At 43.1% G+C, this 57671-nt stretch carries 60 protein-coding genes and 1 riboswitch (1 of these 61 running past the window's edge); of the genes, 13 read left to right on the top strand and 47 right to left on the bottom strand.

All coding sequences use genetic code 11. The annotated features are described in order from the left end of the window. The 4 genes from J7E37_RS18720 to J7E37_RS18705 form a co-directional block, all read left to right on the top strand. Window positions 1-743, top strand: the 3' portion of a protein-coding gene (locus J7E37_RS18720) for a methionine ABC transporter ATP-binding protein (protein WP_215026252.1). 289 nt of this gene lie to the left of the window's left edge; the window shows 743 of its 1032 coding nt (coding positions 290-1032); the start codon falls outside the window, past its left edge; its stop codon occupies window positions 741-743. After that, window positions 733-1383, top strand: coding sequence for a methionine ABC transporter permease (locus J7E37_RS18715; RefSeq protein WP_144478840.1), 651 nt, complete (start codon window positions 733-735; stop codon window positions 1381-1383). The genes J7E37_RS18720 and J7E37_RS18715 overlap by 11 nt, the downstream gene beginning before the upstream one ends. Window positions 1384-1399: 16 nt before the next feature. After that, entirely contained in the window at window positions 1400-2236 is an 837-nt protein-coding gene (locus J7E37_RS18710; protein ID WP_215026249.1) for a MetQ/NlpA family ABC transporter substrate-binding protein, read from the top strand. A 214-nt stretch (window positions 2237-2450) separates the two neighbouring features. Next, window positions 2451-3665 (top strand): M20 family metallopeptidase, encoded by a 1215-nt coding sequence (locus tag J7E37_RS18705; RefSeq protein WP_215026246.1) that lies wholly within the window; start codon window positions 2451-2453, stop codon window positions 3663-3665. 123 nt (window positions 3666-3788) lie between these two features. Here J7E37_RS18705 and J7E37_RS22350 read toward each other — a convergent pair whose 3' ends face one another. Beyond that, on the bottom strand, window positions 3789-3911 hold the full coding sequence (locus J7E37_RS22350; protein ID WP_285290376.1) for a hypothetical protein: 123 nt from the start codon (window positions 3909-3911) through the stop codon (window positions 3789-3791). A 392-nt stretch (window positions 3912-4303) separates the two neighbouring features. Between J7E37_RS22350 and brnQ the strand changes: the two genes are divergently transcribed. After that, complete coding sequence (brnQ, locus tag J7E37_RS18700) at window positions 4304-5668, top strand: branched-chain amino acid transport system II carrier protein (protein ID WP_215026243.1); 1365 nt, start codon at window positions 4304-4306, stop codon at window positions 5666-5668. Between the two features lie 84 nt (window positions 5669-5752). Here brnQ and J7E37_RS22345 read toward each other — a convergent pair whose 3' ends face one another. Next, window positions 5753-5875 (bottom strand): hypothetical protein, encoded by a 123-nt coding sequence (locus J7E37_RS22345; RefSeq protein ID WP_285290375.1) that lies wholly within the window; start codon window positions 5873-5875, stop codon window positions 5753-5755. A gap of 585 nt (window positions 5876-6460) precedes the next feature. Here J7E37_RS22345 and J7E37_RS18695 point away from each other — a divergent pair. Then, window positions 6461-7024 carry a DUF1259 domain-containing protein gene (locus J7E37_RS18695; protein ID WP_483297225.1) on the top strand — a complete coding sequence of 188 codons (564 nt, stop codon included), beginning with the start codon at window positions 6461-6463 and terminating at the stop codon, window positions 7022-7024. 258 nt (window positions 7025-7282) lie between these two features. On the opposite strand, the gene J7E37_RS18690 is transcribed toward J7E37_RS18695, so the two are convergent. Genes J7E37_RS18690 through J7E37_RS18680 form a run of 3 tightly spaced genes read right to left on the bottom strand, consistent with a single transcriptional unit; the run spans window position 7283 to window position 9554 of the window. Then, the gene (locus J7E37_RS18690) at window positions 7283-8017 is read right to left on the bottom strand and encodes an amino acid ABC transporter ATP-binding protein (protein ID WP_215026240.1); all 735 of its coding nucleotides are present in this window, start codon (window positions 8015-8017) and stop codon (window positions 7283-7285) included. A gap of 24 nt (window positions 8018-8041) precedes the next feature. Continuing rightward, window positions 8042-8743, bottom strand: a complete 702-nt coding sequence (locus tag J7E37_RS18685; RefSeq protein WP_215026237.1) for an amino acid ABC transporter permease — start codon at window positions 8741-8743, stop codon at window positions 8042-8044. Beyond that, complete coding sequence (locus J7E37_RS18680) at window positions 8730-9554, bottom strand: amino acid ABC transporter substrate-binding protein (protein WP_214781963.1); 825 nt, start codon at window positions 9552-9554, stop codon at window positions 8730-8732. Before J7E37_RS18680 ends, J7E37_RS18685 begins: the two co-directional genes overlap by 14 nt. A gap of 423 nt (window positions 9555-9977) precedes the next feature. On the opposite strand from J7E37_RS18680, the gene J7E37_RS18675 reads away from it, so the two are divergent. Next, the gene (locus tag J7E37_RS18675; RefSeq protein WP_215026234.1) at window positions 9978-10613 is read left to right on the top strand and encodes a spore coat protein; all 636 of its coding nucleotides are present in this window, start codon (window positions 9978-9980) and stop codon (window positions 10611-10613) included. Window positions 10614-11121: 508 nt separating this feature from the next. Further along, window positions 11122-11292: a hypothetical protein gene (locus tag J7E37_RS18670; protein WP_214781966.1), complete on the top strand. Its 171-nt coding sequence runs from the start codon at window positions 11122-11124 to the stop codon at window positions 11290-11292. Between the two features lie 66 nt (window positions 11293-11358). Here the strand turns inward: J7E37_RS18670 and J7E37_RS22340 are convergent, their stop codons facing one another. From J7E37_RS22340 to J7E37_RS18640, 7 genes are all read right to left on the bottom strand, one after another. Continuing rightward, window positions 11359-11493 carry a hypothetical protein gene (locus J7E37_RS22340; RefSeq protein WP_285290373.1) on the bottom strand — a complete coding sequence of 45 codons (135 nt, stop codon included), beginning with the start codon at window positions 11491-11493 and terminating at the stop codon, window positions 11359-11361. A gap of 145 nt (window positions 11494-11638) precedes the next feature. Next, window positions 11639-11881: a hypothetical protein gene (locus J7E37_RS18665; RefSeq protein WP_215026231.1), complete on the bottom strand. Its 243-nt coding sequence runs from the start codon at window positions 11879-11881 to the stop codon at window positions 11639-11641. A 129-nt stretch (window positions 11882-12010) separates the two neighbouring features. Further along, window positions 12011-13522 carry a tripartite tricarboxylate transporter permease gene (locus tag J7E37_RS18660; RefSeq protein ID WP_215026228.1) on the bottom strand — a complete coding sequence of 504 codons (1512 nt, stop codon included), beginning with the start codon at window positions 13520-13522 and terminating at the stop codon, window positions 12011-12013. Between the two features lie 14 nt (window positions 13523-13536). Beyond that, on the bottom strand, window positions 13537-13995 hold the full coding sequence (locus tag J7E37_RS18655; protein ID WP_215026225.1) for a tripartite tricarboxylate transporter TctB family protein: 459 nt from the start codon (window positions 13993-13995) through the stop codon (window positions 13537-13539). A gap of 164 nt (window positions 13996-14159) precedes the next feature. Next, entirely contained in the window at window positions 14160-15170 is a 1011-nt protein-coding gene (locus J7E37_RS18650) for a tripartite tricarboxylate transporter substrate binding protein (protein ID WP_215026224.1), read from the bottom strand. Window positions 15171-15360: 190 nt separating this feature from the next. Then, the gene (locus tag J7E37_RS18645; protein ID WP_215026222.1) at window positions 15361-16032 is read right to left on the bottom strand and encodes a response regulator; all 672 of its coding nucleotides are present in this window, start codon (window positions 16030-16032) and stop codon (window positions 15361-15363) included. A 44-nt stretch (window positions 16033-16076) separates the two neighbouring features. Further along, entirely contained in the window at window positions 16077-17678 is a 1602-nt protein-coding gene (locus J7E37_RS18640) for an ATP-binding protein (RefSeq protein WP_215026219.1), read from the bottom strand. A 556-nt stretch (window positions 17679-18234) separates the two neighbouring features. On the opposite strand from J7E37_RS18640, the gene J7E37_RS18635 reads away from it, so the two are divergent. Beyond that, complete coding sequence (locus J7E37_RS18635) at window positions 18235-19227, top strand: LLM class flavin-dependent oxidoreductase (protein ID WP_215026217.1); 993 nt, start codon at window positions 18235-18237, stop codon at window positions 19225-19227. A gap of 170 nt (window positions 19228-19397) precedes the next feature. On the opposite strand, the gene J7E37_RS22335 is transcribed toward J7E37_RS18635, so the two are convergent. Beyond that, window positions 19398-19526 carry a hypothetical protein gene (locus J7E37_RS22335; protein WP_285290371.1) on the bottom strand — a complete coding sequence of 43 codons (129 nt, stop codon included), beginning with the start codon at window positions 19524-19526 and terminating at the stop codon, window positions 19398-19400. A gap of 161 nt (window positions 19527-19687) precedes the next feature. Here J7E37_RS22335 and J7E37_RS18630 point away from each other — a divergent pair, with 161 nt between their 5' ends. Further along, on the top strand, window positions 19688-20011 hold the full coding sequence (locus J7E37_RS18630; RefSeq protein WP_215026215.1) for a BC1872 family protein: 324 nt from the start codon (window positions 19688-19690) through the stop codon (window positions 20009-20011). A gap of 55 nt (window positions 20012-20066) precedes the next feature. On the opposite strand, the gene cydS is transcribed toward J7E37_RS18630, so the two are convergent. From cydS to J7E37_RS18590, 9 genes are all read right to left on the bottom strand, one after another. Further along, window positions 20067-20165: a cytochrome bd oxidase small subunit CydS family protein gene (cydS, locus tag J7E37_RS22660; RefSeq protein ID WP_413632775.1), complete on the bottom strand. Its 99-nt coding sequence runs from the start codon at window positions 20163-20165 to the stop codon at window positions 20067-20069. Window positions 20166-20176: 11 nt separating this feature from the next. Beyond that, complete coding sequence (locus tag J7E37_RS18625) at window positions 20177-21202, bottom strand: cytochrome d ubiquinol oxidase subunit II (RefSeq protein WP_215026211.1); 1026 nt, start codon at window positions 21200-21202, stop codon at window positions 20177-20179. After that, window positions 21199-22545: a cytochrome ubiquinol oxidase subunit I gene (locus J7E37_RS18620; RefSeq protein ID WP_215026208.1), complete on the bottom strand. Its 1347-nt coding sequence runs from the start codon at window positions 22543-22545 to the stop codon at window positions 21199-21201. The genes J7E37_RS18625 and J7E37_RS18620 overlap by 4 nt, the downstream gene beginning before the upstream one ends. A gap of 276 nt (window positions 22546-22821) precedes the next feature. Beyond that, on the bottom strand, window positions 22822-23469 hold the full coding sequence (locus J7E37_RS18615; RefSeq protein WP_215026204.1) for a phosphatase PAP2 family protein: 648 nt from the start codon (window positions 23467-23469) through the stop codon (window positions 22822-22824). Between the two features lie 131 nt (window positions 23470-23600). Further along, the gene (locus J7E37_RS18610; protein WP_215026366.1) at window positions 23601-24923 is read right to left on the bottom strand and encodes a UDP-glucose dehydrogenase family protein; all 1323 of its coding nucleotides are present in this window, start codon (window positions 24921-24923) and stop codon (window positions 23601-23603) included. A 1-nt stretch (window position 24924) separates the two neighbouring features. After that, complete coding sequence (galU, locus tag J7E37_RS18605) at window positions 24925-25821, bottom strand: UTP--glucose-1-phosphate uridylyltransferase GalU (protein ID WP_215026201.1); 897 nt, start codon at window positions 25819-25821, stop codon at window positions 24925-24927. Window positions 25822-25969: 148 nt separating this feature from the next. Next, window positions 25970-26746 carry a HipA domain-containing protein gene (locus J7E37_RS18600; RefSeq protein ID WP_215026198.1) on the bottom strand — a complete coding sequence of 259 codons (777 nt, stop codon included), beginning with the start codon at window positions 26744-26746 and terminating at the stop codon, window positions 25970-25972. Next, window positions 26743-27849 carry a glycosyltransferase family 4 protein gene (locus tag J7E37_RS18595; protein WP_215026195.1) on the bottom strand — a complete coding sequence of 369 codons (1107 nt, stop codon included), beginning with the start codon at window positions 27847-27849 and terminating at the stop codon, window positions 26743-26745. Before J7E37_RS18595 ends, J7E37_RS18600 begins: the two co-directional genes overlap by 4 nt. Window positions 27850-27925: 76 nt before the next feature. After that, the gene (locus tag J7E37_RS18590; RefSeq protein WP_215026192.1) at window positions 27926-28813 is read right to left on the bottom strand and encodes a hypothetical protein; all 888 of its coding nucleotides are present in this window, start codon (window positions 28811-28813) and stop codon (window positions 27926-27928) included. Between the two features lie 194 nt (window positions 28814-29007). Between J7E37_RS18590 and J7E37_RS18585 the strand changes: the two genes are divergently transcribed. Further along, a complete protein-coding gene (locus tag J7E37_RS18585) occupies window positions 29008-29793 on the top strand; it encodes a hypothetical protein (protein ID WP_215026189.1) in 786 nt (261 codons plus the stop codon). A gap of 294 nt (window positions 29794-30087) precedes the next feature. On the opposite strand, the gene J7E37_RS18580 is transcribed toward J7E37_RS18585, so the two are convergent. The 10 genes from J7E37_RS18580 to J7E37_RS18535 all read right to left on the bottom strand — a co-directional run bounded on the left by J7E37_RS18580 (window position 30088) and on the right by J7E37_RS18535 (window position 37495). Continuing rightward, window positions 30088-30927 (bottom strand): type II secretion system F family protein, encoded by an 840-nt coding sequence (locus tag J7E37_RS18580; protein WP_353050042.1) that lies wholly within the window; start codon window positions 30925-30927, stop codon window positions 30088-30090. Window positions 30928-31010: 83 nt separating this feature from the next. Continuing rightward, a complete protein-coding gene (locus J7E37_RS18575) occupies window positions 31011-31970 on the bottom strand; it encodes a type II secretion system F family protein (protein ID WP_214782001.1) in 960 nt (319 codons plus the stop codon). Beyond that, the gene (locus J7E37_RS18570) at window positions 31967-33397 is read right to left on the bottom strand and encodes a TadA family conjugal transfer-associated ATPase (protein ID WP_214782003.1); all 1431 of its coding nucleotides are present in this window, start codon (window positions 33395-33397) and stop codon (window positions 31967-31969) included. The genes J7E37_RS18575 and J7E37_RS18570 overlap by 4 nt, the downstream gene beginning before the upstream one ends. Next, window positions 33397-34260, bottom strand: coding sequence for a CpaE/TadZ family protein (locus tag J7E37_RS18565; protein WP_215026183.1), 864 nt, complete (start codon window positions 34258-34260; stop codon window positions 33397-33399). The genes J7E37_RS18570 and J7E37_RS18565 overlap by 1 nt, the downstream gene beginning before the upstream one ends. Before the next feature lie 28 nt (window positions 34261-34288). Next, the gene (cpaB, locus tag J7E37_RS18560) at window positions 34289-34984 is read right to left on the bottom strand and encodes a Flp pilus assembly protein CpaB (protein ID WP_214782008.1); all 696 of its coding nucleotides are present in this window, start codon (window positions 34982-34984) and stop codon (window positions 34289-34291) included. A 10-nt stretch (window positions 34985-34994) separates the two neighbouring features. After that, a complete protein-coding gene (locus J7E37_RS18555) occupies window positions 34995-35903 on the bottom strand; it encodes a pilus assembly protein TadG-related protein (RefSeq protein ID WP_215026180.1) in 909 nt (302 codons plus the stop codon). 10 nt (window positions 35904-35913) lie between these two features. Beyond that, window positions 35914-36297: a TadE/TadG family type IV pilus assembly protein gene (locus tag J7E37_RS18550; protein WP_214782012.1), complete on the bottom strand. Its 384-nt coding sequence runs from the start codon at window positions 36295-36297 to the stop codon at window positions 35914-35916. Further along, window positions 36294-36815: an A24 family peptidase gene (locus J7E37_RS18545; RefSeq protein ID WP_215026177.1), complete on the bottom strand. Its 522-nt coding sequence runs from the start codon at window positions 36813-36815 to the stop codon at window positions 36294-36296. The genes J7E37_RS18550 and J7E37_RS18545 overlap by 4 nt, the downstream gene beginning before the upstream one ends. A gap of 127 nt (window positions 36816-36942) precedes the next feature. Further along, entirely contained in the window at window positions 36943-37134 is a 192-nt protein-coding gene (locus J7E37_RS18540) for a Flp family type IVb pilin (RefSeq protein ID WP_215026161.1), read from the bottom strand. Window positions 37135-37150: 16 nt separating this feature from the next. Further along, the gene (locus J7E37_RS18535; RefSeq protein WP_215026158.1) at window positions 37151-37495 is read right to left on the bottom strand and encodes a DUF192 domain-containing protein; all 345 of its coding nucleotides are present in this window, start codon (window positions 37493-37495) and stop codon (window positions 37151-37153) included. Window positions 37496-37588: 93 nt separating this feature from the next. Beyond that, window positions 37589-37675, bottom strand: a riboswitch (cyclic di-GMP riboswitch). Window positions 37676-38090: 415 nt separating this feature from the next. On the opposite strand from J7E37_RS18535, the gene J7E37_RS18530 reads away from it, so the two are divergent. After that, window positions 38091-38474 (top strand): SET domain-containing protein, encoded by a 384-nt coding sequence (locus tag J7E37_RS18530; RefSeq protein WP_214782019.1) that lies wholly within the window; start codon window positions 38091-38093, stop codon window positions 38472-38474. Between the two features lie 50 nt (window positions 38475-38524). Here the strand turns inward: J7E37_RS18530 and J7E37_RS18525 are convergent, their stop codons facing one another. From J7E37_RS18525 to J7E37_RS18480, 10 genes are all read right to left on the bottom strand, one after another. After that, window positions 38525-39988, bottom strand: a complete 1464-nt coding sequence (locus tag J7E37_RS18525; protein ID WP_215026155.1) for a PAS domain-containing sensor histidine kinase — start codon at window positions 39986-39988, stop codon at window positions 38525-38527. A gap of 130 nt (window positions 39989-40118) precedes the next feature. Continuing rightward, a complete protein-coding gene (hemY, locus tag J7E37_RS18520) occupies window positions 40119-41531 on the bottom strand; it encodes a protoporphyrinogen oxidase (protein ID WP_215026152.1) in 1413 nt (470 codons plus the stop codon). An 844-nt stretch (window positions 41532-42375) separates the two neighbouring features. Continuing rightward, window positions 42376-43173 (bottom strand): ABC transporter permease subunit, encoded by a 798-nt coding sequence (locus tag J7E37_RS18515; RefSeq protein ID WP_215026149.1) that lies wholly within the window; start codon window positions 43171-43173, stop codon window positions 42376-42378. Window positions 43174-43188: 15 nt separating this feature from the next. After that, the gene (locus J7E37_RS18510; RefSeq protein ID WP_215026146.1) at window positions 43189-43986 is read right to left on the bottom strand and encodes an ABC transporter permease subunit; all 798 of its coding nucleotides are present in this window, start codon (window positions 43984-43986) and stop codon (window positions 43189-43191) included. 3 nt (window positions 43987-43989) lie between these two features. Further along, on the bottom strand, window positions 43990-44874 hold the full coding sequence (locus J7E37_RS18505) for an ABC transporter ATP-binding protein (protein ID WP_215026143.1): 885 nt from the start codon (window positions 44872-44874) through the stop codon (window positions 43990-43992). A 286-nt stretch (window positions 44875-45160) separates the two neighbouring features. Then, window positions 45161-45793, bottom strand: a complete 633-nt coding sequence (locus tag J7E37_RS18500) for a TetR/AcrR family transcriptional regulator (protein WP_215026140.1) — start codon at window positions 45791-45793, stop codon at window positions 45161-45163. Window positions 45794-45942: 149 nt separating this feature from the next. After that, on the bottom strand, window positions 45943-46569 hold the full coding sequence (gene kynB / locus J7E37_RS18495; RefSeq protein ID WP_215026137.1) for an arylformamidase: 627 nt from the start codon (window positions 46567-46569) through the stop codon (window positions 45943-45945). Window positions 46570-46773: 204 nt separating this feature from the next. Further along, window positions 46774-47604 carry a tryptophan 2,3-dioxygenase gene (gene kynA / locus J7E37_RS18490; RefSeq protein WP_215026135.1) on the bottom strand — a complete coding sequence of 277 codons (831 nt, stop codon included), beginning with the start codon at window positions 47602-47604 and terminating at the stop codon, window positions 46774-46776. A 15-nt stretch (window positions 47605-47619) separates the two neighbouring features. Beyond that, window positions 47620-48906 (bottom strand): kynureninase, encoded by a 1287-nt coding sequence (kynU, locus tag J7E37_RS18485; protein ID WP_215026131.1) that lies wholly within the window; start codon window positions 48904-48906, stop codon window positions 47620-47622. 329 nt (window positions 48907-49235) lie between these two features. Beyond that, the gene (locus J7E37_RS18480) at window positions 49236-50231 is read right to left on the bottom strand and encodes a hypothetical protein (RefSeq protein WP_214782042.1); all 996 of its coding nucleotides are present in this window, start codon (window positions 50229-50231) and stop codon (window positions 49236-49238) included. Window positions 50232-50453: 222 nt separating this feature from the next. On the opposite strand from J7E37_RS18480, the gene J7E37_RS18475 reads away from it, so the two are divergent. Beyond that, window positions 50454-51581: a CAP domain-containing protein gene (locus tag J7E37_RS18475; RefSeq protein WP_215026129.1), complete on the top strand. Its 1128-nt coding sequence runs from the start codon at window positions 50454-50456 to the stop codon at window positions 51579-51581. A 632-nt stretch (window positions 51582-52213) separates the two neighbouring features. Here J7E37_RS18475 and J7E37_RS18470 read toward each other — a convergent pair. The 5 genes from J7E37_RS18470 to J7E37_RS18455 all read right to left on the bottom strand — a co-directional run bounded on the left by J7E37_RS18470 (window position 52214) and on the right by J7E37_RS18455 (window position 57041). Next, on the bottom strand, window positions 52214-53455 hold the full coding sequence (locus J7E37_RS18470; RefSeq protein WP_215026126.1) for a S8 family peptidase: 1242 nt from the start codon (window positions 53453-53455) through the stop codon (window positions 52214-52216). A gap of 260 nt (window positions 53456-53715) precedes the next feature. Then, a complete protein-coding gene (zupT, locus tag J7E37_RS18465) occupies window positions 53716-54525 on the bottom strand; it encodes a zinc transporter ZupT (RefSeq protein ID WP_214782051.1) in 810 nt (269 codons plus the stop codon). 423 nt (window positions 54526-54948) lie between these two features. Further along, the gene (locus J7E37_RS22160; RefSeq protein WP_353050041.1) at window positions 54949-55332 is read right to left on the bottom strand and encodes a peptidylprolyl isomerase; all 384 of its coding nucleotides are present in this window, start codon (window positions 55330-55332) and stop codon (window positions 54949-54951) included. Continuing rightward, complete coding sequence (locus J7E37_RS22155) at window positions 55332-55826, bottom strand: SurA N-terminal domain-containing protein (protein ID WP_251009757.1); 495 nt, start codon at window positions 55824-55826, stop codon at window positions 55332-55334. Before J7E37_RS22155 ends, J7E37_RS22160 begins: the two co-directional genes overlap by 1 nt. A 12-nt stretch (window positions 55827-55838) precedes the next feature. Continuing rightward, window positions 55839-57041, bottom strand: coding sequence for a S1C family serine protease (locus J7E37_RS18455; protein ID WP_215026123.1), 1203 nt, complete (start codon window positions 57039-57041; stop codon window positions 55839-55841). Window positions 57042-57671 lie beyond the last annotated feature (630 nt).

The raw sequence follows: 57671 nt of genomic DNA, 5'->3' as shown, positions 1-57671 counted from the left end.
AAACTGTTTTTGATAATGTCGCGATGCCGCTCATTCTCGCAAAACTTCCAAAAGCCAAAATTAAAGAGCGGGTCTATCAGCTCCTCGACTTTGTCGGCCTGGCTGATAAAGCTGACAATTATCCAGACCAGCTATCGGGAGGCCAGAAGCAGCGAATCGGAATTGCCCGGGCTCTGGCAACTCAGCCGAAAATCCTGCTTTGCGATGAAGCGACATCTGCGCTTGACCCGCAGACAACCAGTTCGATCCTGCAGCTTTTGAAAAAAATCAACAAGGAGTACAACATAACGATTTTAATCATTACCCATGAAATGTCCGTCATCCGTGAAATTTGTGACAGAGTTGCTGTCATCGAGGATGGAAGAATCATCGAAGAAGACACTGTCTTCAGTGTTTTTTCATCACCTAAAACAGAAACTGCAAGAAATTTCGTCAGCACCATCATGAATGACAGTATTCCTGATTCCGTGCACAGGATTATTGAAGGACACTCAGGACTGAATAAGGTATTCCGAATCAATTTTGTCGGAGATTCAGCCGGTCAGCCGCTTCTTTCCCAGCTATCAAAGAAATTCGATATCAATGTCAATGTTCTTTTCGGCAATATCACAGAGCTTCAAGGTATACCTTTCGGAAACCTGATTGTCGAGTTCCAGGGCAGTGATAAAGAAATTTTGAGAGCTCTTAATTTTATCGATCAACAAAAAGTAAGCATAAAGGAAGTGACAGCACATGCTAGTTAACTCAGAGCAAATTATTCAGGCTTTAATTGAAACACTGCAAATGGTGGCGTTCTCGCTTCTGTTTTCGGCAGTCCTCGGAGTGCCGCTGGGAATCGCGCTTGTGGTCACCAGGAAAGGCCATTTGCTTGAAAACGCACCTGTCTTCAATGTACTCAACAGCGTTATCAACGTCTTCCGCTCTGTGCCATTCATCATCCTGCTGGTCGCAATCATACCGCTGACCCGGCTGATTGTTGGCACGTCAATTGGTACAGCCGCGGCTGTCGTGCCGCTCGTCTTCTATGCAGGTCCGTATATTGCCAGATTGGTAGAGAATTCCCTGCTGGAAGTGGATCCGGGCGTGATTGAGGCAGCCGAATCAATGGGAGCCACTCCCTGGCAGATTGTCTTCAAATTCATTCTACCCGAAGCGATGAGCTCGCTGATCCTCGCTTTTACGATTGCGACTGTTGGATTGATCGGTGCATCAGCAATGGCAGGGGCAATCGGCGGCGGCGGACTGGGCGACCTGGCGATTACATATGGCTACCAGCGTTTTGATACCCAGACGATGTTCATCACCGTTGGCATCTTGATTGTAATGGTTCAGGGACTTCAATCCCTTGGAAATATATCAGCTAAAAAAATCAGAAGAAGATAACCAGGAGGAAATCAAAATGAAAAAACTTTTATTAGCATTGATTGTACTTAGTCTCGCAGTATTCGGCACGGCATGCTCCAGTTCTTCATCATCCGCGAAAAGCGAAGAAACCGTCAAAGTGAAACTTGGCGTCAGCGGCACGGATCACAGGGTCTGGGATTTTGTCGCTAAAAAAGCGGAAAAAGAAGGAATTGATGTCGAAATCGTCACTTTCTCAGACTATGTCCAGCCAAACCTTGCCCTAGCCGAAGGTGAATTGGATGCCAACTCATTCCAGACTGTTTCCTATTTTGATGCGTTTATCAAGGAACATAATTTAAATCTTGTACCAATCGCTACTACTGTGATCGCACCAATGGGTATTTACTCAGATAAATACAAAGACGTGAAAGATATTCCGGAAGGCGGAAAGATTGCCCTTGCAAATGAAGCTACGAATATGGGAAGAGGACTTCTGTTACTCCAGGAAGCTGGTTTGATCAAGCTTGAGGACGGCTTTGATGGTATTGGCTCCCTTGATAAAATTGTGGAAAATCCCAAGAACCTTGAATTTGTGACGCTTGTCGCCGGCCAGACTCCGAGGGTATTGCCTGATGTGGCAGCATCCATAGTCAATAATGGAATCGCAGTCGACGCAGGACTTACACCGAAGAAGGATGCGATCTTCCTTGAGAGTGCAACTGCCACTCCATATATCAACATCATCGCAGTCCGTGAAGAAGACAAAGACAATAAAAGTTTGAAAAGATTAGCTGAACTTTACCAGGAGGATGACACAAAGGAGTTTATCGAGAAAGAGTACAAAGGAAATACAATTCCTACCTTTGTGCCGCTTAGCAATATTGGCTGGTAAAAAGACATCGGCCATTCTGTGACCGTAATTTTGGAAACTTCCCTTTTACGGTCATAATCCCAATCTTTCTGCGACCATATGGTGAATATCACCTTTATTGGGACACATCATCGAGCGTGCTGCGAGAACAATGTGATTTTTTCAGTCCAAAGAGATTGCACAAGTTGGATCAATATCATCCATTTTTCAAAATACAACTCAAGGAGGATTCAGGATGACAACACCAGTTAAAGTACTTAAGGAGTTAAAGGAAATCATTACAGGTAACGTTGAGCTTAATAAGGAACTTTACTTATCGACCAGCCATGATATCCATGAAAGACCGGAAATCGGCAATGAAGAATTTTTCGCCTCTGCCCGGCTTATCAAGATTTTAGAGGATGAAGGTTTTGAAGTAGAAAAAGCTGTGGCGGGACACCAAACCTCCTTTGTTGCACGGAAAAAGGCTGAAAAAGGTGGACCATCAATCGCCTTTCTGGCAGAATATGATGCCCTTCCGGGGTTAGGCCATGCTTGCGGTCATAACATCATTGGCACGACAAGTGTTGCCGCTGCGATCGCGCTAAGCAAAGTGCTGGATGAAACTGGCGGTGAAGCGGTCGTATTTGGAACGCCTGCCGAGGAGGGCGGCCCTAACGGAAGCGCTAAAGGAAGCTTTGTAAAGCATGGCCTTGTTGAGGGAATCGATGCGGCATTGATGCTGCACCCTTCCGGACAAACAAGGTTGACAACGTCTTCCCTTGCTGTTGATCCACTCGACTTTGAATTCATCGGCAAGCCAGCCCATGCAGCCGCATCGCCTCATGAAGGTATCAATGCACTGGATGCGGTGATCCAGCTTTTCAACGGTAGTAATGCATTGAGACAGCAGTTGACTGATGACGTACGAATCCACGGAATCATCACCCATGGAGGTGATGCACCGAACATCATTCCTGAATATGCAAAAGCAAGGTTCTTTATCCGGGCTGCAACACGGAGCGGTTTAAATGAAGTAACCAGCCGCGTCAAAGCAGTCGCTGAAGGGGCAGCCCTGGCAACAGGAGCAAAGCTGAATATTATCGCTTTCCAAAATGAGGTTGATAATCTTCTGTTGAATGATCGATATAATGAAGTTTTTAAAAATGTCATCGAAGACCTTGGGGAGACAGTAGCAACTGATGAAAGGGACGGAATTGGCTCAACCGATGCAGGCAATATCAGCCAGGTCGTGCCAACCATCCATCCTTATATCAAAATTGGACCGGACAATCTTGTTGCCCATACTGTTCCATTCCGGGAAGCAGCCGCTTCTCATCAGGGGGATGAAGCCTTGCTTAAAGGGGCAAAAGCATTAGCTTTGACAGCTTTTCAATTAATCACAGACCAGGATTTATTAAAAGATATAAAGGCTGAATTCGAGAAAAGAAAAGCTGCGGAAAATAATTAATTCCCATTTACTTCATAATGAGAACCCTTGTACAATCGCAAGGGTTCTTTATAATGTTCGAAGTCAGCTATCCTTGACTGGCCCATTAATATAACTAGCTCAAACAAATGAACAGAAGCAAGACTACTTCTGTTCTTTTGTTCCTGCCACACTGATTAAGAAATCAATTGCTTCCATTTCTTCACGGGTCAAATACTGTCCTATATCTAGATTCTTCAAAATGGCTTCTGCTTGTTCGATCGTCATTAGATTCTCTCCTGTACTAAAATTATTCCTTCTATACTATCGGATGAGAATGGGTGTTTTTTAATACCCACTAAACTAATCCAGATTACGCCCCTGAAAGCAGCATTCGATTGAATTAAACCGCGAACTGCTTTCCTTCTATTCAAAAAATACTAAAAACTTAATTGACTTGTGAAGAGTTAGTAGATATAGTAGTGTGTATTATTCTTCTTTTGGGTTGCATGAGAAGAAAGACTACATTTCCTTGTGATTCATTGAACAAGTATTAACTGCCTTTCCAGCGATTGGAATGTTCTTTCCTGTTTATGAGGATTTATAGAAATTTCTCCTGATCCACCTAAAGAAGTGCTTGAACCAGAATTCACAACATCAAGAAGAGGAGACAAGTGTATATGCAGCAAAAAATTTCGTTTTCAACCTATGCCCTGATTGGGACCATGCTATTTGGAATGTACTTTGGAGCGGGGAATTTGATATTTCCTATTCAACTAGGGCAGCTGGCAGGCACAAACTTCTGGCCAGCATTAATTGGATTCCTTGTAACAGCCATCGGCCTTCCTTTTTTAGGCATATTGGCGATTGGCCTTTCGGGAAGCACTGGTCTGCGTAATCTAGCCAGCAGAGTGCACCCTATTTTTGGTATCGGCTTTGCGACAGTTCTTTACTTGACGATTGGGCCCTTTTTCGCGATTCCACGAACCGCCACTGTTCCATTCGTTGTTGGCTTTGAACCCTATATTGCTCCAGGACAAGCTGGTTTGTGGCTGGGGATTTTCAGTTTCGTTTTCTTTGCCATCGTTTACTTCTTCTCACTGCATCCTGCGAAGGTGATGGACTACATTGGGAAATACCTAACACCCGCTTTTCTTGTATTTTTATTTTTATTAATTGGCATCTCCATCATGAAGCCTATGGGCAGCTTCGGGGAACCGAGCGGTGCTTATGCAGATTTAGCTTTTATGACAGGATTCAAAGAGGGATATAATACAATGGATGCCCTTGCCTCCCTGGCATTTGGAATTGTTGTCATCAATGCCATTAAAGGCCAAGGAATAACCAGAACAAAGGATATTGCCAGGGCTACATTGAAATCAGGTATCTTCGCAATGACATTGATGATGCTGATATACGGACTTATAACATATATGGGCGCTTCCAGCGTATTGGCTATTGGAACATTCGAGAATGGCGGACAGATTTTTTCTGCAGTCGCCAAACACTATTTTGGGCCCTACGGTGCAATCCTGCTGGCTATCATTATTGTTCTTGCATGTTTAAAAACAAGCATTGGGTTAATCACGGCATGCAGCGAGTTTTTTCATGATTTATTGCCAAAGGTTTCTTATCAAAGGTTTGTGCTTCTTCTTTGCATCGTTTCTTTCACAATCGCAAACTTTGGTTTGAACAATATCATCCAATTTGCTGTACCTGTTTTAATGTTCCTGTACCCATTAGCAATCATCCTCATCTTATTAACTCTGATATCACCGCTTTTCGGAAATAAGCAAAGCGTATATGCGGCTTCAATAGCGATGACATTCTTTGTGAGTATTTTTGATGGCTATAGCGCTTTGGTCGTTAATCTGCCGAATATAGATATTTCTTTATTCAACTCCATAACGTCTATATACAAGGATTATCTACCTCTATACGCTATTGGTCTTGGCTGGATTATTCCAGCGTTCCTAGGTGCAGTCATCGGTTATATTTTGCCTAAAGCTCAATTACCGGTGAAAAAATACCAAAAAGAACTGTAGATTTTTTCTGCAGTTCTTTTCTTTTCCTACTTTAAATATTCAAAAATTTCAAAAGGAATCTACAAGCGGCTGCCCGGAAGCAAATTATTTATTTTGTTTCCTTTGAGCTTTTAATGCTACCTTTTCAAAACCATTTCCTCTTTCCTCCGCAAATTCAATATCTGCTTTTGGCATAGCTTTATTGTGCTTTGGCTTATTTTTAGCCATTTTCTTCACCACCCATCATCCTTAATGTCATGTTTTTACCAAGTGCCAGTTACTCTATATTGGTGTCATCCGCCATTCTCTAGTTTGTGTTTCTTTTCTAAGGTTATGCTTTCCGTTCCAGGCAACGCGGATTACTTCTTATCATTTCTTATGCATTGAAAATTTGCAGGATGACGGAAATATTAGATGATGACTTTAGGGATTAGTATTTTTTCTATTCTCTCTTTGGTGAGGATTGAATATCCATTGAGTTAAAGATAAAAGAGGTTCCTAGCTTAATGAAGACGAACAATAACTCCCCTTCAATTTAAAAGGCTAAAGATTGTTGTTAAAATCCTAAAGCCGATTTTAACGTATATAAAGTCATTTTGCTGGTCGGTATTAAGTTTGCAGGCTCTTTTCTCATTATAAAGAATCAAGTTTGCAAAGAAAAAATGTCATTCAATCCTATTTTTTAGTCAATAGCAGCAAAGTTTGAGAAAAGAGCCTTTTTAAAAAAGGTATTTATCCCAAGATACATATCCAGACATGTCCTTCTTACATGAATAAACTGATTATTAATAGGTATGAAAGGAGGTGATTTGGATGGAAAGAAGAGAATTTGATGACTTTGGCAACCAGATGTCATTCCGATTTTCAAAACGCCGTCATGGACATGATAATCATAACCGGTTTGAAAGGGAATTTGAATCGAGTGACAATCATCATGGTGCAAGGAGAGAAGACCAACACTCTCGCCGAAGAGAGGTCGGAGGAATAAGCACTTCGATGTGCGAGAAGCTTGCCGACATTATCGGAGGAGATGTATTGACCGATACTCCAGTCTGTGTTGTTTCTCGTCTCAGAAATATAAAAGCCACTATTTTAGGACGCCGTACACGTTCCCCGCTTGCGCTGCCATTTGCACTGTCCTTTGAAAATAAGAGAAATGGGAAGACACTCAATCTTGGTGAAACAGTAATTCTTCAAAAGGAAATTAACCCTTTCCTGACTGAATTGCGGAAAAGAGGCATCATAGTAACTGCCGTCCATAACCACTGGCTTTTTGAAGACCCACGGTTAATGTATATGCATTGGGAAAACATTGGTGATCCATTTGAGTTTGCTAAAGACAGCATTGAAGCCGCCAAAGACGCTGGTTTATTCTAATAGAAATACCCTATGAACTAGTAAATCTAACTTCTTTAAGATTTTTATCCCTATACCATTTGTCATGCCACTTACCAGCCAATAAAAATGCTGCCGGTGAAATTAACGGCAGCATTTTTTATATCGGGACACTTCAGCAATACAATGTCATTTCTTCTGATTTTGTTTGTCCGCATGCTGCCAGGACAAGGACCAAACTTCTTGGGTATCTCTCTGTTCGATAACTGTCTTATAGTTTAGGTTGACAAAAGAACTGTCTTATTGAATCATCCGCAGAAATTGTTTTGTACGGTCAGCTGTTGGATTGGTGAAAATACTGTCAGGTGCTCCCCGTTCAACGATAACACCGCCGTCCATAAAAATTACTTCATCAGCTGCTTCCTGGGCAAATCGCATCTCATGAGTTACTACGACCATTGTCATGCCCTCGTTTGCCAGGTCCTTCATAACTTTTAATACTTCCCCAACAAGTTCGGGATCCAGGGCAGATGTCGGCTCGTCAAACAACATCACTTCTGGTTCCATCGCTAGCGCCCTTGCAATCCCTACACGTTGCTGCTGGCCGCCTGACAGTTGAAATGGATAAAAATCCATTTTGTCAGAAAGCCCCACTTTTTCCAGAAAGAATGCTGCTTTCTGGCGCGCCTTATCTTTCGTTTCTTTTTTAACGGTTACCGGTCCTTCCAAAACATTCTCCAGTGCCGTCATATGAGGAAAGAGATTATATCCTTGAAATACCATCCCGGTAAGACGGCGGAACGATGAAATGGATTTTGGTGAAACCTTTGCTGAAAAGTCGATTTTCTGTCCGCCAATCGAAATCTTTCCTTCTGTTGGTGTTTCAAGGACATTCAGGCAGCGCAGAAAAGTTGTTTTGCCGGAACCTGATGGGCCGATAATAACGACAACTTTACCCCTGTCAATTTCAAGATCAAGTCCTTTTAATACTTCCAGCTGGTCAAAAGATTTCTTTAAACCTTTAATAGAGATCATAAATATCCTCCTTTCACTGGCAATTTACCGAGAAACATATCGGTCCAGCCGATTTTCAATTCTTCCCTGAGCAATTGAAAGAATAAAACAGATAACCCAGTAAATGAGTGCTGCTTCAGTATAGAGAAGAAGAAATTCATAATTTGTAGTCGCAATTTCCTGTGCTCGCCGGAACATTTCGGTTAATAGAATCATGGATGCAAGTGAAGTATCTTTTACTAAACTTATAAAAGTATTGGATAGGGGCGGAATGGATACCCTTGCCGCCTGAGGGATAATGACTCTCCTTAACACCTGTCTGCTGCTCATTCCTATGGAATATCCCGCCTCCCATTGGCCTTTTGGTATAGAAAGAATGGCTGCCCTTATAATTTCGGAAGCATAAGCACCAACATTCAGGCTGAAACCGATTATCGCAGACGGCCACGGATCCAGAGTAAGCCCGATCGTAGGCAAACCATAGAACAAGATGAATAATTGAACCAGCAAAGGTGTCCCTCTTATCGCGGAAACATAAACCCTGGCAATCATCCGGAAAATCTTCACGTCTGAAATCCTGGCAAGTGCAGTCAGGACGGCTAATCCTATTCCGCAAATAAAGGATATCAGTGTTAAGGGGATTGTATAAAAAATAGCCCCCTGTAATAGGGGGACAACTGAGTTTTGGGCAATTTCAATCAGTCTTGCCAACCTTTCAGGGTCAGCCAGTATGTTATTCAAGTACATTTTCATCAAACCATTTTAATGAGATTTTGTCATAGGTACCGTCAGCGATCATATCTGCAAGTGCACCATTTACCGCCTCGACAAGAGTATCGCTGTCTTTTCTGAACATTAAACCGCTTTTGGAAGCATCTTCGCTCTCTGCAATGATTTTAACTTTTGCGTCTGGTTTTGCCTTTTTAAAATCAAGGAAGGAAAGGTTTTCATTGATAGTTGCATCAACGCGTTTAGATAAAATCAGTTCGATGGACTGGTTAAATCCATCAACACCAACAATTTCTGCACCATTTTCCCTTGCAATGTCAGCATAGTTGCTAGTCATTGACTGTGCCGCCTTTTTACCTTTCAAATCTTCGAAACCCTTCAATTCATTATTATCTTCATGAGCAATCAATACTGCCGTAGATGTGATATAAGGGCTAGAGAATAAATACTTCTCTTCTCTTTCCGGCTTTATGCCCACTTGGTTTGCGACCATATCAAAACGCTTAGCATCAAGGCCAGCAAACATTGCATCCCATTGAGTTTCTTTGAACTCTGCTTGAACCCCTAGTCTCTTGGCAACTTCTTTTGCTATATCAACATCAAAACCGGTTAAATTCCCATCCTTGTCATGGAAAGTAAATGGAGGATATGTCCCCTCTGTCCCCACAAGAAGTTTCCCTTCTTTTTCTACCTTGGCAAGAACTGAGTTTTCTTCCTCAGTTGCGTCGTTACCTTGTAGCACCTTATCATCCTTTTCCTGCCCACCGCACCCAGATATTAAAAGAACGGCAGTAAGAATTAGAATCAGTAAAAATGAAAGTTTTTTCATTTTAATTCCTCCTATTTCAGTTGGTTTAATCAGATTCAATTATCATAATTGATTTTCTTATGATAGTCAAAAGTTTAAACTTCACTTAAAGACGACTCGAATAGTCTTTATTAACTATTATTTAAAAATTTTACAACAAAGAAAATTCCTGATTGTTTATCAAGCATTAAATTACATTTTCAAAATCTCTTGTTTTCTTATTTACTTTCTCCCAGTAAGCAAAATGACATGCTCTTTTCATCCAATTACTTTGGAACTTTCCCAGCGACGCAATATGCTTAAAGCCATTTTTCCATTTGGATTCTTGTTTACAGACTTCAATACTTTGTAAGTCATGCCATTAAATAAGAACTATTTTTGCACATTAATCTCCTTAAATCGGAAAACATAAACTGGTCAACAAAAATCCAGGAGGGAAACATTATGCAAAACATGAACCAAAACGGCAATCAAATGGCAGCAAACATGCCAATGAATCAAGGTTTATCAAACAATCACGGGGGACATGAGCTCTTTGATGCTCACGAAGTGATCAGTGGAATCATTTGTATGCTTGATCAGTACCTAATTTATGATCAGCACATTAAGGATTCCGAGCTAAAAGCAATTCTGCACAAGCAGTCTGCCTTTGTCACTCAAACATATAACACAATAGTCGAGAGTTTTAAAACCGGACAAGATCCAACCGTACCGACTCAGCAATACGAAATGACCCAGAATAATGATGTTGTATATGGTCTCAAGCCAGGGGAGCCGAAGAAACCTATGCAGTCACTTAATGAGATTACTGATCAGAGCATTTCAGGATTTATGCTGGGCCAGGCAAAATCGATGTCATCCATGCTTGCAATGGCGGCACTGGAAATGACAAATCCCGTGCTTCGACGTGTGATTGCGGACAGCGTCCCGAATTTCATTGAACTGAGCTATGAAATTTTCCTTTATCAAAACAAACATGGCTATTATCAGGTTCCACAATTGTTGCAGCAGGATATGAACCAAATGCTGACAAGCTACACCCAGTCAAATTCTCAACAGCCAGGTTCCATGACTAACTAAGATTAATAAAACAGGAAAGAAGTCGCTGATTTCTTTCCTGTTTTTGATTGGCTCTTTTCTCAAACTTTGTTGCTATTGACTACAAAATAGGATTGAATGATATATTTTTCTTCGCAAAGTTGACTCTTTTGTGAGAAAAGAGCATGTAAACTTAATACCGACCAACAAAATGGCCTTCTTTTACGTTAAAATCGGCTTTAGGATTTTAACAACAATCTTTACGAAAACAGCCTTTTGATTAGATCAAAAAGCTTTCTGCCAATTTCGTGCAGATAGTTTATTAAAAAATTTCTCTGGATACTTCAAGAATTTTTTCTGCTTAAAGTTTTCTTCATTTTACCCAGAAGTTCGCTCCAACTCCTGATTTGTAATCAAAATACCTTTTGGACTTTACCTTTCTCTCTTTTTCCTTCTACGGTTCATACGTTTATACGGATGATGACCGGGTATGTTTTAGATAATAATAATCCTATCCAATTAAGGTTGTTTGGATGAAAGGAGACTTATCATGAAAAAGAAACTATTTTATGGAATCCCCTTGACGCTTGCGATTTTAATTGGTGGATGTTCTGCGGAGACGGACCAGGAAAATGAACCGCCTGTCGAGGATACTGAAACTGATGTGGAAGATGAGGATTTCAAATTGGATGATGATAAATCAGACAGTAATGGGAAATAATACCAAGAGGTCATGATGTAAAAAAATGCTGTTTCTCCGAGGATGGAAGAAGCAGCATTTTTCATTTTATGGTTTGTAAGTGATTGCCTGTTCTCCGAATTGTTCCCAGCCTGCAACGAACTCTTCTTTTGAGAGTTTTTCGTTTTTGCCCTCTAGCGGGTCGTTTACATAAACATTTCTGTCGTCAAATCCAGTGACCAAAACCGAATGCCATTTGTAAGTGATCTTTTCTTTGCCTTTCCTTGTGTTCCATATTTCCCAGTGCTTGTCTGGCACGAGGGCAAAGTATGAGTTTCTAATGAAAAAACCTTAGTACCAAGACGGTTCTAAGGTTTTTCAGCCAACATTATTCTTCAACTGAGTCTTCGATTATTTTCTGTTCCTCTTCGGTTAATTCCTCATCATTCTCGGTTGTGCCTTCTTCGGGTTCATCAGGCAATTCATGTGTTCCATCTGGTGCCGGAGGAGCTTGTTCATCCTGTTCCATCACCGGATCTTCTTCCGGGGGCGGCTCTTCTGTGGCTCCGCAGCCGGCAAGCATTAGCCCTGTCCCAAACGTGAATGAAAGCAGTAGATTTCTTTTCTTCATGCTGCCACTCCTTCCTCTCCTGTGTTATTTTACTTATAGCCCAACTCAATGAAGATAAACATTTGGTAGAAACTAGGTTATTTTCTTTAGCAAAAAAACTGCAAACCAGATGGCTCGCAGTTTTCATGATTATAAAGGTTTTCCTGCATCACTTTTCGCATCTAATTTCTTTCTCCCTGTAAACATTGGGACTAAAATGGTCAGCAAGCTTACAATGATCAGTGTAAGCGCGATTGGCTTATCCAAAAAGATCCCCAGGTTTCCGTTTGAAATCGTCAGCGTTTGCCTGAAGGCTTGTTCCATCATCCCGCCAAGGATAAAGGCCAGTATAAATGGTGCCGCTGGAAATGAGAACATCCTCATCAGGAATCCAATAATACCAAATGCGACTAGCATATACAGATCGAAGGTATTGAAGCTTATGGCATATACTCCAATCAAGCTGAAAATGATCACAAGCGAGATCAGGAGCGGCCGCGGGATCCTTAGTACTCTCGCAATGTATGGTATCAACGGGAGGTTGAGTATCAACAAGAAAATGTTCCCGATATACATACTCGCAATAATTCCCCAGAATACTTCGGGGCGGTCCTGAATCAACAACGGTCCTGGCTGTACACCGAGTACCAAAAATGCTCCCAGTAGAACCGCTGTTGTTCCCGAACCAGGAATCCCCAGGCTGAGAAGCGGCACGAATGCTCCGCCGGTAGCCGCATTATTCGCTGTTTCAGGCGCTGCAAGTCCTTTAATTGATCCTTTCCCAAATTCTTCTGGTTTTTTCGCAAGCTTCTTTTCGGTGATATAAGCAATGAACGAAGCAATCGTTGCTCCAGCTCCTGGCAAGACCCCGATGATGAAGCCTAGGAAAGACTGCCTCGCCATTGGCCCGCTCATTTCCTTTACATCTTCCTTCGACAAGCGCAGGCTGCCAATCTCTTTATTGTCACTCATTGAACTGTCTTTTCGATTCAACACAAGTGTGCTGACTTCAGCCAGAGCGAACAAACCAAGCGCGATGACCAGGAAGTCGATTCCCTCCAGGAGGTTCGGATTCCCGAATGTGAACCTGCTTGTCCCTGTCTGGCTGTCAATCCCGATCGTCACAACTATGAAACCAAGCGTCGCTGAAATGAATGCCTTGATCGTTGACCCATCAGACAAACTTGAAATGGCAGTCAGACCGAGGAACATTAGAGCAAAATATTCTGCTGGCCCGAACGATACCGCCACAGCTGATAAAATTGGCGTGAATAGCATGAGCAGAATGACACTGACTGTTCCGCCAGTAAACGAGGCAATCGCCGCAATGGCCAGTGCCTTTCCTGCTTTCCCCTGCTGGGCCATTGGATATCCATCAAACGCTGTTGCAACAGTCCCGGCAACACCCGGTGCGTTTAGGAGAATCGAGGAACTTGAGCCTCCAAAGATAGCACCGTAATAAACCCCGGCCATCATGACCAATGCTACCGTGGGATCCATAGAGTAAGTGATCGGGATCATGATGGCAATCGCACTGATTGGCCCCAACCCTGGCATCATTCCAATGAAAGTACCTACAAAAACACCGATAAAAACAAACAGGAGTCCTTCTAAGCTAAAAGCCACTTGAAATCCTGACATTAAACCTTGAAATGCGTCCATGTTCTACCCTCCTTTTACAACGGGATAATTCCTGCTGGCAGATTAATTTTCAAAAGATAGTTGAATAGTCCATATATAACTAGAGAAAATGCAACCGAAACAATTGCATTCGCTACATGCTTTTTATATCCAAGGAATAAGGAACATCCAAAAATAAATAAAGCTGTCATGAGTAAAAACCCGATGATTTCTAATAGGAAGATATAAATCAAGATGAAAACAAGAACGGACAATAATAATAAAACATTCTCCTTCGTGATTGTTCGCTTCAGCTTTTCTGCTTCAGTCTCTTCTTTTTTATCAAAATATAGAAGGATAGCGAAAAACAGCAATAGGAATCCTAAACCCTTTGGCACAACATCCGCATCGATAATGGCATTAGGGTATTTCGGCAGGTTATAGCTTAATAACAAATAGAAGCCTGATAGAATTGCCAGAATGACGGCGATTTTTTGATTGATCCTGCTTAGCAATGGTGGTCACCTCTTTTAATAGAATGAAAGATAGAACAGGGATGACTGCTCTATCTCTCGAATAGGCTCTTTTCGAAATTCTTGATGCTTTGACATATTTTTTGTGATTTTTTAGTTCAGAAGTCTCATTGAAAAGATCCCTGAATAAAGTTCCTGGCTGGAAGTTAACGAGCCAACCCTAGCTCTTCAAGAAGCTTTTTCATGTCTTCTGCTTCTTTTTTCAAGAACTCGCTGTACTCTTCGCTATCCATGTAAAGTTCGCCCCATCCATATTTCTTGCGGATTTCATCCCATGCTGGAGAGTCGCTTAACTCCTTGAACTTCTCTTCATAATACTTAACAGCAGCAGGGTCCATTCCTGGAGGTCCGAAGAAGCCTCTCCAGTTTACAAAAGTTTCATCAATCCCCTGTTCCTTTGCTGTTTGGAAGTCAGATAGGACTTCTCCTTCCAATCTTTCCTCAGAAGTGATACCAAGCACCTTGATTTTGCCTGCTCTTACTTGTTCGATCGTTTCAGCTACTCCTGTTGTATAAACATCGACACTTCCATTTAATACAGCAGTTAAACCCCCAGCATCCGGATCGGAGATATACTTGATCTTTGTTACATCAACGCCAGCGGCCTTAGCAATTTTCACGAACTGCATATGGTCCATGCTGCCAGGTGATGATGTTCCAATAACGCTGACGCTTGCTGGGTCCTTCTTCATGTCTTCGAACAAATCGTTCAGGTTATTCCATTTAGCATCTGCTTTCACAACGAAAGCACCGTAGTCTGCGATTATGTTTGCAAGCGGAGTGAAGTCTTCATACCCGTACTCCGATTGCCCGTTTAAAGGTACTAAAATTAATGGTGGCGAGGCAACGAACATATTGTGATTACGCTCTTTCTTACCAGCCATATATGCCCAGCCAATCGCTCCGCCTCCACCTGCTTTGTTCACTACCGGCAAGCGCTTATCAATAATTTTCTCCTGTTCAAAAACCTGTGAAGCCATACGTGCAGTTGTATCCCAACCGCCGCCAGGTCCCGCTGGAGCCGTGATTTCAATCGGTTGAGTCGGTTTCCATTCCCCATTTTCCCCTGTGGCACTGCCCTCGCCAGATGACTGGTCCGAACATCCTGCCGCCAACAGCATTGTGAATGCCGCAGCTGTCGCTAAAAACTTTTTCATTTTGTTTCCCCCCTGTAAAAAAATCTTCTTCCATCCTTATCCGCTATAATAATTCAGAATAATAAAAATGTAACCGTTTACAATTTTACTTCCATAAAAAACTTTTTGGCTATTTTGTTCATTTTGTTCACGAGTAAGCAGCAAGGAAATATGAATTCATAAAAAAACATCTCCCGTAAGAGGAGATGTCTTAAACCAAATAGTATTTTCGCTCGGGTCTTCCAACAATTCCGTATTCCAGTTCCGCTCTTGCTTTCCCGACAGAAATTAAATACTCCAAATACCTCCTGGCTGTGGTTCTTGACGCGCCTAGGTGATCACCTAAAATCTCTGCATTTATGCCGCTAGAAAGCATGCTCAATGTTTCCTCTACTTTTCCAAGTGTTAATGGGTCGATTCCTTTTGGCAGAAGCTCAGGATCCGCTTCTGCTTGCCCGCCAGTGATAACCTTGTCGATGATTGCCTGATTGAATTCCTCGTTGGCTTCCATCAGCTGCCTGCGCCTGACTACTTTTTCCAGAGCTTCTCTGAATCGTTCAAAAGTGGCTGGCTTTATGATATAATCTACTACTCCGTTGCGGATAGAGGGCTCCACCACTTTCCGTTCTGTAGAAGCAGTAATCAAGATAATATCCAAATTCTCGAATCGTTTTCTTAAAACCGGCAGTATGGATACTCCGTTTCGGTCAGGAAGATAATTATCCAGCAGCAGCACATCTACTTCTTTAGTTTCCAACAGTTCAATTGCTTCCCTGGCATTCAATGCTTTGCCTGCGACCGTGACTCCCTCGATTTTTTCTAAAAACTGTTCATGGATTGACGCAACCCTGAAATCATCTTCAGCAATAGCTACCTTGATCATTCCACCACCCCTTTTCCCTGTTATATTTCCAAGCTCCTGCAACTCTAATTTGCAGTACTTAATCTCTTTTTCGGCAGGTAAACGGTCAATACCGATCCCCTACCAGGCTTGGATTCTACCTCAATGTTTCCATCCAATTTGTCTATTGCCTGTTTAACAATTGCCAGGCCGTAGCCACGATTTTCTTCGCCTTTGGTAGAAAAACCTGTTTGGAAAATTTTATCCGTTTCGTCTACTGAAATCCCTGGACCATTATCGTAAACCTCAATGATCAGATCCTCGCCCAGATCAATCGCGAAAAAGGTCACCCTGCCATCATTGATCCCTTCTACTGCATCAAAGGCATTGTCGATAAGGTTGCCGATGATCGATATGACATCTGTATAAGGTATATGTGCCGGAAGAGGGCCCATACTGCTGTTCTCATCAATGAAGAATTGAATTTTTTTCTCAGAGGCTTTCCCCAGTTTACCTAGCAGCAGAGCCTGAACTTTCGTATCAAAGATTTGGTCAAAAATGATCTTGTTTTGACTTTCATGAACTTCTGATTCTGCTTGGATCATTTCAATAGCCTCGTCATGCTTGCCCAATTGGAGCAAACCTGAAAGTACATATAGCTTGTTGGAAAATTCATGTGTTTGTGCCCGCAGATCTTCAGAATACCTTTGTACTTCAGTCAAAGTTGCAAGCATCTTATTGATTTCGGTTTTATCCCGGAATGTTGAAACTACACCGATTACTTCACCATTTTCAAATATTGGCGTCCGATTGATGATCATATCCCTATTCCTTAATGTAATTTCATGATCATGATCCGGCTTTCCCGAAATCAATACATGATAGACACCGGTATTAGGGATGATCGTTTCGATCTTTTGATTTACACTGTCCTCTTGTATATCTAATAACTCTTTAGCAGATTGGTTAATCATTGTTATATAACCATCTTTATCGACTGAGATGATTCCTTCTTTTATCGAATAAAGGATAGCATTCCGCTCGAGATAAAGCGAAGTCACCTCATGGGGCTCCAGACCCAAGGTAGTCCTCCGGATGTTTTTAGCCAGAAGATAACTTGCGATTATACCAATCAGCACGACGATCAAGGAAATGAATCCTATTTCTTTCCCCCTTTGAAGAGCGTCCGCCTGCAGGTCAGTGATCATGTAGCCAACAGAAATGATGCCGACGATCTCACCTTGCAGATTCCTGATCGGACCTTTTCCTCTGATGGACTGCCCAAGAGAACCCTTCGCCTTTGATATGTAAAATTCACCTTTTAATGCAGGACTGTTATCTCCTCCAACCATTGACAGTCCAAGTTTCTTCTCATCTGGATGCGCATATCTCAGTCCGTCTTTATTGCCAATAACGATGAATTGTGCCCCGGTTTCCCGTCTAATTTGATTCATGAGGGGCTGAAGAGTTTCAGAAGGATCGTTACGCTCAAAAGCCATAATTACGGTAGGCATCGAAGCCACGGTTCTTGCCAATTGAAGAGCCTGGTTTCCCCTCTGCTTTTCAACCTGCTTATACTCAATCACCAATGATATGACAAGGAAAATGAAAATGATAAATACTGTATTAACAATATTTGATCCGATGATCTTTGTTTGCAGGGACATTGGAAGCTTTTTCGGTTTCATGACTCCCCCGATGAAATTTATTATAAATCTATTAATATTCTAATAATTTTCACCATTCTTGTCACCCTAATCTATCATGTTTAAAGACCTTGCGCTTTTTAATATTGATGATGGATCAGAATTAATGCTGCTAAAAGTGTCGATACTCCAAGTGGATATCCTTGCTGGTGCTAGTTTGTCTGTACACGACCGGGGAATACTGTAAAAAGGCTCTATCGGACAATTCAATCGGCCTTTTCACGATTTTTGTCCATTAGAAGGGCTCTAATGTTCTTTTAATAAGGCTCTTTTCTCAAACTTTGTTGCTATTGACTTCAAAAAAGGATTGTAATGACCTATTTTCTTTACAAAATCGACTCTTTTGGAAGAAAAGAGCATGCAAACTTAATACCGACCAGTAAAATGGCCTTATATTACGTTAAAATCGGCTTTAGGATTTTAACAACAATCTTTACGAAAACAGCGTTTAATAATAAGTGGTCATTAAAACTGAAGGCCTGCTCTTTTCACAATTTATTCCATAATGGAAGAAGCAACCATATAGCGGGGTGTTAAAATGAAATTAAGTATACTTGACCAATCTGTCATCAGCAAGGGGGATTCAGCTGGCCAGGCATTACAGAAGACGGTGGAGTTGGCACAGATCGCTGAAGAACTTGGGTACACCAGGTTCTGGGTGGCTGAACATCATAATACCAATGGCATAGCTGGTTCTTCCCCAGAAGTATTGATATCCCATATAGCCTCCAGGACGAAGAAAATCAGGGTAGGTTCAGGAGGTGTTCTGCTTCCGCAATACAGCCCTTACAAAGTCGCGGAAAACTTCAAAGTTCTGGAGACTTTGTTCCCTAACCGTATTGATGCTGGAATAGGCCGCTCTCCAGGCGGGTCAGCGACAACAAGGATTGCATTGACTGATGGACTGAGGAAAAGCTTAAATGAATTCCCGAGACAGGTTAGAGATTTTCAGGCATTTTTACGAAATCAATTACCAACGGACCATCCTTACCATCAAGTAAAAGCATACCCTGAGGCATCTAGTTCTCCAGAAATATGGCTGCTGGGAATAACCCATAGGGGAGCGAGACTCGCTGCAGAACATGGGACAGCTTTTACATACGGCCACTTCATTACACCAGTTAACGGCAAACGGGCCCTGGAACAATATTATCGGGAATTCCAACCTTCCCATTTACTCGATAAGCCACAAGCAAATGTGTGTGTATTCGTAGTTTGCGCGGAAACACAGGAAAAGGCTGAAGAATTAGCTTTAAGCCAGGATTTATGGCTTTTACGGGTTGAAAAGGGAATGGACACAAGAATCCCATCGTTGGAAGAGGCAAGGAATGCTCCACTTACTTCTAGCGATCGCTCCAGGATCAAGGAAAATCGAAAACGGATGATTATTGGTACACCAGAAAAAGTTAGAGACGAACTTTTGAGACTTGGCGAGGTTTACAGAACGGATGAATTTATCATCATTAACAATCTGTTTAGCTTTAAGGATAAGGTGAAGACATACACTTTGTTGGCTGACTCCTTCCTTTAAGCTGTTTTCCTGGAAGGGGGATTCCCCCCTTCCCATTATTCCTTTAGATCCTTTTGGGTGATTTCACTTCGTATATTTACATCTTTGGAGATATTCCGCTCTTTATTGTTAGGGTATTTGTTTTTCCGTTCGCGGTTATCGTTGCGATTTGTCATGGCTATCCCTCTTTCTTATTTATTACGGCTTTTACCGGAGTTGATGTCCTGGTCATTACCTAACTCACCGTTCGTACGGCCTTTTTCTTTAGCGATTTTACCTCCCAGCCTTACATTAGGCTGGCTGATTTCTTTTTCCCTCATATTTGTCACCCCCAGTTTTAAGATGCTCCATTTTGCAAAATAAAATTTCAGAAATTAAATCTTTAATCATTGCACAACCCTTCTGTTATGTAATATAATTTAATTAAATATTCTGTTATATAACAAGGAACGGTAAATTGATGAGGAGAGAGGTAGAATGGATGACTAAAACGGATGCAATTGCACGAAGGATTTTGGGTTGGAAGCTGAACAGGTGGGATCGCTGGTTTGATTATGAAAAAGGCGTTTTCATCAATGACTCTGAATTCCAGCCGGGGCAGAACCTTGTCCATGCGATGCTGGTTGTCGAGAGATTGGAGAAATTGGGCTACAGCTTCTCCTCCAATGGAGTTTCAGAGGCCGCTTTTAACCAGTTCAAAGGTACGGGGGAAAATCTGCCTGAAGCCATCACAAATGCTGCCTATGCGATCATTGAAAATGACTCAGTCGTCTCTAGTTCATCTTTGTGGCGCAAGCTTTCGTAATAATCCGCAAATAAGAGCTGTCATCCGGACAACAAAGGATGACAGCTCTTTAAATTTATTCCACTTTTTCGTCCTTCCCTGCCAGCCAGAATGATGCAATAATTGACGCGATAATGACAATGAAAGGAGCGTAAAACATCGTGAATTCAGCCATTCTCAAACCTCCTATGCGTGGTCGTTCCTTTTCCCCTGAACATAGTCCTTATTAAATAAAAATAACCTCAGCAGCAGGTACAGTGACGGAAGCAGAAGCCCAAGCCCAGCAATGAACGCGATGATAAGTGCAATGGCCATCGCTTCATTTGTGAAGCTGTCGTATATGCTGAGAAACGGATAAAGCAGATAAGGGTAATGCGAAATACCATAGGCAAAAAAGGCAATAAAGAATTGGCCGGTCAATAGTCCAAACGCCACCCCGTATGCCTTCCGTTTTCCAATCAGGTACACGGTTCCCACAAACAAGATGAAGGAGATGGCAAACAGCCACCATAAATCAACAAGTCTGCTGTAATGCTCAGGGTTATGGCCCCTAAGTTCCACGATGATGCCTGTTGCCGTAACGATTGCCGGCACCGACCAAATTAAGGCATATTTCCGCAGCAGTTCTGTTGCCGGTTCATCTTGTGCCTTATTCGCATACCAGGTCAAAAAAACGGCAGATATATAAAGAACCGCAGTCAGGCTCAGGATTACAATGCTCCATGTTAATGGACTGGTGAACAGGGCCCAGTAGTCCAACTCGATCCCCGAGGCAGTTTCCTCCACAAAGCCTCCCTCTGAAATCGTGAGTACAATCGATAGAGAGGCAGGGATGAACAAGCCAGTGAGTCCATATAAATACGTGTATCTCTTATGCTTTAATCCCCCATAATTCGTGAACGCATAATATGCCCCGCGAATGGCGAGCAAAACAACTCCAATGCTCGCGGGCACCAGCAGGATGGTTCCATAATAATAAGCTGTTTTAGGAAAGAAGCCGACAATTCCCACGAAGAAGAATACAAGAAATACGTTCGTGACTTCCCAGACAGGCGATAAATATCGCTGGATGATTCCTGTCAGGATATGCTGCTTTCCCCTGAACAAGCTGTAAGCATTGAAAAAACCTGCACCGAAATCGATGGAAGCGACGATGACATAACCAAATAGAAAGAGCCAAAGAACTGAAATCCCTATTATCTCAAGCGTCATCGAAATCCACCTTCCTTCTCCAGTTCCCTGTCTTCCAGTTCCTGTTCAACTGGATTTTTCCTGAACATCCTTGTTAATACAACGGTGCTGCCAATGGCCAGGATCAAGTATAAACCTGCAAACAGAAGCAGCATCAAATCGACCTGTCCGCTTGTGGTCGCCGCATCCTCAACTTTCATGATTCCTCGAAGGATCCATGGCTGTCTTCCGACTTCAGCGAACCACCAGCCAAGTTCAATCGCTAGCATCGATAACGGTCCGCCGAAGACAATCAGCCAGCGGTACCATCTTGCCCTGATAAAACCCCATTTCATCCACACGCCCACAACATAGACAAGCGAAAGGGCCATCATCCACATCCCGATTGTCACCATTCCATCAAACAGATAATGGATGTACAATGGCGGGATTTCATCTTCAGGGAATTCATTAAGTCCTATAACTTCAGCGTTAGGGTCGCTATGAGCCAAGATACTCAGTGCATAAGGAATCTCAAGGGCATATTTTACTTCACCGTCATCAAGAACACCATACAACATCAACGGCGCCCCCTCATGCGTCTCGAAGTGCCACTCTGCTGCTGCCAGCTTTTCCGGCTGGTATTCTGCGAGGTATTTACCCGAAAAATCGCCGATGACCGCAGCAGCAATTGAAAAGATAAGACCGATTTTCATTGTTAAAAATAATGCTTTTTTATGGTAGATATGATTGGATCCTTTTAAAAGCCGGAATGCGCCTATCGAAGCGAGTAAAAATGCTGATGTCATGTAAGCTGTCGCCAGCACATGGGCGACCTTCGTCGGCATTGCCGGATTGAACATGGCAAGAACGGGATTGATATTGACCAGCTGGCCGTTCACAAGGTCAAAGCCTTGTGGCGCATTCATGAATGCATTAACCATCGTGATGAACACAGCTGAAAAAGAAGCCCCAACCGCCACCGGAATCAACAGCAGCAAATGTTTCTTCTGATTTTCAAACCGATCCCATGTATATAAATAGATTCCTAGAAAAATAGCTTCAAAGAAGAACGCGAAGGTTTCCATGAACAGAGGAAGAGCGATCACGTTACCCGCCAGTTCCATAAAATTTGGCCATAACAATGACAGCTGCAATCCAATTGCCGTCCCTGTCACAACTCCAACTGCAACGGTGATTACAAAGCCACGGGTCCACCTTCTTGCGAGCAGGATATAATGCTCATCCTGTTTCTTGATTCCCAGCCACTGAGCAATCATGATCATCAGCGGTATTCCCACTCCAATGGTGGCATAAATGATATGGAAGGATAATGTAAGCTCCGTCAAGACACGGCTGAAAAAAACTGATTCTTCATTCCCCATTTTTCAATACCCCTTTTCTATCCAGCAAAAATTCGGCCGATAAAAGACAATCCCATGATTGCCGCTACAATAAAAGCAAGCCACATAAGCATTCTTTCTTGTTTTTTATACATAAGTCACCTCGAAAGTTTGTTCACTTTATCACATTTTTGCGCAATCTCTGACCTAATCCTTTATACAGTATAAATGTGAGAGAAATATGTTATGTAATCCATTTTGGCATCTTTCATTTCATTCCCGTTCTCCGGCCTGTTAAAACGAAAAAACAGCATATTGTCAGTGTGCACGTTTCGATATTTCCAGCTTCTCTTTATATCTTTGGAAAAACCAAATAACAGCTGCCACCCACAGACCGCTGGCAAGAAAACCGCCAATGATATCACTTGGATAATGGACGCCTAAATAAACCCTGCTCAACCCAATCGCTAAGATCATAAAAGCGCTGAGGATGATGACAGCTACTCTCCCAATCCGGGAGGGGACATGGCGCCAGAGCAGGAAAGCAAGAATGCTATAAAAAGAAAAAGCATTCATCGCATGGCCGCTTGGAAAACTGTAGCCGCCTATATCGATCAGCCGGTGAAAATCCGGGCGTGCCCGATGAAAATAAAGTTTCAGCAATCTGTTCAAGATCGGTGTAATATATACAACAGACAGGAAAACAAGGATTTCCAGCCTGTGTTTTAACACGTAAAAAAGAAACAGGAAAATGGGAATGGTCAGGATTACGATCAATTTTAAGGAGCCAATATAGGTAAAGAATTTCATGGCCGAAGTCAGGCCCTCTGCTTCGAGTCCCTGCACTGCATCAATGACAGCCCGGTCGAACACCATCAGATGTTCAGCCTGTACCAGATAAGACATAATGATAAAACCAAATAACGAACCAAAAAAGGCGGTTAAAAGCTGCAGATTGAACTTCATGAATCCTGTTCCCTCCCGTGCATTCTAAATCCCCCTTACTATTCCCAATCCGCTATTTTAAAAAGACCTTTCATGACTTCATTGTTAGCAAGTTGGTAACATTCACAAACCAAACAAAAAAAGGAATGAACTTAATCATCCCCTTTTAAAATAATCGCCGGCCGCCCGACTGGATAATATTCAATTGTCCCGCATGCTTTGAGGGCAGCTTCATCTAAACAGTTCCTGCCGTCAAAGATAATTGGCTTTTTCATGTTATCCAATAGAGCTTTGACATCAAGCTCCGTGAATTCTTCCCATTCTGTGACAATAAACAAAGCATCTGCCTCTTCAGCAGCTTCTGCTGCAGAGTCAACGTAAGTGATGATGTCACCAATGACCTTCCTTGCATTGCTGGCTGCAACTGGGTCAAAGGCTGCAACTTCAGCCCCTGAAGCAGTCAAGGAGCGTGCAATTTTGATTGACGGAGCTTCCCTCATATCATCCGTATTCGGTTTGAAGGAAAGGCCGAGCATGGCGATTTTCTTACCCTTCAATTCTCCCAATCGTTTCAATGCCTTAGTTACAAGCAGCTCATGCTGATGATCATTGATGGCAATTGTCTCTTCCAATAATAAAAATGGGACCCCTAGATTCCTTGAGGTATGCAGCATGGCTTTTACATCCTTTGGAAAACAGGATCCGCCATACCCTATTCCCGCCTTTAAAAAGGCGGAACCAATCCGCTTATCTAATCCCATCCCCTTCCCTACATCATCGACGTCCGCTCCTGCGGCTTCGCATAGATTGGCGATTGCATTGATAAAACTGATTTTTGTCGCCAAAAATGCATTTGAAGCGTATTTGATCATTTCAGCGCTTCTCACATCCGTCAATAAAAATGGGACGTTCAGCGGCCGGTACATCTCTCGGATTTTTTTAGAGGCACACGCATCGTCAGAGCCAATGATAATCCTGTCAGCTTTCAATGTATCCTCGATGGCTGACCCCTGCCGCAGGAACTCCGGGTTGGAGACCATCTTGATGTCAACTTTATTTTTCAGCTGCGCCAATAACAGTGTTTCAAAATATTCATTTGTCCCAACTGGCACCGTACTTTTAATTACAACAATACAATCCCTGACTATATGTTCAGCGAGATCCTTTGCGGCTTGCTCAAGATAGCTTAAATCCGCCTGCCCGTCGTCACTTTGAGGGGTACCAACGGCGATTATGATAATATCAGCGTGGCTCAATGCATACTGATGGGAGGTAGTAAAAGCGAGTCTCCCTGCAGAGGAGTTTTTAATGAGAAGGTCTTCTAGACCGGGTTCATAAATCGGGGACTTTCCTTCCTTAAGAAGCTCTATTTTCCTTTCATCAACATCTATGCAAATTACATTGTGTCCGATTTCCGCCAGGCAGACTCCTGTGGACAGCCCGACATAACCTGTTCCAAGTACCGCGACCCTCATGTCAGTCACACTCTCTCTTCATGTCCGGCATCTCGTACACTTCTTTTAAATACTCAATGACATCATCTCTTGTATCTTCCCTTTGCAGTGCGAAATCAACCGTTGCCTTGATGAAACCGATTTTGTCCCCGATATCGTACCGCCTGCCCTCAAAGTGATACGCCAACACCGCCTGGCGCTTATTGAGTTCATTGATTGCGTCCGTCAGCTGCAATTCTCCCCCATGGCTGGCTGGAGTCTTTGCCAGTACCTCAAAAATTTCCGGCCTCAGTACATAGCGTCCCATTATTGCATAATTTGAAGGTGCCTCATCTTTCGAAGGCTTTTCTACCAGTGAATCAATATAGAACAGATTTGGCTCGAGGTTCGCCCCCTTCGGCTTGATGATTCCATATTTACTGACATCACTATCTGCAACTTCTTGAATCGCTACGACTGAGCTATTGCAGTATTCAAATACATTGATGATTTGCTTCAAGCATGGGGTTTCCGACATTACAATGTCGTCGCCAAGCAAAACGGCGAACGGTTCATTGCCGATGAAGCTTTGAGCGCAAAGGATTGCGTGCCCCAATCCAAGAGCTTCCTTTTGCCTGACATAATAGATTTTTGCAAGGCTGGATATATTTTGGACCTCTTCTAAAATAGCAAGTTTATTCTTTCTTAATAACGCATCTTCCAGTTCATACGATTTATCAAAATGATCTTCTATCGATCTTTTTCCCCTGCCGATGATGATGATAATTTCCTCTATTCCTGAGGCTACTGCTTCTTCGACAATATATTGAATTGTCGGCTTATCAACAATCGGCAGCATTTCTTTTGGCTGCGCTTTGGTTGCCGGCAAAAATCGAGTCCCGAGTCCTGCTGCCGGGATAATGGCTTTACGGATTCTCATATGCTGCCTCCTTTTCAATTCCATAGTCTTTTATATTCAATAGGAGAGAATCCGGTCACGTTAAAGGCCTATCATTTTGAAAATAGACTCCATTAGGAATGATTTATACGGGTCCACGCGCAAAAGACTCCCGGCAAAAGGCTAGGAGTCAGTGGCGCTTTTTATAGTAGGGTAAATATACTTTTTTGATAAACTGCTTTATCAGCTTCGGCAAAAGTTTTTTCCGCCTTTTCACCAATGCAGTGACAATGGCCTTTTTCTCATCCTTCGAGACCTTCCAGTCATCAGGGATTACGGATACTATTTCTTCTATCAAGAAAATGGGCATTGTCTGGATAAGTTCAATATAGTCGGCAAATTCCCCTTCGTCCTCCACAAAACTCGCCATAAGTTTGTGGGTAGCGCTTTTCATCATTTTATTATTCAGTTTTTGTAAATCAGGAAGCTGCCAATTATACGATCCCATTACTTCTGCCTGGTCAATTATCCACAAACGATAAGAGTCAGCTGATTCTTCCTGCAAAAGAATATTCTTGCGAGTCCGGTCACGGTTGCTGAGCCAATAATCAAATACAATGATGCCCGCCAGTGTCTCTGGGTTGATAATGCCTGGCACATCGGGCACCTGATGTCCATCAAGACAGCCTGGAACATATAGGGATGCAAATTGATATTGGGAAGCAGCCAATTGAGAGAGTTCGGGAATCTCAGAAATGAACGACTGTGGAATTTCAATAATTTGGGCGAAGGGCACTGGAAGCCCCAGGTATCTGGCCAAACAATAGGAAACCCATTCATTTGGCAGAGTCTTTTCAAACCCTTCCTGAAAAAATTTCACGACGTAGTTCCTGCCATCGTCAAAAGTAATTAAATGCGCGTTGGATTTACCCTCGAATTTTCTGCGGTAAGTAACGGGCTGTATCAATGCTCGATCACTCCCGTTCTATCACCGTGGACAATTTCGTATAACAAATCAATATACTGTTCTGCCACTACTTCGATGGCAAAATGCTCTTGAACATGCTTATTGGCTGTGTTCGATATTTTTTTATGCAGTTCCGGGTGGTCAAGGATGCCATAAAGCTGCTTTACTGCATCATCCACATTTTGACCTCGATACAGGCGGCCGGTTTGTCCTTGAATAACCAGCTCAGTGACTGGCCTCATATTGGATGCAACTACCGGGACACCGCATGCCATCGATTCAATAAAAGTATTGCCGAACGATTCGGATTTCGTGGTAGCCAGTGTACATCCTCCAGACTTTCGAATTTTCGCATATACATGCGGCATTTGTTGATACGGAATGACCGGGAACCACTTGACTATATCAGTGAGGTTTTCTTCCCGCCATTTTGCTGCAAACTCTTCCCTTTGCACACTCTGGGCGCCTCCAACTACCCATATTTCCACGTCATTCCGTTCACTTTTTATTCGCTTGGCAACCTCGATCAGCATAGGCCAATTTTTACGCTTATCAAGCCTGCCAATCCAGCCGATGACTTTCTTGTTCTCCGGCAGCAGAGGAGCACTGTTACTGTCAATCTCGGATTCGGCCAATGGCCTGAAGAAGGAAGTATCAACTCCGTTGTAGATGACATTGACTGGTTCTGCTTCAGTCAGGATCGATACAATTCTTTTTTGATAATTCGATGGCACGATAATCGATACAGGGTTAATTCCGTTGAACGATTTAATATGTGGTTCAAGCTTGATGATCTCTGGTGTCCTGGCTTCTATGATGATCGGTCCTGAATAATCAGCCTTTTTCAGCCATTTATAGGCCGCACCAGTATCCACTACAATAATCGCATCGTATGCGTTATTCTGAATGATATCGACAATTTCCCGCTGATCCCTGGTTAAATATACGGGAGCGACATCCTTCATGATGTGAAGTCCGCCATGATCAGTCGTATACAAAAATTCTGTATCGATTCCATGCTTTTTGAAAAAAATCGCCCGATTCCTCCAGCCTGCATTGACCCCGCCGACAGTTAACAGCCTCCAGATCACTAATATTTTCATATTGGTAGCTCCTCGAAAAAGATTGGGCGCCTCCTGAACAGAATTTAATTCCTTACACTACTATAAAACTAGAATATTAATCTTTATTTTCATCAGATTCTTTTTCAATATCTGTTCCTTTAGCAAATCTTTTTTCTGCTCTTTCCCAATGTTTGTCGATTGCATCCATCACCCGGTCCGGCTCATATCCTTTAGCAAGCATTGTTTTCACCCATTCCTCTTTAAAGACCTTCCTGATAAGGCTTTCGAGCTGGCTGACATGCATCTGTTCATCATTGGTCAATAAGACCTTCTTGCTTAAACTACTCAGTACATCTTTGTTTGATTTCTTTTTAAGCAAGAGCTGATAAATTTCCCGTGACAATTTTTCCATCCTCATATAGTATTCCCATTCTTCAAAAAGCTCGGGTGCCAGCAATTTTACATGGTGTAGAAATTTTGCCTTGTTCTCTTTCCCGAGTGAGTTTAATAATTTCCGAGGATAAGGATAAACACGGTTTCTCCAAACAGTCCTCCCTACATCTATTACTTTCAGATTGCTGTCCGGTTGAATATATATTTGTCTTTTATGATGGTCGATCCGGTCAAAGCCAACCTCTTTAAATGTGATCAGCAACTCTATCAATTTATAGGATAACTGTTCTGTCAAAGGTTGGGATTGTAGGTACTCGCGTAAATCAACCCCCTTTACTATCTCCATTACAATGTAATTATCACCAGCGGCATACAGAAGGGGAAATAGATCAGATTTCTGCCCTAAGTACATCGCATAATGTTCCCGTTCACAATCTTCCTTGTTCCCGTACACTTTTATGCAAATATCCTTTGAGTATCGGAACACGGCTCCCTGCCGCCCCTTCCCCATTAGCTCAAGTGGAGAATTATTGATTACTTCTACGTCACCATTTTCTACATTTTTCACCTGGATATCCTTTAAAAGCTTTTCAACATATTCAGTGCTCACAATGTTCCTCCTTACTTCTGTCAATTTAACATATAAAATTTTCCCTCTTATTAATTAATTCAGGACCTAGTCAATCTGGAAGGGCATGCATCTATAAGATGGAAAATGTTTTCGCCAAGATTGGATTACATTAGCTCTCACACTTTTTTTCTTGGCAAGCAAAATGTAAAATAGTCTTGAAAGGAAGTGGACAGATGGCAAACTCAGCTGCAGGCACTAGCCAGTCGCATTTAACTCAATATATCCCGCCTAAGGGCATGTATGAACAATTTGAGGATGAAGCTCATTATCTCGAGAAGGTCAAAGAATGGGGTTTGAGCACGAAGAAAGAGTTTTGGTATAAAGACAGATACCAGCATTGTCTTGTTACGATAAAGGGGTATGAAATATTGGGTGAAACAGCTGAATTCAATACTCTTGTGATTGAATTTCCGGATGGGAACTTAACTTGTATCCACCCGGCGTACCTCAAGGAGATGCAGTCTTCCGGCTTCGGGAAGGAAATTATCACTCCAGCCTCCGGGAATGGAAGTGAAGCTTTAGTAGCGAAGAAGGAGAAGCCTAAAACAGCGGCTCCTGCGGCAGCAGAAGCGCAAGCAAAAACTCCTGTAAAAAAGGAAAAAGCGAAAAAGGAAAAGGCTCCTAAATTAGTGCTGCCAGAGGAAAAAGTCCATTTTACCGCGACGGTGAAGCAGTTTGCGCTAAGCTGGAACCATTTCAATGAGGATAATGACGAAGTAGTCGTGTTCGAAAATGTCCGAATTGAGCAGGAAGAAGCAATCGAGGTTGGCCTGGCATGGGGCTCACACAGCAAAACACTGAAAAAGCACGAGCTCGAGCCTGGACAGCAGCTTGAATTCGACGGAAAAATCGTCAAAAAAAGCCTTCCAAAAGGCAAAGACGTAGAAGATGAGTCTATGCTCCTCGATGTTTCGGTCGCTTATAAAATCAATAACCCTTCAAAAATCACTAAAAAATAAGGATGGACTGGCCGTAAACAAGCCAGTCCGCCTTTTTTTTGGAAGGCTGCTTTCGTAAAGATTGTTGTTAAAATCCTAAAGCCGATTTTAACGTAATATAAGGCCATTTTGCAGGTCGGTATTAAGTTTGCATGCTCTTTTCTCACAAAAGAATCAACTTTACGAAGAAAAATAGGTCATTCAATTCTATTTTGTAGTCAAATAGCAGCAAAGTTTGAGAAAAGAGCCTTTTGGAATAATAATTAATGTCTATCTCATGCACTTGTCGGGGCTGCCCAATGAGCTTGCGATTTTTTATTTTGAGAAGGTTTGCAGGAACTGGATCAGCGCCGGGCCAAGCAAGACGATGAACAAGCTTGGAAAAATAAACAGGACTAGAGGAAACAGCATCTTCACCGGGGCTTTCATTGCTTCTTCCTCGGCGCGCTGCCTCCGGCGTTCCCGAACCTCATTCGACTGGACACGGAGAACCTGCACCATACCAATTCCCAGCTTTTCAGCCTGGAGGATGCTGCTGATGAAAGCTCGTACTTCCTCGACTTCAATCCTGTTTTTGATTCCGGTAAGCGCTTCTCTCCTCGTTCTGCCAAGTCTCAGTTCTTCAAGGCTCCGATGGAATTCGGCAGACAGGACGCCATTCTTTTTCGACACGACCTTGCTGACGGCCGAATCAAATCCAAGTCCTGCTTCCAGGCTGACCGTCAATAGGTCAAGGATATCGGGGAGTTCTTTCAAAGCGCTTTTATTCCTTGCCTTTTTCTTGATGCTTAAATAGTAGTGCGGCAGGAAAGTGCCGGCTGCAAGGCCTATCAGCAGGAACAGGATGATCCCTGCATAGCCTGCCTGGAGGATGGCCCCATATCCGCCTGCCAAAAGCGGGAGCAGCAGCGCGAGGGAAATTTGCAGCAGCCTGAAGTCAACAGGTGACATTCCAAAAGGACTTCCGGCCAGCTGAAGCTTCGTTTCGATTTTCGCTTCCTTTTCGCCTGGCATCCTCCGCTTAAAGCTTCTTTTGAAATCATGCATCAATGGCTTTCCGATTCGTTCATATAAGGAAGCATTGCTGGGCTTTTCTGTGGCATCCAAACTCTCTTCCTTCACGCCGCTGACGAAGGTTGACATACGCTTTTTCACGTGGATGGCCTTCTCTGCCCGCATTAAGTACAGTCCATAGATGGCTAATGAAATCGTTAAGAAAAATGTAAAATATAGCATCCCTACACCTCGACTGCCGTAATTTTGCGGATCAGTACAAATCCAATGATGCCGGAGAAAATGCCGGCGACCGTCAATGCAATTCCTATTGGATGACGGAAGAGCGTGCCGATATATTCAGGTTCGATTAAATAAAGGACGAATGCCAGAATGATCGGGAGCAAACCAATGACAATTCCCGATAGTCTGCCTTGAGCAGTCAGAGAAGAGATCTGCCTGTGGATTTTCGTCCGCTCCCTGATGGTCTGGACAATTTTATCAAGCACCGTCGCGAGATTTCCTCCTACCTGGCGCTGAATCAAAATTGCCTGGATCATTAAATCCAAATCTTCGCTGGGCATTCTCTCTTTAAGTTCATTCAAGGAATCCTCCAGGCTGGCTCCATATTGCATCTCTTTGATGACACTGTCCATTTCTTCCTTTATCGGTGAACCCGCTTCTTCTATCACTGTTTTCAAAGCCTGCTGGAAGCTGAACCCGGCCCTTAAAGACCCGACAATCGTGGAAATCATATCTGGAAGCCCCTCGTTGAATTTCACGATTCGTTCCTTGATTTTCTTTTTTACATACCAGCCCGGCAACAAAAATCCAATGAAAAAGCCGACAACCATGAGGAGTATGTTGCCAGAAACAAGGAGCATAAAAAATCCTGTGACTCCTGCTGACAGCCATTTGAATAGGATATATTCCTCAGGCTTAAGCGGAAGTCCTGACCTTCTGAGCATGGTCTCAAACTTCGAATTCTTCTCCTTGGTCAGCATGTTTTTCCTGACCTTTTGCTTTGTCATTTGGTAGTAAACCATCAAATCATATTGCTTCCGGTCAAGCTTCGTCCCTGAACTGGCCAGGTACTTTTCAATCCGCTTCTCCAGACGCTTGTCCGAAAGAAAGATTCGATGAAAAATCGAGTAAAAAAGCAAAAATACTGTCATCATGAACAGGGCGGTAAGGATATAGATCATGCTCCCCACTCCTCGCCTTCGATAAAGACATTTGCTGGAATGTGGATTCCTGATGCTTCAAGGCGCTCATAGAACTTAGGCCGGACACCTGTCGGGATCAGGCGGCCAATGATCTTACCGTTATCATCCACCCCTTGTTGTTTATACGAAAAAATATCCTGAAGGACGATGACATCACCTTCCATTCCCTGTACCTCGGTAATGCTTGTTATTTTTCTGGAACCATCCTTCAAGCGTGATTGCTGGATAATCACGTCAAGTGCTCCAGCGATCTGTTCGCGGATTGCTTTCACCGGGAGCTCAACACCTGCAAGCAGCACCATCGTTTCCAGACGGGCAATCATATCCCTTGCGCTATTGGAGTGACCGGTTGCCAGAGAACCATCGTGTCCGGTATTCATAGCCTGAAGCATATCCAGGGCTTCGGCACCGCGGACCTCACCGATTACGACCCGGTCCGGCCTCATCCGAAGCGAGTTCCTTACAAGATCCCTTATTGTGATTGAACCCTTCCCCTCGATATTGGGCGGCCTTGATTCCAGTGAGACGACATGGTCCTGCCCCAGCTGAAGCTCAGCCGCATCCTCGATTGTGATAATCCTTTCATCATGAGGGATGAAGTTGGACAATACATTGAGCGTAGTGGTTTTTCCGGAGCCCGTTCCGCCGGAGACGAATATATTAAGCCTTGCTTTTACACAGGCCTCTAAAAAAATCGCCATTTCATTGCTAAGTGTCCCGAAGTTAACCAAATCTTCAATTTGAAAGGGATCCTTCGAGAACTTCCTGATTGTAACTGTCGGCCCATTCAATGCCAGCGGAGGAATGATCGCGTTGACACGTGAACCATCCGGGAGCCGCGCATCGACCATCGGTGAGCTTTCATCGATTCTCCTGCCAAGAGGAGCAACGATTTTATCAATGATGCTCATGACATGCTCTTCGTCTCTGAACATGATTGAAGTCAGCTCAATCTTCCCTTTTCGTTCACAATAAACCTGAGCCGGTCCATTTACCATAACCTCGCTGACATCTTCATCAATCAAAAGCGGGTTGATCGGTCCAAACCCCGTCAAATCATTCCTCAGTTCATCGACGACCTTTTTCCGGTCAATGCTGCCCCTGAATTGTTCATCCTCTTTCATAATTTCAATCGCCATCGCATCTAGCTGAGGAATGATGTCCTCTACAGGTGCATCTTTAAAGTCTTGAAGAATCTTTTTATGAATGAGGTTTTTAAGCTCCTGGTGCTTATCCTGCTTTCTTTGGATTTCCGGACTGACAGCCTCTTTTTTATGTGGTTCCCTGAACACAGACCGGATGTCAACCTTTTGCTGCGGATTAGCCTGGGCAACAAATTCGTCGTGCTGGCTTTCTACTCCTTCGACTTGCTGTGTCCTTTCCTGGATGCGGTTCAGAAGGCTCATTATGCTGTTCCTCCCTTCATGCGTTTTCTGCCAATTAATTTTGATAGGAAAGAAGGTCCTTTCGCTTCCTTGAACAAGGTAATTTCCCGCCTGCTCGAGATTCTCTCTGCCATTTTAAAAATGGCTTTGGCTACATCGGTCTTGCCCTGGTTGATGACAAAAGGAATTCCAATATTAAGTGATTGTGAGCATGTTTGAAAGTCATTTGGTATATATACAGGATCCTCGTAACCAAGAATCCTGGCCGCATCTGCTGCCTGGATCACACTCTCCATGTTCGCCCGATTCACTACGAGTGTGACTTTATTTTTCAATTCAAGGATATCGAACGTCTCGAGCATCAGCTTGGTATTCTTCAATGCTGTCATCTCAAGATTGGCCATGACCATGATTTGGTCCGCTTTTTCAGCGATATGGACTGTATGATCATTAAGGCCTACAGATGTATCGACGACCACATAGTCATAATTCAGCAGCATCAGGTCGAGGATTTTATCGACTGCTTCTTTCGTGACTAGATCTGCATACTCAGGGCGGTCCGGAGCCGCCATGACCTTCACTCCGCTTTCATGCCTGGACATGTAGCCTGCCAGTGAATGTTCATCAAGAGTACTCATGCCCTCAATCACTTCTTTAATGGTAAAAGCAGACTTCAAATCCATGGCTAGCCCGATATCACCAAATTGAAAGTCTCCATCCAATATCGCTACAGATATATTTTTCTTCACTAAAGCTCCAGCCAGATTGACCGTCAGGACCGTGCGACCAATCCCGCCTTTTGCACTGCAAACGGCAATAAGCTCGCCTCGTTTCAACTTAGCTGGCTTCTTTTCATGTATTTGCAGTTCATTCGCGTTTTCCATGATTGGTCACCCTCCATCTTCTTCAATCCTATTCGCTGTCGCTTGCAGCTTCGTTTTCCGCTATGACCGGCCGCTTATGCAGCATGAAATGGATATTGCCTTGTTCGGCTGAATTAACAAGTTTTAAAGCATCCGCTGGCTTAAGTTCTACCGTAACTGACGTATATTCGGCATAAGGCTCTTGTGTATCCTCAGGCAGGACCATCTTACGCCCAACCGCCAGTACCCTTGCTTTTTCCAAGATGATTTTAGACTCAACATTCCCTTCCTGTCCCGGAAGCTTTTTAGAGAACATAATGTCGACTTCATCTTCAGGTTCAATCAGGTTCGCAGTTGATTGATTTAAATTAACCCCCACTGAAACAGCACGATAGCCATCCCTGACTTTTCTCGAAACATAGATATGTTCTGCAGTCTGGGATCCCAGCCGGTGGGAAAGGATTGGCTCGCCTTGCTCAATCTCAGCGTTCGCCAGTTTCCCCTCAACATCGCCAAAGCTTTTAATGGAGTTGGCGTGCAATGCCTTTTCAGGAACCATCGCTGTTCCCAGTTTTGCGGATGTGATTTGCTCATTTTTCTGGATCTTTTCTTTGGCGACAACAATCTCCACCAAATTGCTGTTCATCGCCTTTTCAGCTTTCACTTGATTCATATATTGAAAGAATAAAAATGTCGTTACTATACCCATTACTAATGCGAGGACCAAAACAAGCTTTGACCGCATATTTGATCACCTACTCCGTTATTCGAATGCTGTATGCGCCCTTAAAGGCGGCCGTTTCACCTTCAAAACCCGTTCCTGCGCGCTTGATGAATATCCCCTTGATTGAAGTGTCATGGCTGTCCATTGGATCGGTAATATAGAAATAAGCGAAACCAGTAATTTTCACTTCTTTTACCTGGTTGACATCCGTGCTGTATGGTTTATAGACAGGGACAAGCAGAATCCTTGAACAATTCCTTGAATTTATATCCCTTGGGAGTTCTGGACACGAATTCACTTTTTCCTTGACCACTTCCCTTGTCTTACCGGCAATATTACCTGTTTGTGTGATGACGATATCCCCTACAGTAAGCTCGTTTTGATAGCCATTACGGAGGTTTTCTTCATACGGACGGGCTCCTGTATCGCCCAGGGCAAGGACGCCGAAATTCCCATATTCCACTCCGCCAGTATCCACTTTCAGCTGGTATTCCTTATTAAACTCCAAGGGGATGCTGTCATCGATGCCAAGCGGTGCTGCACCTTCTGCCCGTCCCATCGTCCTTAACTCGGCAGCAGAATGCGCTTGGACATCGACAGTTTCAAAGCCAAGTAGTTTTGAGAAAGCGAGGTCTACCTTTTTGGACAAATCAATAGCGACTTTCTTCTCCATGTCTATTGATATATTGTCTATATTTGAGCCATCTTTATGGGCTGCAACGATGCTTCGTACCACCTCTTCAACCTTCGCTTCGTTGTTTGTCAGCTCCTGTGCTCCAGAAAGGACAGCCGCATTAGCCGTTTTCTGCAGCTCCGCCTTCGTCATATATACCATCCCGCCGTCAATTGCAAGACCGGCCATACTAAGGATGACAAACATCGAAAGGGCCGCCAAAAGAATGGTGTTTCCTGATTCATCCGCTAACCATCTTCTTGCCATTTTTTCCTCCTCACTCCACTCTGATCGTTGACTCCGCCGTAATCGTCAAGGATGAAGAAAACAGGCTGGATATAAACGGAGTGAAAAATTGATAAGGATATTCTAGCTTCACAGTTATATAGTCACCAGCAACACGTCCCGATTCTCCAGGGGAAATCGAGATGGCCAGTTTATCAATTTCATTCAGCTGTACGTAATCCCTGGCAAAAGCAGTAACTTCAGAATCACTTTTACCGAGACCTCCCACCCTGACGGTTTCCTGGGCCGCCATATGAAGATGGGCATAAGAATACATAATCCTTCCGAAATCCAAAATGCCTACCAACAGCAATAAAAGAACCGGCAGAACAAGGGCCGTCTCAACGAGTGATTGCCCTCTCTCATCACGTCTCAAAACAATCCTCCTCCAGCTGGAAACACAATGGCAGCCAAAGCTCCAATCGCGATCGCCACTCCATATGGATAGGTCGTGTTCAAGGCTTCCTTATCCAGTCCATGCGGGACTTTCATACCGCTACGCAGCCCGCCCAGGAACATGCCGATCTGTTTTAGCCTGTTTATGGCACCCTTCCTGAAAAACAGGATCAACAGTGCCAAAATCCCTCCAGCCAGCGCCATATACACAGCCGCCGTCAATACAAATACAGCTCCCTTTAAGCTCCCCACCACCGCAAGCAGTTTCACATCCCCAGCTCCCATGCCTCCGAGCAAATAGGGAATCAGCAAAATAGAGAAACCAACTGCTGTTCCTGCAAGAGCAAAGGTGAGGCCCTGGATTCCATCAGTGGCTGTATTTAAAGCCAGACCAGCTAGTAAAAAAGGAAATAAAACTTTGTTATAAATCTTCCGTTCTCTCAAATCGGTTATGACACAAATCACTATTAATGTTATCAATAAAAAGTCGACTAACATCGATCTACCTCATTTCAGTGAGGAGTTTTAAAAAAGCCTCACGTTTCTCAACGCGAGGCTGTTTCTAGGTGTACCTCTGACTACAACTTATAAGTGAATGTATAAATGCCTTAGTCAATAGGAACGATTATGGTGTAGTAGGAGTATCATTTCTTCCGGTTACAGCATCGGTTACCTCAGTAAACATAGCAAGAATTTCTTCACGCAATAAAGCTAACACTCCAACAACCGCCACCGCAATAACTCCAAGTACCAAACCGTACTCCGTCATACCTTGTCCTTGTTCTTCTGTGAATAGTGCTTTCATTTTTGCTTTCATTGTTTAAAACCCCTTTTCATTTTATTAGTTTGATAGAATGACCGACTTTCGTTCCGCTATTCCGAATCGTGCCTTCTGGAAGCTCGAAGACGGAATATGCACCTTTGCAGCGCTTTCCCATTTTCGCAGGCTCAAGTTGTTCGTCCGCGCCTACAATCTCATCGTTCTCGTTGATGTAAAGAACATCGATGGAATAGTTCATAAAAAAGGTATGGATGGACCGGCAGGGCTTTATATAGAGACTGTGTCCTTCTGGCAAGCTTTCTGTCAGCATCAACCCTTTGAATCTGCTGAAAAAGGTATCTGCTATTTTTACATCCGCTGCCAATTCTTTGCCGTTCACTTCGTTCACTAGTCTCATTTCGCTTTTCACCTCCGACTGTACAAAAATAACCCCGCCTTTACCGAAAGGGGGGTTCGCTGAATACATATTTCATGTAATTCACCCTGATCTTTCGGTAGCTGGCTGGCTTAGCAATGGATTGCCGTAGCCCCTTTAGCTTTGCGTCGCTGGTTTTCACCAGGTTTGCCTTTATCGAGAACCAGTGTATATCCGACTGATCTCTTATCCACATCATAATTTGAATCATTCTTCAACAAAATCCATCAAAAATCCTGATTTTTCTAAAAATTTAACCAGGTATTTTTGCTCAGGAAAAAGAAACTACTTTTCCGATAGATAGTACTTAAATCACTATTCGGATGGTTAACAATTTTCTGATGTGAATAACTTAGCTGAACAAAGCTTTTATTTTGGATAATTAGGCATGCTCCCTTACACGGTTTATAGGTAGAATGTTTTGTTTTCTGTGGATTTTTCCATCTCGAATAGGCCATAAACCACTAAATTCCTTGAAATAAATATGGATTTTTATAATATATTTGCATTTCTTTTAAAAAACCGTCATGCTAGTGGATGAAGAACAACAATGTAATAAAGCGAGCAGGTGAAAAAAATGATCGAAGTTAAAACTTCTGAAATTAGCGATGGTGAATTCAATAGAGGGATATTCGCAACTCGTGATATTGCAAAAGGCGAATTGATCCATGAGGCTCCCGTGCTATCCTATCCAAACGATCAGCATGTCCATATCGAGAAAACTGCGCTGGCGGATTATGCCTTCGAATATGGCATCAACCATTCTGCCCTCCTTCTTGGATATGGAATGTTATTCAACCACTCATACGAGCCTAACGCAACGTATGAAATCAATTTCGACAATCACACATTTGATTTCTATGCCTACCGTGATATCAGCGCCGGTGAAGAAATTTTCATTAATTATAATGGGGAAGAGGATAATAACGATCCATTATGGTTCAACAAAGAAGAGGAATAACAAGAAAACGGCTTCCCATTCAGGGAGCCGCTTTTTTATGGTTCTCTATCCTATATCTCCAAACAATCCAGTTCAACAATCACTGTTGTCCCCTTACCCTCTTCACTGATGATCTTCATTGTTCCATTATGCTCCTGGATGATTTTATTGCTCACCGTCAATCCAAGTCCAATCCCTTTATCTTTTGTCGTATAAAAAGGCGTCCCAAGGTATCTAAGCCGGTCCGCTTCGATGCCCGTTCCCTCATCTGAAATGCTTATCTGCAGCTTCCCCGAACCTTTCATCTGAAGGTCAATATGAATTTTCCCGCCTTCAGGCATGGATTCAATCGCATTTTTCATAAAGTTTAAAAATACCTGTTTTAGCTGGTGCGGATTGCATGAAAGCATGAGATTCTTTTCTTGAAAATTAGTGATGATTTGGACATTATGCAACAATGCTTGCGGGTGAATTATTTTGATTGTGCTGTCCAGGATTGACTTCATGTTTCCCTTTACAAACTTTACCGCCTGCGGCTTTGCAAGTGACATAAACTCATTGACTATCGTATCGATCCTGTCAAGTTCATTCATGATGATAGCCAGGTAATCCTCCTGCTTCTCCTTATCGAGACATGTCTGCAATAATTTCGAGAAACCTTTCAATGAAGTAAGCGGATTGCGAATTTCATGAGCCACTCCTGCTGCCAGCTGTCCGGTGATGGAAAGCCTGTCCAGGTTTCGGATCGTGGCGTCCTGCTTGACACGGTCGGTAATATTCCTGCCGACACTGACAAATGACTCTATCTCTTTTTTCTCATTGTAAATCGGTGAAAAATTGTACTCTGTGTAAACCGTATTTTGGTCACAGGTCGTAAACTTCTTCCGTAAAATTTGGGGTTCACCTGATTCCAGAATTTCCTCAAGCTTTTTATCAAGAATGACATCTTCATCAGGTGTCAAAAATTCACTCAAGCTTTTGCCGACAATTTGCTCTGGCTTCAGACTGATTACTTTTCCATGTGAGGGTGATGCATACACTATCACTTTATTCTTATCAATCACCTTGATCATGTCAGTCGTATTCTCGGTGATCAATTCGTACAATTCCCGGGTTCTATTCAGTTCACGCTCCATGTTCACCATTTTGGTAATGTCACGGTAAATCGCAATGATTGCGATGATTTTCCCGTGCTTATTCCGAAAAGGAGAGTAGGAGACCGCAATATCCAGCATTGATCCGTCTTTATGATATCGCTGGGTTATCATATTTGTAAAAGCCTTGCCATTCTTGACTTGGGCTATGATTCCTGGAACATAATCAGGGTTTGAGAACTCATAAAAGGTTCTTCCAATCAAGTCTTCTTCTGTATAGCCGAATATTTCGGTGTACTTATGGTTGATTCTTAAAAATCGATTCTCCATATCGACAATAGCAAATCCGTCAGCCGTGCAATCCAAAAATAAACTCAGCAGTTCATTAGGATTATAGATTGTTTCATCATCTGTCCCGAATATTGGGAAACTATTACGCATAGAGATCTCTCCAAACTTTTTTTCCTTATAAATCTATTTTACAGAAGATTTAGATATTTAAAAAGAAATATTTGGCTATCATACTATTAAAAGTAAAAAACCGCTATCTTTTGAAAGACAGCGGCAGATATTACTTTGAAGTCAGATGGCTGATTACTTTTTCCACCGCAGATTCCGCCTGGTCGATACAGCCAGGGATGCCCACTCCCTCAAATGACCCTCCGGCAAGGAAGACACCAGGAAGTTCCCGGCTAAGCTGCTTTTTAACTAGGGCAATTCTTTCAAGATGCCCGACCGTATATTGCGGCATCGCTTTTCTCCACCTTGTTATGACATGGAAGAGGGGTTTTGCGGTAATGTTCATTGTCTTATTCAAGTCTCTTAATACCAGCTCGACGATCTCCTCATCTGACAAATCAACTGCTTCCTGGTCATCCGGTTTACCGACATAGCAGCGGAGCAAGGCCATATCATCAGGAGATGTGCCAGGCCATTTCTTGTGCGTCCAGGTACATGCAGTTATCCTGAAATCGCTGTTCCTTGAAACGAGGAAGCCAGTACCATTGATATCTTTCTCGATTGCTGATTTCGGGAATGCCATCGCGACATTTGCCACGGAATTGGACGGCATATCTGTAAACTGTTCCATAAATGCGTATTCGGAAAGCATACGCTGGGCATGGAAATGATCTGTAGTAATGACGACACTGTCCGCTGCTTCTACTTCGCCAGTTTCGAAGTGAACTTGATAGGTATTTCCTGTCTTCGCTACCTTTTTCACAGCATTTCCCTTCATGACCGTCCCCTCTTCCAGGCGGCTTTCAACCCGGTGGATCAACTCCTCGAGGCCCGTTGACAATGAGATGAACATGCCCTTTTTTGAGCCAGGCTTTTTGGCTGTCTTCGGCGGCTTTGGCATCGATTTATTCAGTCCAACCACCAGGCTCCGATGCTTCTGTTCAATTTCATAGAAGTTCGGGAACAATGACATCAAGCTCAGTTCATCAATGTCGCCTGCATAAATACCTGACAGTAATGGATCAATCAGATTGTCGACCACCTCATCGCCCAGCCGATAACGGAAAAATGCTCCAAGTGACTGGTCTGCTTTCGGCTCGCCTTTTGGTAAAATAAAGTCCCCCGCCGCACGCAATTTCCCCAGAGGTGAAAATAATCCCGATAACGCAAACGGCGTCACCTTCGTAGGTATGCCCATGAAAGAACCCTCGGGCATCGTGTGAAGCTTGCCTCTAGCGTAAATATAAGATTTGCCGGCTGTGTTGGAAATGATTTTATCCTTGAGGCCAACTTCTTCTATCAATCTCATCGCACTCTTCTTTCTCGCTATGATCGAATCCGGACCTCTTTCAATAACGAATCCGTCCCGTTTTTCAGTGCTGATGACACCACCAAGGCGTTCGCTTGCCTCAATCAATTCCACTTTTATGGATAATTGCTTTTCCCTGGCTTCCTTTTGGAGATAATATGCTGCCGCCAGCCCGGTAATCCCGCCGCCAACAACAATGACCTTCTTTTCTTCCATTCCGCTCACCTATTCTTTAGTAATGTATTGATTATCCTATAATTGAATTAACTAGGTATGTGAAGTTTTTAACATATTTAAAGTATAGCACCGGAAATTAAAAGGAAGATGGTAGTTTTTTTACTAAAATGTGAACGAAGAATTTGGAGAAAATAACGAAGGATTTCCTATTTGCGGAATTTGCAGAAACGGGTGCGATTTGGAGGGATTCTTTCAAAATCAAGTATCTTTCCTTCGCTGGTACTAGATGTCTTTTAATGAAATGCACCCTTATGGAATGCTGGGCCGCTGCATAAGGGTACGATTCGCTCTTTATCGTACCTTATAGCAGACGAAAACCTCGCATAAGGGTACGATTCGCTCTTTATCGTACCCTTATAGCAGACGAAAACCTCGCATAAGGGTACGATTCGCTCTTTATCGTACCCTTATAGCAGACAAATGCCTCGCATAAGGGTACGATTCGCTCTTTATCGTACCCTTATAGCAGACAAATGCCTCGCATAAGGATACGATTCGCTCTTTATCGTACCCTTATAGCCGCGAAAACCTCGCATAAGGGTACGATTCGCTCTTTATCGTACCCTTATAGCAGACGAAAACCTTGCATAAGGATACGATTCGCTCTTTATCGTACCCTTATAGCAGACAAATGCCTCGCATAAGGGTACGATTCGCTCTTTATCGTACCCTTATAGCAGACAAATGCCTCGCATAAGGATACGATTCGCTCTTTATCATACCCTTATAGCAGACGAAAACCTTACATAAGGGTACGATTCGCTCTTTATCGTACCCTTATAGCAGACGAAAACCTTGCATAAGGGTATGATTTGCTCAGGAATCATATATTCATATCTCTTTTTCGGTAAAAGACAAAGGTCACAATTGTGAGTCCCAGCAGCAAGAAGGTTGACAGTGCCAGATAAAACGGTTCAAATCCGCCTTCCTCCAAAACCAGCTTCGCGTCAAAATACTTGAATGGAGTAAGGAATTTCAATCCATCCAGCTTTTCAGTCAAATCAATTGCAATCGACAGAATGAAGAGGATGAGCAGGATGCCTGTTGCCAAAGATGTGGCTTTTTTAGCATTCTTAAAAACTGCGGCAATCGCTGTACCGATTACGAGGAAGATCAACTGAAGGATGAACATTCCGGCCATCAGTAAGGAAATATCCCCGGTCACGTTTTCACCTTCCGCATATCTCTGGAGCATTCCCACAGAGGAAGCGAAGGTCACTGCATTGAAAATCACAACATTGACCAAAGCCGCCAACAGCTTGGATGTGATCATTCTCGACCTCGAAACAGGTTTGACCAGCAGGAACTCCACCGTCTTATCCCGTTCTTCCTTAGCGATGATCGTCGATCCGAGTATCACTGCATGAATGGCTCCCATCACGGCAAGATACAAGAATAGGACCCCATAATAACCGATAGGTGTCGACAAATCGAGCGAACCAGTACCCATGATTGCCTGGAGTGATTTAGGCATGTCGGCCATCAGTGCATTCATTGATTGCCCGGTCCCTTCCAGGCTTGAGTATTTGCCCATGCCCGAAGCAACCATGAAAATGACACCGATGCTCCAAATGATCAGCGACTTGAGATTTGCTTTCATTTCCCTTTTAAAAAGATTCATGATTTTCCCTCCTCCCTAAACGGAATGGACATCCTTTTTACCGTACAAATAATAACTGGCTATGACTGCTGCGATGATAAAAAGTGCACCGGCCAGGATAAAAGAAGTCTCATAGCCCATGTTTTCTGTGATATAGGCAGAGTCAAAATAATTGAAAGGCGTCAAATAACGCAGCGCCTTATCATCTGTCGTCGAACTGATCATCCCGAGCATGAAAAATCCGAACACAGTACCGAGTGAAACGGAAATAACGGATTTAATCCGAGGGATAATCACTGAAATAATCATTCCCAGTGCCATGAACATAAGCTGGATGAAAAACAGGGAGATAGCAATCAGGAACAAAGCTGCCTTGTCAAAATCTTTACCTTCGACAATTGATGCCATCACGAAAGTCACTGTGATAAAAACAATATTGGTGATAACCAGGGAAACCAGCGCCGCCAGCAGCTTCGCAGTAACGACCTGCGCCCTTGTAACTGGTTTTGTGAGCAGGAAGTCCGCTGTTTTTTCCCGGGATTCTTTAGATAAAATCGAGGTTCCAAGATTCATAGCCTGAATGGCGCCCGCCAGCTTCAGGTACAGAAACGCATACGAGAAAAAACCAATCATTGTCGCAATGCTATCCACCGACAATCCGATCGCTTTTCTCAACTCAACCGGGAAACCTTCAAGCAGTGTCTTGAACTCTTCCGCATCCTTTGAAAAAGAAGGAAACATTGATAAAAACAACACCACTAGCGCCACCAATGACAAGGTCCAGATCATCGTCGATTTTCGATATGCCTTCAGTTCATGAAGGAATATATTCATCGTCTATTCCTCCTTTTCATAGTAATGCATGAAAATCTCTTCAAGGTCAGGCTCCTCCACCCAGAGGTTGGCTATCTCGATTTCTGCGATTTTTTTTATGATGGAGTTGATGTTGCCCCTGAAAAGGAAGCTGATTGTTCCGCCGTCCTGCTCAAGCTGGTTCACACCTTCGATATCAAAAAGACTTTTATCGATGTCGGATTTGGATTCGATTTTGAATTTCTTATAAGTGTTTTCTTTTAACGTGCTGATTTTCTCGACAGTGACAATCCGGCCGTCCTTAATGATGGCGACCCTGTCACACAGCCTTTGCACCTCACTGAGAATATGGGACGAAAACAGGATTGTCGCGCCTTTCTTATTTTCTTTTTCAAGAAGGTCAAAGAACTTCTGCTGCATGAGCGGATCAAGCCCGCTCGTCGGTTCGTCAAGAATGATCAGCTTCGGTTCATGCAGCAGCCCCTGGACAATGCCGACTTTTTTCTTGTTTCCAAGTGAAAGGTCATCGATTTTCTTCGTCAGGTCCAGCTCCATGACGTCAGCAAGCTCTTTGATTCGATTCGTGCAATCCTTTTTGTAAAAGCTTGCGGAATACTTGAGCAAATCCATGACCTTCATATTGTCATAGTAAAAAACTTCAGAGGGCAGATAGCCGATGTCTTTTTTAATTTCCGGTGCAGCTGTGATGATATCCTTGCCGAAAATAGTCGCGCTGCCGCTCGTCGGATAAATCAGTGACAGCAACGTTCGGATTGTTGTGGATTTTCCCGCACCATTCGGTCCTATGAACCCGAAAATCTCTCCCTCTTTTACATCGAAGCTGACATTCTCAATTCCCCTGGCCTTGCCGTACATTTTCGTCAGATTGTTAATCTCAATCACGTTCATGCCAGACCCTCCCAGATCCTTTTTCTATCTATGTTCAGGTTTATGTGTGAACCTTCCCTTACGGTTGAACCGTGTTTATTTACGGTTAAGCACAGTTTATTTACGGTCGGTCCGAATTTATTTACGGTTGGACATTTTTTATTTACGGTCGGTCCGAATTTATTTACGGTTAAGCATTTTTCATTTACGGTTGGTCCGTGTTTATTTACGAAAGCATTTTTTATTTCCGGTTGGTCCGAATATTTATTTACGGCTGTGCAACTTTTTACCGATTGTTTTCTCGCCCTTATACCTCGTACTTATAAAATGATTTCTTCAGCATATCAATATATACTTCTGCTTCTTCAAACGCTTCATCAAAATCCAGAATTCCTTCGTTCAGTTTTTTTGCCTTTTCAAGTGCCTGGCTGCTGAAGCCTTCTAGCGTCCACATGATGATGTTGATCGCTCGTTGAATGTCTGTGCCTTCACGGAATTTTGAAAGATCAATATTCTCGAATAATCTGCCATAGCTGGTGTGAATCAGTTCTGTATTGGCATTGGCCAAAGTCTCCTTCACTTCGTCAGAAGCTTCCTGCGAGGCGGACATCATGAAGTCGAATATCTCTGGATGTCTGGACATTAACCTGTTCTTGAGGATCATCAGGTTCTTGAGCCGCTCAAAGATATCTCGTTCGCTGAAATCCAATTCACTGAAGAATTCTTCCATTAAAACATCAACAAAGTGATTATGAAGGAAAAAGTATAGTTCTTTTTTATTCGAGAAGTAGTGGAATAGCAAGCCTTTAGAAATCCCTGCTGCTTTTACGATTTCATTTGTGGAAGCATTTTCGTATCCTTTTTGGGCAAACTCCTTTAGAGCAGCGTTCAGGATCCGCTCCTGCTTCTCTGGATTTAAGCTTAAAAACTTTGAAGACATGTCACCCTCCTTAAAAGCACATTGACCACTTCGGTCAATTATATTCTACTCCTTATTGACCACTTTGGTCAACAGCATCAAAAGCAAACTTTTCGACATATTTTATCAACCACATAAAAAGGCCGCCCATAATCGGGCAGCCTTCCAGTTTACTTCAGTTTTCGAACTACCGCCCTCACAGGACTGCCGTCACCCTGTTCCAGCGGCAGAGGCAGTGCAGCGAGCTCGTATTCTCCTGGTTCAATCTTATCTAGTACCAGTCCTTCAAGAATATGAATGCCCTGGTTGTTCAATTCATGATGGGCACTCAATTCCTTGCTGTCCAATGGGTCGACCGATGGCAAGTCAAGACCAAGCAATTTCACACCATGTCCAGCAAGAAATGCTGCCAGTTCCGGCTCGATATGCGGAATCGACTCCGGGAATACAGTCTTATCCTGCCATGAGTCGGTCCTGATCAACAGACGTTCCACTCCGTTCAGATCCACGCCTTGCAGCTCTTTAATACCGATACTTTCAGGCTTCTCCACATGTATCACAAGAGCAGGTCCAATGTATAGGTTGAAATCCAGCTCGATGACTTTCTTCCCATCATTTTCGAAATGAAATGGCGCATCGATGTGTGTGCCGGTGTGCGTACTCATTGTCACCTGGCCGACATTCACGGAGCCGCTTTCTTCCATTCCCCAGCTCACTTCATATTGAAATGGCGTATCACCCGGCCAAACGGGAATGCTATTATTTAAAACCTGCGAAATATCAATCCAATTCCCCATACTTTTTCCTTCTTTCTTTTAGGCTTTGTTCTCAAAAATTTTTGCTATTGACTGCAAAATAGGGAATGACACTTTTTCTTTGCATACTTGACTCTTTATAATGAGAAAAGAGCATGCAAACTTAATACCGACCAGCAAAAAGGCTTTATATACGTTAAAATCGGCTTTAGGATTTTAACAACACTTTTCGAAAACAACCTTCTTTTATAGCTTCGTCCTGAGGCTCCATAGCTCAGGGAAGAATCGATGGTCGACGACCTTTTTCAAGTAGGATACACCGGCGGAGCCGCCTGTTCCCGTTTTGTGGCCGATGATCCGTTCCACTGTACTCATATGGTTGAAACGCCATAGCTGCTGCTGGCTGCCGATATCGACAAGCTTTTCAGCAAGCTCATACAGGTCCCAATATTGATCGACGTTACGGTACACCGTAAGCCACGCTTCCTCGACACTGGCATTTGGTTCGTACGGAGCAGACCAATCACGATTTAGGGCCGCATCATCTATAGGCAGGCCTCGCATCGCCATCGCACTGATCGCTGCATCATATATCGACCGTTCATGAAGCGCATCTTCCATTTGTTTATACAGTTGCGGATCATGTTTGTAAACAGACAGTACATGTGCGCTTTTTTGGCCAAGAGCAAATTCAATCAATCGGTTCTGGTAGGATTGGAATCCTGATGAATGGCCAAGCTTGTCTCGGAACTCCATATATTCAGCCGGAGTCAGCGTCGACAAGACACTCCATGACTGGATCAGCTGCTGCTGGATTCTCGACACCCTTGAGAGCATCTTGAAGCTCGGCTCCAGGTCATTTTTACGGATGCAGTCAATCGCCGCGGTCACTTCATGTAAAATCAGCTTCATCCACAGTTCGCTGGCTTGGTGGATGATGATGAACAGCATTTCATCATGGTGATCCGACAGGCGCTGCTGGCTGGACAAAATTTTATCTAATTGCAAGTAACTGCCATAAGAAAGCTCTTTTGAAAAATCGGTATGAATTTGATGTTTTTTTTGCTCTTCCTTCATTCCCGGACTCCTCCCCTACGCCACAACTCCGCGCTCATTGCTGTATTTCTCGTACAATTTATCATCCATAATTTCTTTTAAAATCTGTACAGCATTCCAGACATCTGTATATGAAGTATAAAGAGCTACAGGTGCCAGACGGACGATGTTCGGAGCGCGGAAGTCAGGAATGATCCCTTTTTCCTTCAAAGCCTTGCAAATCCTTGCTGCTTCTTTATGCTCGAGGCTGACATGGCCGCCCCGTCTGTAATCTTCTGTTGGACTGCCGATATTAAAGCCGGCGTCGCCAAGCTCCTGCTCAATCAAGTCCATTAAATATCGGTTGATCTTTAATGATTTTTCACGTATGTTCCCGATTCCCGCTTCAGCGAACATTTCCAAAGAGCCCAGCAAAGGGGCAAGACTCAATACATGAGGGGTTCCAATCTGGTACGCCCCCGCATTCTCAGCAGGTGTCAAGATATGCTCCATATCAAACTGTTTGTCTTTTCTCGAACCGAACCAGCCGGCAAGTCCCGGCTTCGCGCCGAAATGCTTTGAATTCACATAAAGGCCGGCTACAGCTCCAGGTCCGCCATTCAGATGCTTATAGCTGCACCAGTAAGCAAAGTCGACTCCCCAGTCAGAGAAGGCATGCGGAATCGCGCCAATGGAATGGCAGCCATCAAAACCAATCATGATTCCACGTTCATGGGCAGCTCTTGTCAACCGCTCCATATCAAGTATTTGCCCGCTGCGGTACAAAACAGTCGGCAATACGACAAGCGCAATTTCTTCCGTCATTGCCTCAATGATGTCTTCCTCATCAAGAAACCTTCCATCCCTGCTCTTCACCCTGACCAAATGCGAATCCGGATCATAGCCATGGATTCGCAGCTGGCTTTGCAGTGCATAGATATCGGAAGGAAAATTCAATTCGTCTGCGAGGATTTTTGTTCTTTTGCCTTCCGGCTTGTAAAAGGTAGCGACCAGCTGATGCAGGTTGACGGTTGTGGATCCACTTACAATAATCTCCTCAGGGGAAGCACCAACAAGCGGAGCAGTCAATCCTCCTAGTTTTTCAGATAAATAGAACCACGGATGGCTGCCATCCATCCAGCCATCGATGCCAAGCTCGCGCCAGTCAGCCAATGATTCAAGCAATGTCTGTTCAGCCCTCTTTGAAAGAAGACCAAGCGAGTTTCCATCAAGATAAATACAATCAGGTTTCAAGTAAAATTCATCCCGGTAACGGGCCAGCATATCTTCCCGGTCAAGCTGTGCGGCAAATTCCGCATCAGGTTCAAAAGAATAAGGCTTCATCATCATCTCTCCCATCCCATTTGCAACTAGAGAAATCGTAACAAGAACAGAAGGAAGCGTCAACAAAAGGTCTGATAATTCTAAGAAATGCGGAAGCGCCTTGGTCAGTTGTTTTATTTAGGCTCTTTTCTCAAACTTTGTTGCTATTGACTGCAAAATAGGATTGAATGCCCAATTTTTCTTCGCAAAGTTGACTCTTTTGTGAGAAAAGAGCATGCACACTTTATACCGCCCTGCAAAATGCCCTTATATTACGATAAAATCTGCTTTAGGATTTTATCGAAAACAGCCTTAGTTAAAAAGGAAAAACAGCCTCCATTGAAGGCTGTTTAAGCAAAACGATAATAGATCAGCACAAAGGTCGACAGAACGAAAATGAAGTTCAAAAATATAAACACGAACTGGTCTACTCTTGTCTTGTGCAGCTTGATTGGCGGGTTATAGAAGGAAACGCCTTCGATGATGAAGATGATCAGAACGATATGAATCATGAAATGGCCGATCACTTCTGTAAAACCGAATAACATGGTCGTTAAAATAAAAATGGTAGTGACAACGAAACCTAGCACCCGGTTCAGGATACCAACTACCAGCAAGTAGCCGACAACAAATTCAACAAAAGCCGCCATCACGATGAAGGCTGCTGGTTCAAAGCCGAAAGTGGGCACCTGGTGGTTTGCGACGATATCAAGCGACATCGTAGGGTATACCCATTTTTCAACAGCGACCCAGCATAGGGAAAGCCCTGTCCCCAAATACAAAAACGGGAAGCCAACCTTCTCCAGCTTCGTTTTGCCAACAAGCAGCACTCCGATGATTGCAACATAAAAACCGTAATCAAGCATATAGAAAATTCCGTGCTTCACAGTCACCATAATGAATAATATCAGTAATATGGCCGCCCCTATTTTTGTCGCGATATGATGCGGCACAAGAAGCAGGGCAATCGTAACCCACGCTAAAATCGTCATCAAGGTGCTGTCCAAGTGGAACTCCGGTGCAAATAAGGTACCGTTTGTAACCTGGATGATCAATGCCAGGGCTGTTCCGTATTTTAATAAGTATCTGGAATATTTACGGAAGCTTGAAAGGAAATCATCCCACTTTTTAATTAGCGGCCATTGTGCCATTTTTGGGATGATTAACGTCAGTGACGCGAGAACCACAGCCGCCAGTAGCGCTAACCCCATAAATAACGGCGATAAAATGTTTTCAATACTTTCTTTCCTAGGCGCCACTTCGGTAAACCATTTCACATGGGCATTTGTATAAAAGGGTGTCAGAATAAGTCCGATTATAATAATGATTTGTAATAGTTTTTTCAAGATAAGACCTCCTGGTAATATAAACACTACTGAGATAGTAATAATACAACTAATCCATAAGAATTTAACATAAGAGTTATGAACATTATGTGAAACATTTCACAAATAATGAAGCTGGATAGTTTTACATACAAAGTTTGCCCTGCCTCCAAGCTAGTATGCTTTTTTAATCAAGTATTAATGGGTATATTGGTGATAAGGAATAAAGGATGGTGAAAAACCTTGGGACGATTGTTTTCACTTTTAATTTTAGGGGCCCTGCTTTATTTTGCATGGCCATTTTTGACGAATGAAAAAGATGTTCAAAATTTAAATAATGAAATAAATAAATTAAAAGAAAACCCCGAACTCAGCAAAGCATTGGAAACAATTAACAGCGGGATCAATCAGTTGTTATGGAAGCTTGATGAGAAGAAGGAAGAATTGACACAGGATGAACAAAACCTTTTGCCGAAAGTGGCTAAACCGGAGCTGGAGACCCCTTCCGAGAGAACCTTTACGATTCATAATATCGGAATTGGCGATGCGAAGGATGAAGTTGAAAAACAGCTTGGCAGCCCAAAACGAGTTTCCGTGAACGAGTATGGAACTGAGTGGCATGCCTATCATGAAAATTTCCAGAACTTCATCATGGTTTCCTACAGCAAAGATGGGATTGCAAATGCTTTGTATACAAACCAGGATTTGATCGCTGCCAAAAATGGCCTCAAGTATGGTAACCCTAAGGAAACAGTGCGTCAGACGCTTGGTGAACCACTTGGCGAGATCAGGAAAGGGCTTGTTTATTACCAATTCCAAAAGGACCAGGATTATGATGTCTATCATTTGGACGACAGCTATGTGACGGTATTTTATGATAAACATAGAAATAATAGTGTCAGTGCAATCCAGATTGTCAGCGAGAAGCTGGAACAAAGCAAGGCAGGCTTTTATACCGAAGCGAGTGAGGCATTGAAAGAAGGTTTTGAATATCAGCTGTTTGACCTGACCAATGCTTCGAGGGTGGTTCACGGTTTGGGGATTCTTACCTGGGATGATCCGGTCAGGGTAACTGCCCGCAAGCACAGTGCCGATATGGCGGAAAATTCGTATTTCAGCCATACAAACCCAGAAGGACAATCACCTTTTGATAGGATGGAAGAGGATGATATTGCGTTTTCTGTCGCCGGAGAGAATCTCGCATATGGACAATTCAGCAGCATTTTCGCCCACGAAGGATTGATGAACTCGCTCGGACACCGCGAAAATATCCTGAAGTCGGACTTCAAACTGCTCGGTGTTGGTGTCGCTTTCGGACCGAATCATGAGCCTTATTTTACCGAGAACTTTTATTCGAAGAGGAAGTTTTAAACCGAGTCTTAGTGGCTCGGTTTTTTTATAGCTGGAAAAAATCGCGGGTAATTTCCAGTTCGCTATAAAAAGTTGAAACTCGCTATAATAATTAAAAAAGTCGCTAAAAAAAAGTCAAAACTCGCTATAAAATTAAAAAAGTCGCTATAAAAAGTCGAAACTCGCTATAAAAAAGAAAAGTCGCTATAAAAAAATTGATAGTGGCATAAAAATAATTACTTTTTCCCTTTAAAATCAGAAAATCGCTATACAAAAGAGGGATTCCACAATTTAAAATCAATATTTTCTCTACATAATTAAGATTTTTCCTATAAAATCGGCTGCCCCCTTGTTAACAGCATGATTTTTTCATTGAAATGCCACTAATATCATGCCTTTTTCTTCCTGAAAAAAATTATATTGGCGATTTTCACAACTTTATTGGCGATTTCCTCATTTTATTGGCGAAAAAAATTATTTATTGGCGAAAACCAATGACTTATTGGCGAAAATCAAATTATATTGGCGAATTGGTAATTTCACGCCTTTTTTTCCAATTCGGAGATTAATAAACCATGACTGCCTTCATCGTCTAATCCCATAATTAACAAAAAACCGCTCAATCGTCTCAGACGATCAAGCGGTTTTCCAAACTATTTCACGCGAGGGAACCCGAAGCCTGATGCATAGTCATCACCAGATGCTGCTCCTGATCCGCCAAGGATATCGTTCGCTTTTGCACGGTTTTGAAGTTCCGAACGAAGTTGTGTATGGCTCATGCTTGGATTTTCAGCCCAAATCTTTGCTGCAAGTCCGGATACATGCGGAGTCGCCATTGATGTTCCGCTGATTGTGTTATAAGAACCGTCAAACCATGTTGATTCGATTGCTCTTCCTGGTGCGGATAGTTCCACATCTAGCTCACCGATCACATAGTCACCGTCAGTCAGCGGGTTACCGCGGGATGAGAAGTCTGCGACACGGTATGTACCGTTTTGCTGAACATCCTCTAAAGCGGCAACAGCTACTGCATTTGTTAAGGCACCTGGATAACCAATTGTATTGGCATTCGGTCCGCTGTTACCAGCCGCTGCAACCACGAGGACACCTTTTCCGTATGCATAGTCAACTGCATCGGCAATCAATGTGCTCTTGCTGCTGGATCCTAGTGACATTGAAATGACGACTTTCGAGCCTGTGCGAACTGCTTCATCTGCAGCATGCTGGATTGCACCTGCGATGTCATCGGAATAGCCTGAACCCTGGTCATTCAGAACCTTGTAAGCCCAAAGATCTGCTTCAGGTGCTACCCCATAAATTCCCTGGCCAGATCCTCCGTGTGCCAGTACAGTACCTGCAACATGAGTTCCGTGACCATTTTTATCTGAACAAGATCCATTTACTAATGGCGATCTGCGGTTAGTAAAATCCTTACATTGTTCATCGCTGCCGGCTAAGTCTGTATGGGCTACATTGACGCCGGTATCGAGAACCGCTACTTTGACGCCACTACCACCAGAAGTGGCCTGAATATTGTTATCATTATAGATTGCTTCCATTCCCCATGGAGTTTGATCAGTTGGTGCTGCCTGGGCGCTAGAACCTGGCTTGGCTTCCAGCTGTACCTGGGAAACTGTTTCTACTTGCAGATTCTTATTTTTTAATAGTGCCTGGTATTGCTTGGCATTGACTGTTGTTGTAAAACCTTTCGTTCCGAAATCCCATCTCTTGCCGTACTGATCTTTTGCCTTAGCCTTTTCAGCTGCAGGACCCTGGACCAAAACCCGGTATGTATCCTGTGCCTCTGGTGCCTGGCCAAATGCCCCAGCCGTGAACATCGATAAACCCATTGTCATGCTTAGTAGCGCTGCTCCTAGTGCTTTTCTTTTTTTCATCCAACCACTCCTCTGCATTTTGATGGTGCTGCTGGTTTTACAACTCTATTATATTTAAAATTTTCTGACATTAACAATATGCTAATTTGTTCATTTTTAAGTCTTTAGAATCAGGTAATTTTGCACGTTTAGATAAAAGTCACATGCTTATCTGACTATTTTTGAATTTTCCCAATATCGAAAGCACTAAAAAGAGTGACCATTTTTTTACAGGTCACTCTTGTCGTTTGGAAAATAATAGGATATCCAGCGCTTGTTTTTTAGATGAACAAAAGCAAACTAACCGCCATGACTGCCATACCGGCTACCAAGCCATAGATAGCGAGGTGGGATTCATCATATTTTTTTGCAGCCGGCAATAATTCATCGAGTGAGATGAACACCATGATTCCGGCTACAGCTGCGAAAATGACGCCAAACATAATATCATTCAGGAACGGCATCAAGAATAGGTATGCCGCAAGTGCGCCGATCGGTTCGGAAAGACCTGAAAGAAATGATAGTTTAAAAGCTTTCTTCCTGTCGCCAGTCGCAAAATAAACTGGTACAGAAACAGCGATTCCCTCTGGAATGTTATGAATGGCGATCGCGATGGCAATGGCCACACCCAAAGCAGGGTCCTGAATTGCAGAGGTGAAGGTAGCGATTCCTTCCGGAAAGTTGTGGATCCCGATTGCCAGAGCTGTGAAGGTACCCATTTTCAAAAGGGCCGCATCATTGGCTGCTTTTGAAGGTGTATTCATGTCCTCGACCTTTTTCAGTTCATGTGGATTTCCTTGCTTTGGTATGAACTTATCGATCAATGCAATCAACACGATTCCGGCAAAAAAACCACCCACGGTTGCCCAGTTTCCTGATTGCACCCCCAGCGCCGATACAAGGGAGTCCTTCGCTTTTACGAAGATCTCGATCATCGATACATAAATCATGACTCCGGCAGAAAAACCAAGTGCGAGCGACAGGAACTTTGTATTGGTCCGCGATGTAAAAAAGGCGAGAATACTTCCGATCCCGGTGGCAAGACCTGCGAATAAAGTCAAGCCGAAAGCAAATAAAATCTCCTCTGTCATTTTTATTCTCCTTTGAATATGAATATTTGACCTGACCCGTGTAATTTTCAAAAAGGAAAACAATAATTCTTAGTCTATGCAACTGCTTGAAAAAGTTTCACATTCAGGGATAAGCTTCAATTGATGGACTTACTCTAAAATGTTTCCTTGAGTCAACTTTTTGGGTACAGGAGTCCTTCGTAAAAATAATATATGCGTGTGGGTCAAAAAGTTTCCTATGGTCAACATTTTATCGCATAGGAAACTTGACCTGCAACTAAATTGTTTAAGAATTCCTATAATTATTTGATAGATAACCGCACTTTTACATAAAATCACTTAGATATTTACAATGGAATTCGGCACTCCGGGATTGAATGCCTCCCGGTGACAGAGGCAAGGAACAAGAAAAACCCCTGCAAACACTGCAGGGGCTCAGATTAACTATAAATAACTTTTAATTTTATATTCTGTTTTTTTCTCCTCCAGCCAGTTTGGGTATTCTTCCTGGATTTTCTGGTCAAATAACAATTCTTTAATTTCATCCTTGTGATCATCAAACTTTGCGGCCTTCGCAGCCTTTTTATCAACAAGCTTGATGATATGGTAGCCAAATTCCGTTCTTACCGGCTCGCTAATTGCGTCGGTTTCCAGTGCAAATGCAGCATTCTCGAATTCCTCAGCCATTTCTCCTTTTCCGAAATAGCCGAGGTCGCCTCCGTTATCAGCATTGCTTGTATCCGTTGAATATTCTTTTGCCAATTCAGCGAAATTTTTTCCATTATCAAGCTCTTCCTTGACCTTCTTGGCCGTCGCTTCGTCCTCCACTAATATATGACTCGCTTTACCTGTTCCTTCTGGTCAAAAGAGTCTTTATTTTCCTCAAAATACGTCTTCAGTTCATCTTCGCTCACGTCTATTGACGCACCGATCATTTTTTCAGCGAGCAGATAGACCTCGATGTCCTCCCTGATTCTGTCCATTGGCACCCGGTTTTGCTCAAGCGCGGCCGCGAAAGCTTCTTCACCGCCATAAGATTCCTCAAGCTTCGTCAGCTCTTCCTCTATCTCATTGCCGGTCACCTTCACCTTTTCCTTCGCCGCTTCCATTTCAATCACTTTATTTGTGATCAGCGAATCCAAAGTATCAGGGCCATACATTTCGGTCAATTTAGTATCCAGTTCCTCCTTGGTGATTTTTTCGCCATTAACGCTTGCCGCTGTTTCTGTTCTTGTAAAAGCTGTCGCAAAGATTAAGAGAAGACCTAAAACGATCACTCCAAATATAATAGGCAGTTTATTGTTTTTCATAAAAGCACTCATCATTTTCCTCCATTATTCAGCGCTTGAAGCAGACAAATCAACCTTCAAGGTTTGCTGCTTGCCGTCACGGTATATTTTCAACTCGGCATGGTCCCCAGTTTGAAGTTTCGTGTACAAGTATCTTCTTAAATCACTGGCCTGTTTCACCTTTTCATCATTGATACCAACGATGATATCCTGCTCCTGAAGGCCCGCTTTGGCTGCTGCCGAATTTGGGTCTACGTAGGTAACCATTGTACCTGATTCGACACTGTCAGGAAGGTTCTCAAGATACATATCTGGAATTTGCGCCAGATCAGCAAGGCTTACACCTAAATATGGGCGTTCCACTTTCCCCTTTTCTATCAGCTGATTGACGATTGGCAAAGCCTCATTGCTTGGAATTGCAAATCCTAGACCTTCGACACCATTTTGGGAAATTTTCAAGCTGTTGATTCCTATCACCTTGCCATTCGTATCGATTAACGCACCGCCGCTGTTGCCCGGATTGATTGCTGCGTCCGTCTGGATGACATTCATTTCCCATTCCCCAGCAGAAGTCGGTACTGAGATGGAGCGGTCTACCGCACTGACAATCCCCTGTGTTACCGTCCTCGATAAATCAAGGCCAAGCGGGTTTCCAATCGCGAGCACCTGGTCTCCAGCCCTTAAGACAGATGAATCACCAAACTCAATGACATCCGAAGCTTTAGCAGCACCGATTTTGACAACGGCTAAATCAGTCAATGCGTCTGCTCCGACAACCTCTGCCGCAACCTTTTCCCCATTGTATAAGCTGACCTCCACCTTAGATGCTCCTTCAATAACATGGTTGTTTGTCACAATGAAAGCACTATTGCCTTCCTTTTTAAAAATAACCCCTGAACCAGAGCCGTTTTCTACATTGCCCTGACTTCCGGAAAAAGGATTGTTTTCTGATTGGATATTGGTAATGCCCACAATCGATTTTGAAGAAGATTCGATAATATCAGCAATTGATCCGGAACTCTTTGTTGAAGTTGGTGTCGTTACGATATTTGAATTACTTTCCGCGGCTGATTCCGTTTGAGGCTGCTGCTGATTTCCTGCGTCCGCTTCTGTAAAATTGACCGCCGCAAGTGTAATCGCCGAGCCTACTACCCCGGCCATGACAGTCGACAGGATACTTTTGAAATTATATGACTTTTTGACCGGCTCCTGCTCTTGATAACGGGAACGCTGTTCAAATTCATTCATATTTTTTTCCTCCTCGCTTCTAACTTGTCTTCATCTTAACCAGAAATTATGAACAAATTATTAACAAACTGCGGCGAGGATTTTAAAAGATTGGGAAGATTTTGCTGTTACACCATATAGGGGGCATTTTTCGAAGGAACTCCATTTGCTTGATGGTATTAGGACTGTTCTATTGACCATCCTGATCACTTCTTCTGCTTTGGATGGTCTTTATTACAACTCTCCTATCGACCATTGTGATCACTTTTTCTGCTTTGGATGGTCTTTATAACTCCTCTATCGACCATCCTGACCTCTATTTCTGCTTTGGATGGTCTTTATAACTCCTCTATCGACCATCATGACCTCTATTTCTGCTTTGGATGGTCTTTACAACTCTTCTATTGACCATCCTGGTCTCTTTTTCTGGTTTGGATGGTCTTTATAACCCTTCTATCGACCATCCTGGTCTCTTTTTCTGGTTTGGATGGTCTTTACTACTCTTCTATCGACCATCGTGATCACTTTTTCTGCTTTGGATGGTCTTTATAACCCTTCTATCGACCATCCTGGCCTCTTTTTCTGCTTTGGATGGTCTTTATAACTCTTCTATCGACCATCCTGGCCTCTTTTTCTGCTTTGGATGGTCTT

This window comes from Bacillus sp. ISL-39 (assembly GCF_018613295.1).
GTDB lineage: Bacteria > Bacillota > Bacilli > Bacillales > Cytobacillaceae > Mesobacillus.
The sequence above is the reverse complement of the archived record's forward strand: the minus strand, read 5'-3'. Positions and strand labels throughout refer to the sequence as shown.

Coding starts and splice junctions, on each gene's coding strand:
- J7E37_RS18715 (WP_144478840.1), top strand. CDS start 733: ATGCTAGTTAACTCAGAGCAAATTATTCAGGCTTTAATTGAAACACTG.
- J7E37_RS18710 (WP_215026249.1), top strand. CDS start 1,400: ATGAAAAAACTTTTATTAGCATTGATTGTACTTAGTCTCGCAGTATTC.
- J7E37_RS18705 (WP_215026246.1), top strand. CDS start 2,451: ATGACAACACCAGTTAAAGTACTTAAGGAGTTAAAGGAAATCATTACA.
- J7E37_RS22350 (WP_285290376.1), bottom strand. CDS start 3,911: ATGACGATCGAACAAGCAGAAGCCATTTTGAAGAATCTAGATATAGGA.
- brnQ (WP_215026243.1), top strand. CDS start 4,304: ATGCAGCAAAAAATTTCGTTTTCAACCTATGCCCTGATTGGGACCATG.
- J7E37_RS22345 (WP_285290375.1), bottom strand. CDS start 5,875: ATGGCTAAAAATAAGCCAAAGCACAATAAAGCTATGCCAAAAGCAGAT.
- J7E37_RS18695 (WP_483297225.1), top strand. CDS start 6,461: ATGGAAAGAAGAGAATTTGATGACTTTGGCAACCAGATGTCATTCCGA.
- J7E37_RS18690 (WP_215026240.1), bottom strand. CDS start 8,017: ATGATCTCTATTAAAGGTTTAAAGAAATCTTTTGACCAGCTGGAAGTA.
- J7E37_RS18685 (WP_215026237.1), bottom strand. CDS start 8,743: ATGTACTTGAATAACATACTGGCTGACCCTGAAAGGTTGGCAAGACTG.
- J7E37_RS18680 (WP_214781963.1), bottom strand. CDS start 9,554: ATGAAAAAACTTTCATTTTTACTGATTCTAATTCTTACTGCCGTTCTT.
- J7E37_RS18675 (WP_215026234.1), top strand. CDS start 9,978: ATGCAAAACATGAACCAAAACGGCAATCAAATGGCAGCAAACATGCCA.
- J7E37_RS18670 (WP_214781966.1), top strand. CDS start 11,122: ATGAAAAAGAAACTATTTTATGGAATCCCCTTGACGCTTGCGATTTTA.
- J7E37_RS18665 (WP_215026231.1), bottom strand. CDS start 11,881: ATGAAGAAAAGAAATCTACTGCTTTCATTCACGTTTGGGACAGGGCTA.
- J7E37_RS18660 (WP_215026228.1), bottom strand. CDS start 13,522: ATGGACGCATTTCAAGGTTTAATGTCAGGATTTCAAGTGGCTTTTAGC.
- J7E37_RS18650 (WP_215026224.1), bottom strand. CDS start 15,170: ATGAAAAAGTTTTTAGCGACAGCTGCGGCATTCACAATGCTGTTGGCG.
- J7E37_RS18645 (WP_215026222.1), bottom strand. CDS start 16,032: ATGATCAAGGTAGCTATTGCTGAAGATGATTTCAGGGTTGCGTCAATC.
- J7E37_RS18640 (WP_215026219.1), bottom strand. CDS start 17,678: ATGAAACCGAAAAAGCTTCCAATGTCCCTGCAAACAAAGATCATCGGA.
- J7E37_RS18635 (WP_215026217.1), top strand. CDS start 18,235: ATGAAATTAAGTATACTTGACCAATCTGTCATCAGCAAGGGGGATTCA.
- J7E37_RS22335 (WP_285290371.1), bottom strand. CDS start 19,526: ATGAGGGAAAAAGAAATCAGCCAGCCTAATGTAAGGCTGGGAGGTAAA.
- J7E37_RS18630 (WP_215026215.1), top strand. CDS start 19,688: ATGACTAAAACGGATGCAATTGCACGAAGGATTTTGGGTTGGAAGCTG.
- cydS (WP_413632775.1), bottom strand. CDS start 20,165: ATGGCTGAATTCACGATGTTTTACGCTCCTTTCATTGTCATTATCGCG.
- J7E37_RS18625 (WP_215026211.1), bottom strand. CDS start 21,202: ATGACGCTTGAGATAATAGGGATTTCAGTTCTTTGGCTCTTTCTATTT.
- J7E37_RS18620 (WP_215026208.1), bottom strand. CDS start 22,545: ATGGGGAATGAAGAATCAGTTTTTTTCAGCCGTGTCTTGACGGAGCTT.
- J7E37_RS18615 (WP_215026204.1), bottom strand. CDS start 23,469: ATGAAGTTCAATCTGCAGCTTTTAACCGCCTTTTTTGGTTCGTTATTT.
- J7E37_RS18610 (WP_215026366.1), bottom strand. CDS start 24,923: ATGAGGGTCGCGGTACTTGGAACAGGTTATGTCGGGCTGTCCACAGGA.
- galU (WP_215026201.1), bottom strand. CDS start 25,821: ATGAGAATCCGTAAAGCCATTATCCCGGCAGCAGGACTCGGGACTCGA.
- J7E37_RS18595 (WP_215026195.1), bottom strand. CDS start 27,849: ATGAAAATATTAGTGATCTGGAGGCTGTTAACTGTCGGCGGGGTCAAT.
- J7E37_RS18585 (WP_215026189.1), top strand. CDS start 29,008: ATGGCAAACTCAGCTGCAGGCACTAGCCAGTCGCATTTAACTCAATAT.
- J7E37_RS18575 (WP_214782001.1), bottom strand. CDS start 31,970: ATGATCTATATCCTTACCGCCCTGTTCATGATGACAGTATTTTTGCTT.
- J7E37_RS18570 (WP_214782003.1), bottom strand. CDS start 33,397: ATGAGCCTTCTGAACCGCATCCAGGAAAGGACACAGCAAGTCGAAGGA.
- J7E37_RS18565 (WP_215026183.1), bottom strand. CDS start 34,260: ATGGAAAACGCGAATGAACTGCAAATACATGAAAAGAAGCCAGCTAAG.
- cpaB (WP_214782008.1), bottom strand. CDS start 34,984: ATGCGGTCAAAGCTTGTTTTGGTCCTCGCATTAGTAATGGGTATAGTA.
- J7E37_RS18555 (WP_215026180.1), bottom strand. CDS start 35,903: ATGGCAAGAAGATGGTTAGCGGATGAATCAGGAAACACCATTCTTTTG.
- J7E37_RS18545 (WP_215026177.1), bottom strand. CDS start 36,815: ATGTTAGTCGACTTTTTATTGATAACATTAATAGTGATTTGTGTCATA.
- J7E37_RS18540 (WP_215026161.1), bottom strand. CDS start 37,134: ATGAAAGCAAAAATGAAAGCACTATTCACAGAAGAACAAGGACAAGGT.
- J7E37_RS18535 (WP_215026158.1), bottom strand. CDS start 37,495: ATGAGACTAGTGAACGAAGTGAACGGCAAAGAATTGGCAGCGGATGTA.
- J7E37_RS18530 (WP_214782019.1), top strand. CDS start 38,091: ATGATCGAAGTTAAAACTTCTGAAATTAGCGATGGTGAATTCAATAGA.
- J7E37_RS18525 (WP_215026155.1), bottom strand. CDS start 39,988: ATGCGTAATAGTTTCCCAATATTCGGGACAGATGATGAAACAATCTAT.
- hemY (WP_215026152.1), bottom strand. CDS start 41,531: ATGGAAGAAAAGAAGGTCATTGTTGTTGGCGGCGGGATTACCGGGCTG.
- J7E37_RS18515 (WP_215026149.1), bottom strand. CDS start 43,173: ATGAATCTTTTTAAAAGGGAAATGAAAGCAAATCTCAAGTCGCTGATC.
- J7E37_RS18510 (WP_215026146.1), bottom strand. CDS start 43,986: ATGAATATATTCCTTCATGAACTGAAGGCATATCGAAAATCGACGATG.
- J7E37_RS18505 (WP_215026143.1), bottom strand. CDS start 44,874: ATGAACGTGATTGAGATTAACAATCTGACGAAAATGTACGGCAAGGCC.
- J7E37_RS18500 (WP_215026140.1), bottom strand. CDS start 45,793: ATGTCTTCAAAGTTTTTAAGCTTAAATCCAGAGAAGCAGGAGCGGATC.
- kynB (WP_215026137.1), bottom strand. CDS start 46,569: ATGGGGAATTGGATTGATATTTCGCAGGTTTTAAATAATAGCATTCCC.
- kynA (WP_215026135.1), bottom strand. CDS start 47,604: ATGAAGGAAGAGCAAAAAAAACATCAAATTCATACCGATTTTTCAAAA.
- kynU (WP_215026131.1), bottom strand. CDS start 48,906: ATGAAGCCTTATTCTTTTGAACCTGATGCGGAATTTGCCGCACAGCTT.
- J7E37_RS18470 (WP_215026126.1), bottom strand. CDS start 53,455: ATGAAAAAAAGAAAAGCACTAGGAGCAGCGCTACTAAGCATGACAATG.
- zupT (WP_214782051.1), bottom strand. CDS start 54,525: ATGACAGAGGAGATTTTATTTGCTTTCGGCTTGACTTTATTCGCAGGT.
- J7E37_RS22155 (WP_251009757.1), bottom strand. CDS start 55,826: ATGAGTGCTTTTATGAAAAACAATAAACTGCCTATTATATTTGGAGTG.
- J7E37_RS18455 (WP_215026123.1), bottom strand. CDS start 57,041: ATGAATGAATTTGAACAGCGTTCCCGTTATCAAGAGCAGGAGCCGGTC.